We start from the raw sequence: 56,472 nt of genomic DNA on the forward strand, positions 1-56,472 counted from the left end.
AGAAATACATCGATTACTACAACAATGAACGAATTGTATCAAAACTGAAAATGAGCCCGGTACAATACCGAACTCATTCTCAAGTAATTTAATATTTAATTTTGTCTAAACTTTGGGGTTCACTTCAAAAGCCGCCCCTTTCTTAAATTTGGCTGTTAGCAGCCGCAACCACAACTGTTGTTGTTGCAGTCGTTACCGGAAAAGCTGTTGTTACCGCAGCAGCAGAAAAGGATGATAAGGATAATTATCCATGAGCAGTTATTACCAAATCCACACATTGTTGTTTTCCTCCTTTCATTCGTTACATTACCATTATATTGAAAAGCGGAAAATGTGTTACTGCTTATTCCTGATTAATATAATCAAATTCACCTTAAGCTTTATTAGCTTATTCCGTTTTTACAGGATGCAAGTTACAAACTGATATACTACAATCTTTAAGCGATCGATAAAAGCTTGTAAAAAGCAGGCCTCGGTTTATAAACCCCGAAGCCTGCTTTTATATTCTGCTGCTTAATTAATCAATTATATCCGCAATCAGAACTTAACCTTGTCTGAGATATAATCCTTAAGCTTATCTATTGCAATTCTCTCCTGCTGCATTGTGTCACGGTCACGAACTGTAACACAGCCGTCTGTTTCGCTGTCAAAGTCATATGTAATACACAGCGGTGTGCCGATTTCGTCCTGACGGCGATAACGCTTGCCGATAGAGCCTGCATCGTCAAACTCAACCATAAATTCGCTTGAAATCATATCAAACACCTCGCCTGCCTTCTCAGACAACTTCTTTGAAAGCGGCAAAACGGCAGCTTTGAACGGTGCAAGCGCAGGGTGGAGTCTTAACACAACTCTTGTGTCCTTTTCGTCAACAACCTCCTCGTCATAAGCCTCTGTTATGATTGCAAGGAAAAGACGCTCAACGCCGAGCGACGGCTCAATAACATACGGAACATATCTTGAGTTGTCAGTCGGGTCGAAGTACTCAAGGCTCTTGCCTGAGTGATTCTGATGCTGAGTGAGATCATAGTCTGTTCTGTCTGCAACACCCCAAAGCTCACCCCAACCAAACGGGAAGAGATACTCAAAGTCGGTTGTAGCCTTCGAGTAGAAGCAAAGCTCCTCCGGAGAGTGGTCACGGAGTCTGAGGTTTTCCTCCTTGATGTTGAGTGAATAGAGCCAATCACGGCAGAAGCTTCTCCAATAGTCAAACCATTCAAGGTCTGTTCCGGGCTTACAGAAAAATTCAAGCTCCATCTGCTCAAATTCTCTTACACGGAAGATAAAGTTACCCGGTGTGATTTCGTTTCTGAATGATTTACCAATCTGAGCAACACCAAACGGAACCTTTCTTCTGCTTGTTCTCTGAATATTTGCAAAGTTTACGAAAATACCCTGTGCAGTTTCAGGACGAAGATAGATTTCGTTCTTGCTGTCCTCAGTAACACCCTGAAATGTCTTGAACATAAGGTTAAACTGGCGGATATCCGTAAAATTGTGCTTACCGCAGTTTGGGCAGGGAATTTCGTGCTCCTTAATGTAATTCATCATATCCTCATTTGACCAGCCTGCAACATTTGTGCCGTCAAAGTCCTCAATTAGGTTATCTGCTCTGTGGCGTGTTTTACAGTCACGGCAGTCCATAAGAGGGTCAGAGAAGCCGCCAAGGTGGCCTGACGCAACCCATGTCTGCGGATTCATAAGTATCGCAGAGTCAAGGCCAACGTTATACTTGTTCTCCTGAATAAACTTCTTGCGCCATGCGTTTTTAATGTTGTTCTTAAGCTCTGTTCCAAGCGGGCCGTAATCCCATGTGTTTGCAAGTCCGCCGTAAATCTCCGAACCCGGGTAAACAAAGCCTCTGCCCTTACATAGAGCAACAATTTTGTCCATAACTTTTTCGCTGTTATTCATATCCTTGATTCCTTTCAGAATTATTTATTGCTTAAAAATACGGGATAATCTTACACAGATAATATCTTAGTCCAAACAGCCGCTTTTGTCAAGTAAGCCAAGGTGTTTGCAGAAAAATTCAAGAAATCCGTCCTCAACCGCCACACGATCAAGCTCTTCGGGGTTTAAATCGTAATAGTATTTGCCTGTTTTTATGTCAATCGACAGACTGTCGAGCGGAAAGCCCTTTTTGACAACTTTATGAGGTACTGCGGTGATTATAAACGGCTCACTTGCCATACTCTCATCCATTGCCTTGTATATATGCTCGCTGTCTGTAATCAGGCAAATTGCATTCTTGTATTTTGCTGTCAAATCGCCGTATTTTTCTGCAAGAGCTGAATAATGCTCTGTCATTTCAGTATCGGAAAGGTACTTGCCGTTCACCGTTCTAACGTGAACTCCCGGCTGTTCATCATCCGATATACCCTCGATATACAAGCCTGAATCACAGGAAAACACCGGCATACCGAAGGCTTTATAGTAAGCTCTTGCCTTTTTCTCAGCGTTTTCAAGTGGGGTTGTGCCGTCTTCAACTACATCGGGAATCGGTGTATTCAGCTCACCAAGTCCGATTAGCTCAATATCAAGCGGCTCTAAACGCCGTTTTATAGCCGCTAATTTCGCCGCATTGCCTGTACCGTATAAAAGCTTCATTGTATCACTTCCTATATTATTTCTTTAATTCTTTAATCACAAAAATCACCCATAGCATTTCCATGCATATCAAAAAGCAAATCAACAAGACTTTTGTAACGAGGAATAAACTTGCCGCTTTTCATCATCATATATATTTCTTCTCTCGTTGCCCATTTAACAGTCTTAACCTCCTCATATTGAAGAGTAAGTCTTGAAATGTCAACATCACTATCGACAAGATAGAAATCATCAAATCCATATTCAAAATTAATTGTAAGGTGCGGTCTTTGCCCGTTCAGCTTTAATTCAACTCCTATCTCCTCAAGTGTTTCACGCTGTGCCGCCTGTGCGCTTGTTTCTCCTGCCAAAGCACTTCCGCCGACTGATACATCCCACATATTCGGAAAGCCTTCCTTAAACGGCTGGCGCTGTTGTATCAGCATTTCCCCCTTAGAATTAAAAATACAAACGTGAACAACAACATGCAAATCTCCGTATTCAAGTGTTTTTCCCCTCTGAATAGTTCTGCCTGTTTTCTGCCTTTCAGCGTCATATATATCCCAACACTCCATTTTTATTCTCCAATCTATATGTTCTCAATTATACATTAAATAGAATTATTTATCTGTCATTATTCGTTCAGAAAAATTGCGTTAATTGAACAATTAAAAACGAACAAAATAAAAAAGCTGCACTTCTTACGAAATGCAACTTTTCTGTTTGGCCCGCCCGGAGGGATTTGAACCCCCGATCTCCGGAATCGGAATCCGTTGCATTATCCGGCTATGCTACGGGCGGAAATATAATAGGCAAAAACGGCGGAGCTTATAAAGCCCCGCCATTATTTATTCTGTCATCAGATAAGCTCAATAATAGCCATCTCTGCTGCGTCTCCTCTGCGGGGTCCCAGCTTTGTAATTCTGGTGTAGCCGCCTTTTCTGTCAGCATACTTAGGGGCAATCTCACTGAAAAGCTTGTGAGCAACGTCTTCCTTTGTTACAAAAGACATTACCATACGCTTGTTGTGAAGGCTGTCATCCTTAGCTATTGTTATCATCTTCTCTGCCATAGAGCTAACCTCTTTAGCACGAGTTACAGTTGTTTCAATTTTGCCGTTCTCAAACAGGAATGTAACCAAAGCTCTGAGCATTGCTGTTCTGTGAGCAGTTGTTCTTCCCAATTTTCTTGTTCCTGGCATTGAAAGTCACTCCTTTACTTAAATTCTTAAAAGGATTATTCGTCCTCTTTCTGAAGACTGAAGCCAAGGCTCTGCAGCTTGTAGATAACCTCTTCAAGAGATTTTCTGCCGAGGTTTCTCACCTTCATCATATCGTCCTCAGATTTATTAATTAAGTCTTCTACTGTGTTAATACCGGCACGCTTTAAGCAGTTGAATGAACGAACCGAAAGGTCAAGCTCCTCAATAGTCATTTCAAGAACCTTTTCCTTACCCTTGTCGTCCTTTTCCACCATTATTTCTGTGCTGTGACCCTTATCAGAAAGGTCAACAAACAGGTTAAGGTGCTCTGTGAGTACCTTTGCTGCAAGAGATACTGCCTCTTGTGCGTTTATTACGCCGTTTGTCCATACATCAAGTGTAAGCTTGTCATAGTCTGTAATCTGACCTACACGTGTGTTTTCAACAGTATAATTAACCTTGATAACAGGCGTGTAGATAGAATCGACAGGCAAAACACCGATTACATTATTGCCCGAAATTGCCTTATTGCGCTCCGCCGGAACATAGCCTCTGCCCTTATCGAGTTTAATCTCCATATTGAGCTTAGCGTCGTCGCCGAGTGTTGCAATGTGCATATCCGGATTAAGGATTTCAACCTCGCTGTCGCACTTAATTGAAGCTGCTGTTACAACACAAGGACCTTCTGCGTTAATTTCAACGGTTTTCTCGCCTTCGCAGTAAAGCTTAGCTGTTAAGCCCTTCATATTAAGCACAATCTCGGTTACATCCTCTTTAACGCCGGGAATCGTTGAAAATTCGTGGAGAACACCATCAATTTTAATTGATGTTACTGCCACACCCTCAAGGGAAGAAAGAAGAACTCTTCTTAAGCTGTTACCGAGGGTGTTACCAAAGCCACGCTCCAATGGCTCTACTACAAACTTGCCGTATTTGCCGTCGGCGGATAATTCTTCTATGTCAATTCTTGGCTTTTCAAATTCTATCATCAGCGAATCTCCTCCCTATGTTAGGCGGCGTAAAGCCGCCCTGCGTTTATATGCGTACTAAAAAATAAGGGATTACTTGGAGTACAACTCGACGATAAGGTGCTCCTCTACCGGGAAGTCAATGTCCTCTCTCTCAGGCATTGCAACAACCTTGCCGCTGAGCTCATTTTCTGATTTCTCAAGCCACTTCGGAAGAAGTGTAGACTCTGCGCCGATCTCCTTGTAGCGTGTTGTTGACTTGCTCTTATCGCTTACAGCGATAACGTCGCCAACCTTTACGAGGTAAGACGGAATGTTAACCTTCTTGCCGTTTACTGTGAAGTGAGCATGGTTTACAAGCTGTCTTGCTTCTCTTCTTGTTCTTGCGAAGCCAAGTCTGAATACTACGTTGTCGAGTCTGCGCTCAATTGTTGTAAGAAGAACCTCACCGGTTTTGCCCTGAGCCTTCTCAGCCTTCTCGTAGTACATTCTGAACTGCTTCTCCATAATGCCGTATATGAACTTTACCTTCTGCTTTTCTGTGAGCTGAAGGCTATACTCGCTCTTTTTTCTTCTTGAATTTCCGTTAGGATTTCTGTTAGAAGTTTTCTTGGAATATCCCATTACAGCGGGAGAAATTCCGAGAGCTCTGCAACGCTTTGCAATAGGCTGCATATTTTTTGCCATGGGTTATTTCCTCCTTTATTTTTTGACTATACGCGTCTTCTCTTAGGAGGACGGCATCCGTTGTGCGGGATTGGTGTTACGTCTTTGATCATAGAAACCTCAAGACCTGCTGACTGCAACGCTCTGATTGCAGCCTCACGGCCTGCGCCAGGACCCTTAACGTAAACTTCAACGGACTTCATTCCGTGCTCCATAGCTGCCTTTGCAGCTGTCTCGGCTGCTGACTGAGCTGCGAACGGAGTTGACTTTCTTGAACCTCTGAAGCCAAGCTCGCCTGCGCTTGCCCACGATACAGCGTTGCCCTGTACGTCTGAAATAGTAACTATAGTGTTGTTAAAAGTAGACTGAATGTGTGCTGCGCCACGCTCAATATTCTTTCTTTCACGGCGGCGGCGAACAGTAGTCTTTTTACCCTTAGGTGCTGCCATAGCTTAAACCCTCCTTGCTTATTTCTTCTTATTAGCCATTGTTTTTCTCGGACCCTTGCGAGTACGTGCGTTTGTCTTTGAACGCTGGCCTCTTACCGGAAGACCCTTTCTGTGGCGAACGCCTCTATAACAACCAATTTCAATAAGTCTTTTGATATCAAATGCAATGTCACGGCGAAGGTCACCTTCAACACGGCAGTTGTGGTCGATATATTCTCTAAGCTTTGAAACATCATCTTCTGTCAAATCTCTGACACGAGTGTCAGGATTGATTCCTGTTGCAGCAACTATGTCGCTTGCAGTCTTTCTGCCGATACCGTAAATATAGGTTAAACCGATTTCAACTCTCTTGTCTCTCGGCAAGTCAACACCTGCTATACGAGCCATTTTGTTGCACCTCCATATAATTTTAAGATTTAAATTGTAGCATTAGCCCTGACGCTGCTTGTGCTTCGGATTCTCGCAAATAACCATTACCTTACCCTTGCGCTTAATTACCTTGCACTTTTCGCAAATTTTCTTTACTGAAGGTCTGACTTTCATTGTGTAATCATTCCTTTCTTAAGTGTTAATATATTACTTGCTTCTCCACGTAATACGGCCTCTTGTAAGGTCGTAAGGAGACATCTCAACTGTAACCTTGTCACCGGGCAGGATTCTGATGAAGTTCATTCTCAGCTTGCCTGAAATGTGAGCAAGGATTATGTGTCCGTTAGGAAGCTCAACTTTGAACTGTGCGTTCGGAAGAGCCTCAGTTACTGTACCCTCAATTTCGATAACGTCCTGTTTTGACATAAAATTACCTCCTCATAAACGCTTATACGTTAAAATCTCTTAACTGCGATTTAATCAGCTTATCGGTATTTATTGAATCAACCGGAATAACTGTGTTTGTAACGAACAGATGCTTAACATTTTTTCGCTTCGGCTTTTCAAGTCGTCTTGTTTTGCCGTCTGCAATATAAGCATATTCACCGTCACAGCAGATAACAACAAAAAATCTGTTTTTATCTCTGCCGCTTTTTGCTCGTACCACAAGTCCCCTTTGAATATCCATGCCGCACCTCTCAGTCGGCAAGTGTAAGGATAACGGGCCCGTCGGCTGTAATTGCAACCGAATGCTCAAAATGAGCCGACATCTTGCCGTCTGCTGTAACAGCAGTCCAGTCATCGTCCAAAACCCTGACCTTGTGGGTGCCTAAATTTATCATAGGCTCAATGGCAATAGTCATTCCCGGTAACAGGCGCACACCTCTGCCGGGCGTACCGAAATTAGGTACACTTGGATCTTCGTGTAATTTCGCACCTACGCCGTGGCCGACATAATCACGTACCACCGAGTAGTTGCGAGCTTCGACATACCTTTGAACTGCGCTGGCGATATCGCCTATGCGATTGCCGGCAACAGCCTGCTTAATTCCCTCAAACAGACTCTCCTTAGTTGCGTCCAGCAAGCCCTGAGCCTCTGCGCTTATATCGCCGCAGGCAAAGGTCCATGCGTTGTCGCCGTGAAAGCCGTCGATAAATGCGCCAACATCAATTGACACAATATCGCCGCTTTTAAGGATGCGTTTTTTTGACGGTATGCCATGGACGACCTCTTCGTTTACCGAAATACAGGCGCTTGCCGGAAATCCGCCATAGCCGAGGAACGAGGGCTTAGCGCCCTGCCCCTCGATATATTTGCGAACTACCCGGTCAATCTCGGCAGTTGAAACGCCCGGTTCAACTGCCTGACCTGCAATCTTTAATGCGTTTGCGGAAATTCTTCCTGCCTCGCGCATTTTAGAAAGCTCTCGGGAAGTTTTTAGTACTACCATATAAACTTACGCCTCTACTTCTGCGAGGATAAGGGCAGTTGTGTCCTTAATTTCCTCCTGACCCTCTACGATGGCAAGCTTACCCTGCTTCTCGTAGTAGCCCTTGAGCGGCTCGGTTTCGTTGTGGTAAACCTGAAGTCTTGCCAGAACTGTATCCGGATGATCGTCCTTGCGCTGAACAAGGGTGCCGCCGCAGCTGTCGCAAACACCGTCTTTACTTGGCTTTTTATAGTCAAGGTGATAGCTTGCGCCGCAGTCTGCACAAACACGGCGTCCGGACATACGCTTAACGATGTTCTCATCAGGTACCTCAATATCAATTACCTTGTCAATAACAACGCCCATTGTGTCCAGAGCCTCGGCCTGCGGAATGGTTCTCGGAAATCCGTCAAGGATAAAGCCGTTTTTGCAGTCATCGTTTGCAAGTCTGTCCTTTATTATGCCGATTACAACCTCATCAGGAACAAGCTGACCTGCGTCCATAAATGACTTAGCCTTAAGACCCATCTGTGTGCCGCTTCTCAGCGCTTCACGGATAATGTTACCCGTTGAAATTGTGGGAATTGACAGATGGTTTGAAATAACCTCTGCCTGGGTGCCCTTGCCGGCACCCGGAGCTCCTAAAAGAATAATATTCATAATCTTCTCCTCATAGCTTAGTCAAGGAAGCCCTTATAATGACGCATCATCATCTGAGATTCCATCTGCTTAACTGTCTCAAGTGCAACGCCAACCAAAATGATTACCGAAGTACCACCCATTGAAAGACCCTGCATATTTGCTACTCCGCAGAATACGATTGGTAGGATTGCGATAACCGCAAGGAACAAAGCGCCGATAAGAGTAATTCTTGAAAGGATTTTTGCAATAAAGTCAGTTGTCGGCTTACCGGGACGAATACCCGGAATGGTGCCGTTGTTCTGACGAAGATTATTGGACATTTCTACAGGATTATACTGAATTGTTGTGTAGAAGTACGCAAACATTATAATCAGTATGAAGAATAAAACTGAATACAGCCATCCGCCGTAATCGAACAAGCTCCATACACCGTTCCAAAAGTCACCCATGTTCGGGAAGAACTGTCTGATTGTTGCCGGAATTGAAAGAATAGAGCTTGCAAAGATGATAGGAAGAACGCCGCCTAGACCAACCTTAATCGGAAGGTGGCTTGACTGGCCGCCATACATCTTTCTGCCTACAACTCTCTTAGCATACTGAACAGGAATTCTTCTCTCTGCGTCGTTCATAAATACGATAACCCAGATAACTCCGAGGAAAATAAGTACGAACAGCGGAACAAGGAAGAAGTACTGTGTCTGACCCTGCTCAACAGCAAATTTCCAGTATTCGCCGAGCTGTGTGATTGTAAGCGGGAAACGAGCAACGATACCTGCGAAAAGCAGTATTGAAATACCGTTTCCGATACCGTACTGGTTAATCTGCTCACCAAGCCACATCATAAGAGCTGTACCGGCTGTAAATGTGAGAATAATTACAAAAGCTGCAAATACAGCTTCAAAGCCGCTTTTGTAGGAAACAACATTTGATGCGAGCAAGTACCAGTAGTATGCGGCACCCTGCAAAAGACCAAGGCCAACCGTTACATAACGGGTGATTGTCGCAATTTTCTTTCTGCCGTCCTCGCCTTCCTTTGCCATTCTCTCAAGAGGAGGAATAGCAACTGTCAAAAGCTGCATTATAATTGAAGAGTTGATGTACGGGGTAACGCCCATTGCAAATATTGTTGCATTTGAAAAGGCGCCGCCGCTGAGCGTATTTAGATACGCAAGAATTGAGCCGCTTGAATCTAGACCATTCATAAGTTGTGCAAGCGCAGGCATATCCAAAAATGGAACAGGGATAACTGAACCGATTCTGAATACAACAATTATTAAAAGAGTAAACAGAATTTTCTTTCTCAGGTCAGGAATTCTCCAGGCGTTCTGTATTGTTTTAAACAATTAAACCACCTCGGCCTTTCCGCCTGCCGCCTCAATCTTCTCCTTTGCAGAAGCAGAAAATGCTGCAGCCTTAACCTCAAGCTTCTTTGTGAGGCTTCCGTTACCGAGAATCTTAATGCTGTCAAATTTGTTCTTTACAATGCCTGCATTGAGAAGAGCCTGAGTATCAACAACTGCACCGTCCTCAAAACGGTTGAGTGCTGAAAGGTTTACTGCAACAATTTCCTTAGCGAAAATGTTGTTGAATCCTCTCTTAGGAATTCTTCTCTGAAGCGGCATCTGACCGCCTTCAAAGCCCGGACGAACGCCACCGCCACTGCGGGCCTTCTGACCCTTGTGACCCTTACCGGCTGTTTTGCCCCAGCCAGAACCGTGACCTCTGCCAATGCGCTTTGAATTCTTTTTTGAACCCTCTACGGGGGAAAGTTCGTGCAACTTCATCATTCGCACCTCCTTGTTTAAGCTTCGCTAACCTCGATGAGGTGGATTATTTTTGCTACCTTGCCCTGTGTCATCGGATTGTCCGGCTGAACTGTTACATCGCCGATTTTCTTAAGACCAAGAGCGTGGGCGGTCGCAATTTGGTCTTTTTTACTGCCGATAAGGCTCTTCTTGAGCTTAATGCTTAACTGTGCCATCTTGCTTCCTCCCTATTATAAAATATCGCTTACAGACTTGCCGCGGATAGCCGCAACTTCGTCTGCGCTTCTGAGTGCGCCAAGACCCTGAAGTGTTGCTCTAACAACGTTGCAGGGATTGTTTGAACGCAATGCCTTTGTTCTGATGTCTCTAATGCCGACTGCTTCAACAACGGCACGAACAGGACCGCCGGCGATAACACCGGTACCTGGAGCAGCAGGCTTCATCAAAACTCTGCCTGCGCCGAACTCGCCGATAACCTCATGGGGAATTGTTGTGCCCTTAAGGGAAACCTTCATAAGGTTCTTCTTAGCGTCCTCAATGCCCTTGCGGATAGCGTCCGGAACCTCGCCTGCCTTGCCTATACCAAAGCCAACAGTACCCTGACCGTCGCCAACAACAACAAGTGCTGCGAACTTAAAGATACGACCGCCCTTTACTGTTTTGGAAACACGGTTGATAGCAACAACCTTTTCCTGTAAATCTAATGTTGATCCGTCAATAATATTAGCCAAAGTTATTTCCTCCCCTTCTTAGAATTTGAGGCCGCCCTCACGGGCGCCTTCGGCCAATTCCTTGACACGGCCGTGGTAAAGATAACCGCCTCTGTCGAATACAACGTCGGTTATGCCTTTGTCTGCTGCTTTCTTTGCAATCATCTCGCCAACTTTTCTGGCTGCCTCTTTGTTGCCGCCTTGACCTTCAAAGCTTTTGTCAAGTGAAGAAGCTGCTGCAAGAGTTACGCCGTTTACATCATCAATAATCTGAGCATAGATATTTTTTGATGAACGGAATACGTTAAGGCGAGGACGCTGCGCTGTACCGCTGATTTTGCCACGAACTCTTGTGTGGCGCTTTAAACGAGCTACATTTTTATCAGCCTTGTTTACCATAGTCATTCACTCTCCTTAATTATTTCTTGCCGCCCTTACCGGCCTTGCCTTCCTTACGACGAACAACTTCATCAACATACTTGATGCCCTTGCCCTTGTACGGCTCCGGTGGACGTTTTTCTCTTACTTCGGCTGCAAACTGACCAACCTTTTGCTTGTCGATGCCTGTGATGATGATTTTGTTTGGACCCGGAACCTCAATCTTGATGTCCTCTGTGTCCTCTACGATAACCTGATGTGAGAAACCAAGGTTCATAACGCACTTATTACCCTGCTTCTGAACTCTGTAACCAACACCGTTAACGTCAAGCTCCTTCTTATAGCCGTTTACAACACCCTCAACCATATTTGCGATTAAGGATCTTGTAAGACCATGGAGCGATCTGTTTTCTTTATCGTCGTTAGGGCGAGTAACCTCTATGATGCCGCCCTCAACCTTAACCGTGATGTTCGGGTGAACCTTCTGAGTAAGCGTACCCTTAGGACCCTTAACGGTTACAACGCTATTGTCAACCTTAACGTCAACGCCAGCGGGAATATTTATGGGTTTTCTTCCAATTCGTGACATAATCGCACCCCCTTACCAAACGAATGCGAGGATTTCGCCGCCAACATTCTCTTTACGAGCCTGACGGTCTGTCATAACGCCCTTAGATGTGGAAACGATAGCAATACCAAGGCCCTTTAACACCTTCGGCATATCCTCAACACTGCTGTATATACGCAGGCCCGGCTTTGAAACTCTTCTGAGGCCTGTGATAACAGGCTTCTTGCCCTCGCCGTATTTTAATGTTACCTTGATGATGCCCTGCTTGCCATCATCTGTAACAGTGAAACTCTTGATGTAACCTTCGTCAAGAAGAATTTGGCAGATAGCCTTTTTCATATTTGATGAAGGAATTTCAACTGTTTCGTGCTTTGCAGAACTCGCATTACGAATTCTTGTAAGCAAATCTGCTATTGCATCAGTAATCTGCATAGTTTTGTCCTCCTTGCTTACCAGCTTGACTTCTTTACTCCGGGAATCTCGCCCTTGTAAGCGAGCTCTCTGAAGCAGATACGGCAAATACCGAACTTACGAAGATAGGCATGTGGTCTGCCGCAGATTTTGCATCTGCTGTATTCCCTTGAGGAAAACTTTTGCTTTCTTTTTTGTTTAACCTTCATTGAAGTTTTAGCCACAATTACCCCTCCTTATTTAGCAAACGGTGCGCCCATGAGAGTTAAAAGCTCACGAGCCTCTTCGTCGGTTTTTGCTGTGGTTACGAAGCAAATGTCCATACCACGAACCTTGTCAATCTTATCATAATCAATTTCAGGGAAAATGAGCTGCTCCTTAAGACCCATGTTGTAGTTACCTCTGCCGTCAAAGGAGTTAGCGTTGATGCCTCTGAAGTCACGAACACGTGGGAGAGCTACGTTGAAGAGTCTGTCAAGGAACTCATACATTCTCTCGCCTCTGAGTGTAACCTTTGCACCAATCGGCATTCCCTCACGAAGCTTAAAGTTAGCAACTGACTTTCTTGCACGGCACACAAGCGGCTTCTGGCCTGTGATTGCGCTGAGGTCTGTCAGGATTGCGTCAATAACCTTTGAGTTATCTCTTGCTTCACCGGCACCTACGTTAATAACAATCTTGTCGAGCTTAGGAATCTGCATAACGCTCTTATAAGAGAACTTATTCATAAGTGCAGGAGCAACTTCGCTTACATAAAAATCCTTTAATCTTGCCATGTTGTCTCCTCCTTACAGTGATTCTCCGCATTTTTTACAAATGCGGCCCTTTGTGCCGTCTTCATAAAGCTTGTGACCAACACGTGTCGGCTTGTTGCAGCGTGGGCAAACAATTTGAACCTTTGAGGAGTACATAGCGCCCTCAGCCTTTACAATGCCGCCCTGCTCGCCCATTTTACGGGGCTTAACGTGCTTCTTAACCATGTTGACCTTTTCAACGATAACTTTATCTTCCTTCGGGCTAACGGCCATAACCTTACCCTTTTTGCCCTTATCCTTACCGCTTAAAACGATTACGGTGTCACCTGTTTTAACATGAACCTTGTTATTCATAATGTAACACCTCCATTAAAGTACTTCGGGAGCAAGAGAAAGAATCTTCAGATAATCCTTATCACGAAGCTCTCTGGCTACCGGTCCGAAGATACGAGTGCCCTTCGGGTTTTTGTCTTCCTTAATAATAACGGCTGCATTTTCGTCGAAACGAATGTATGTGCCGTCATCACGACGCACACCCTTTGCAGAGCGTACGATAACTGCCTTTACTACATCGCCCTTCTTAACAACGCCGCCTGGTGCTGCTTTCTTAACCGAAGCTACCACTACGTCGCCAATGTTGGCGTACCTCCTTCTGGTGCCGCCGAGAACACGAATGCACATTAACTCCTTTGCGCCGGTGTTGTCAGCAACTTTGAGGTAGGTCTGCTGTTGTATCACAGTGCGTTCCTCCTTTACCGAATGCGCTAAATTATTTAGCCTTTTCTATAATCTCGACGAGACGCCATCTCTTATCTTTTGAAAGAGGACGAGTCTCCATAATGCGTACTCTGTCGCCAATACTGCACTCATTGTTCTCATCATGAACCTTGAGCTTAATTGTGCGTTTTACAATCTTGTTGTAAAGCGGGTGCTTTACGCTGTTTTCGATAGCAACCACTGCCGTTTTATCCATCTTATCGCTGATAACCATGCCGACATCGGTTTTTCTCATATTTCTATCGCTCACGACTTTATCCTCCTTCTTTAAGCGTTAACGTTCTCAAGCTCACGCTGACGAAGAACGGTTTTGATTCTTGCAATGTCCTTCTTAACGGCCTTTAAACGCATCGGGTTGTCAAGCTGGTTGATGGCATGCTGGAAACGAAGCTGAAAAAGCTCTTCCTTAAGCTCTTTAATTTTAAGCTCAAGCTCTTCAACAGACAGCTCTCTGATTTCTGCTGCTTTCATTATTGCTCAACCCCCTCATCTTTTTTAACGAATTTACACTTAATCGGAAGCTTGTTGGCTGCAAGGCGAAGAGCCTCTCTTGCTGTTGCTTCCGGAACACCTGCAAGCTCGAACATAACTCTGCCCGGCTTAACAACTGCTACCCAGTACTCCGGTGAACCTTTACCGGAACCCATTCGAGTTTCAGCAGGCTTCTCTGTAACCGGCTTATCCGGGAAAATCTTTATCCAAACCTTACCAAATCTCTTGCAGTAACGTGTCATAGCGATACGAGCTGCTTCAATCTGGTTTGATGTGATCCATGATGGCTCAAGAGCCTGAAGGCCGTACTCACCGTAAGTAACCTTGTTGCCACGGTATGCTTTGCCCTTCATGCGGCCTCTGTGAACTCTTCTGTATTTTACACGCTTAGGTAAAAGCATTACTTACTGCCTCCTTCTTTGCGGGGTTTGCGCTGCTCGTGCAGAACCTCGCCCTTATAAAGCCAAACCTTAACGCCGATGATGCCGTAGGTTGTGGCTGCCTCTGCAAAACCGTAATCAATGTCAGCTCTGAGTGTCTGAAGCGGAATTGTACCCTCGTGGTAGCTTTCGCTGCGGGCAATTTCTGCACCGCCAAGACGACCGCTGCACTGTGTCTTGATACCCTTTGCGCCGAATCTCATAGCACGACCGATAGCCTGCTTCATAGCACGGCGGAAAGAAATTCTCTTCTCAAGCTGCTGAGCAATGCTCTCTGCAACAAGCTGTGCATTCATATCAGGAGATTTAACCTCTACGATATTGATTGCAACGTGCTTGCCAAGCATTTTCTCACACTGAAGACGAAGCTTCTCTATTTCGCTGCCACCTTTGCCGATAACCATACCCGGCTTAGCGCAGTGAATGTGAATTCTAACCTTTGATGCGTCACGCTCGATTTCAATCTTTGGAACGCCTGCTGCTGCAAGCTGCTTCTTCAAAGTTTTACGGAGGTTATAGTCCTCAACAAGTGTGTCGCCAAAGTCTTTTTTATTTGCGAACCAACGTGATTCCCAATCTTTAATTACGCCAACACGGAGACCGTGCGGATTAACCTTTTGGCCCATTTACTTTACCTCCTTTGATTATTCCATTTCCTTGAGAACAAGTGTGATGTGTGAAGTTTTCTTGTTAATTCTGTATGCACGTCCCTGTGCTCTCGGACGGATACGCTTGAGGGTTGGACCCTGACTTACGCTGCATGAAGCAACGTAAAGCTTTGAAACATCCATATTGTGGTTGTTCTCAGCATTTGCCATAGCGGACTTGAGCAGCTTTGAAAGCGGCTCACAAGCAGCCTTAGGAGTATGCTGAAGAATTGCCATTGCAAGGTCTGCCGGCTTGTTTCTTATAAGATCAAGCACAACTGAAACCTTTCTCGGCGCAATACGGACATAGTTTAAATATGCCTTTGATTCCATTGCAAAACTCTCCTTCCGTTTATCTGCTTGTCTTAGAACCGGCGTGACCTCTGAAGGTTCTGGTCGGTGCAAACTCGCCGAGCTTGTGACCTACCATATCCTCTGTAACATACACCGGAACGTGCTTGCGTCCGTCATGGACTGCAAATGTATGACCTACGAAGTCAGGGAAAATTGTTGAAGATCTGCTCCAGGTTTTGAGAATTCTCTTCTCTCCTGCTTCGTTCATTGCCTGAATCCTCTTAAGCAGCACAGGCTGCACGTAAGGACCCTTTTTAATGCTTCTGCCCATAATTTAAGCTCCTTTCGCTGCCTATTACTTACCGTTTCTGCGTCTGACAATGTACTTGTCTGAACGGTTATGATGCTTTCTTGTCTTGTAACCAAGAGCAGGCTTGCCCCATGGTGTGCAAGGACCCGGACGTCCAACCGGGCTCTTACCTTCACCACCACCGTGTGGGTGGTCATTCGGGTTCATTACAGAACCTCTTACTGTCGGTCTCCAGCCCATATTTCTCTTACGACCTGCTTTACCGATTTTAACATTTTCGTGGTCGGTGTTTGAAACCTGACCGATTGTTGCCATACAGGTTGCAGGAACGTTTCTAAGCTCGCCCGAAGGAAGTCTTAAAAGAGCCATTCCGTTTTCCTTAGCCATAAGCTGAGCCATGTTACCTGCTGCACGAGCAAGCTGAGCACCTCTGCCCGGATAAAGCTCTACGTTATGGATAAATGTACCGGTCGGAATGTTTGTAAGCGGAAGTGCGTTACCCGGCTTGATATCTGCTGTTGCGCCTGCAACAACTGTGTCGCCAACCTTTACGCCGTTAGGAGCAATGATGTAGCTCTTGTCGCCGTCTTCGTACTCAACAAGTGCGATGAAAGCGCTACGGTTTGGGTCGTACTCAAGTGTTGCAATCTTTCCGGGAACATCAAACTTCTGACGTTTAAAATCAATGATACGGTACTTTCTGCGGTTACCGCCGCCTCTGTGACGAACGGTGATTCTTCCGTAGCTGTTGCGGCCTGACTTTTTCTTAAGCGGAGCAAGCAAGCTTTTTTCGGGAGCAACCTTTGAAAGAACCGAATAATCTGTAACCGACATATTTCTTCTTGCGTTTGTAGTCGGCTTAAATACTTTAATGGCCATTCGATTTCACTCTCCTCATGATGGCTTTGCGGGGATATGGCTTTCCCCATACTTTCTGCCTGTTTATATTTTTTTACAGGCTTACATCATGCCTTCAAAAAATTCAATAGTTTTGCTGTCCTCTGTAAGAGTTACATAAGCCTTTTTCCAGCTTGATGTGTAACCTTCGTTTCTGCCCTGACGGCGGAACTGACCTCTTACGTTAACAGTGTTTACCTTTTTAACCTTAACCTTGAAAAGCTCTTCAACTGCTTTTGCAATTTCAATCTTTCCGGCATTTTTAGCAACCTCGAAAGTGTACTTTTTCTCGGCAATGCCGGCCATGCTCTTTTCGGTTACAACCGGACGGATGATAATATCCTGTGCTGCCATTATGCGTACACCTCCTCAATCTTTGCTACTGCATCCTTAACGATGATGAGCTTATCTGCGTTTAACATATCGTAAACGTTAAGTGTGTTTACCTGAGCTGTCTTAACGCCCGGAATATTTCTTGCCGAAGCAATAACCTTGCTGTCAACCTCAGGAAGAACGATAAGTGCCTTCTTTTCAGAACCTACTGCCTTAAGCATATCTGCGATAGTCTTTGTCTTGTAGGTGTCCATTGTCAAAGAATCAAGAACAATAATTTCGTCTGCTGCTGCCTTTGACGAGAAAGCTGATTTCATAGCCAGTCTTCTAACCTTCTTGTTTACAGAGAATCTGTAGCTTCTCGGCTTTGGTGCGAAAACAACGCCGCCGTGAGTCCACTGCGGAGCTCTTGTTGAGCCCTGTCTTGCGTGGCCTGTGCCCTTCTGTCTCCAAGGCTTTTTACCGCCGCCGGAAACCTCTGCACGTGTAAGAGCTGACTGTGTGCCCTGACGCTGGTTTGCAAGATAGTTTACAACCATCTGATGCATAACTGCTGCGTTAGGCTCAATTGCGAAAATAGCGTCGCTCAAGGTGATTTCAGAAACCTTGTTGCCTGCCATATCTAATACTGCTACATTAGGCATTTAAATTCCTCCTCTCATTAAGCCTTAACGGAGTCACGGATTACTACCGTACCGCCGTTAGGACCGGGAACAGCACCCTTGATAGCGATAAGATTGCTTTCGGCGTCAACCTTAACAACCCTTAAGTTCTGTACTGTAACCTTTTCTGCTCCAAGATGACCTGCCATCTTTTTGCCCTTCCAAACTCTTGAAGGGGAAGAACATGAACCGATTGAACCGCCTGTGCGTACGCAGGGGCCGGTACCGTGTGTTTCCTTGAGTCTCTGGAAGTTCCAGCGCTTAATAACGCCTGCAAAGCCCTTACCTTTGCTTGTGCCGGTAACGTCAACCTTGTCACCTGCTGCAAATGTGTCAGCCTTTACAATGTCGCCTACATTGTAAGCGTCTGTGTTTTCAAAGCGGAACTCTCTTAAAGTTCTCTTTGGTGCTACGCCTGCCTTGTCGAAGTGACCCTTCATTGGCTTGTTTACCTGGCTTGCTCTTAAATCGCCAAAGCCAAGCTGCACTGCAGCGTAACCGTCGTTTTCAACAGTCTTTTTCTGAGAAACAACGCATGGACCTGCTTCCACAACTGTTACGGGAACGACGTTTCCCTTTTCGTCGAAAATCTGTGTCATACCGATTTTCTTACCGATGATTGCCTTTTGCATATCTATTATGCCTCCTGTAAGGTTATTGGTTGGGATTTCCCAACATGACCCTGTCTGCGGTTGGTTGAGAATTATAATTTAATTTCAATTTCAACACCGGCAGGGAGCTCTAAGCTCATAAGAGCCTCGACTGTCTTGTTTGACGGTCTTAAAATATCGATAAGTCTTTTGTGAGTTCTCATTTCGAACTGCTCACGGCTGTCCTTATACTTATGAACAGCACGGAGGATTGTGATAACCTGCTTCTCTGTCGGGAGCGGCACCGGACCGGAAACCCTTGCGCCTGTGCGCTTTGCTGTCTGAACAATTCTTTCAGCAGACTGATCAACAAGCTGATGATCATAACCCTTTAATCTTATCCTTATTTTTTCCTTGACTGCCACGAAAATCGCCTCCTTAATATTAGTGGCGGGCGTGCTTTTCGTCACACCGCTCCGGGTGTTTCGTAAACCACCGTTTAAAAACCGGACTGACATACGTCACCCCGGGACAAAAAGCATGCAAGCACAGCTACACCGCAACCCAATGGTGCATCACGCTTACGATTATTTCTTCGCCCGGTTTAAAATCGGACATACTCCACGGAAAAACCGGCATTTTCAGCCGCAACCTCCCGCTTCAACGCATATCTGTTGCAGTCACGCAAGGTGTATTATAACATAAAAACACCATTTTAACAATCCCAACGGCGAAACTTTATATTTAGAAGTATTGTAGAAATTTTAAACAATTTTTGTGCAATATGTCAACTCAGTACTGTATGCTCAGCAATACGGCAAAAACAGACGCAACCATCAAGCCTGCAACGCTTAAAGCCACAACTCTGACGAATATTGTACGCTTATCCGCCTTTTTCTTTCTTGTGTTCTTATTTTTATCAGCCATACAAAAAACACTTCCTTTTTTCTTGATTACATATATAATAAGATATAGCAAATAATATTGCAATGCAAATTTGAAATTTTATTAGCACAATATAGGTATTGGAGATGATACTATGCTTCATATTTACTACGGCACCGGCAAGGGAAAAACAACCTGTGCGGTTGGCTCTGCTGTTCGTGCCGCAGGACAAGGCTTTAAGGTTTTGTTTGTACAGCTTTTCAAAACAGAGCAAAGCGGTGAGAGAGCCGTTTTGAGAGCAACGAGCGGAATTGACCTTACACCCTGCCCCGACAAACTCAAGTTCACCTTTCAGATGAACGGTGAGGAGCTTGCGCTTGAAAAGCAAAGATACAAAAATCTGCTTAATGAAATTGTTGAGAAGTTACCCGACTATAATATGATTGTAATAGATGAGTTTTTCACACTTGCAGACTGTGGTTTTTTTAATACCGATTTTCTTCTCTCCTATATTACATCTATATATGATAAAAAAGAAGTTATTCTGACAGGTCACAGTGTTGACTGCCGATTTATTGAGTTTGCCGACTACGCAACCTGCTTCGACTGTAAAAAGCACCCGTATGATTGCGGCGTTAAGCCTCGCAGGGGAATTGAATACTAACGCTAACATATAACATTGTTATTTTTAGGTAAACATACAAGATGAAACTGATGTGAATTGATGTTTCTCGACGCACCTATGCGTAAATTGAAACGAATCGAATCAATATTTGTGTCAGCAAGCTTATTGCACCGAGTTTGATTTTCGGAGTTGATTTTAATTTTTTCTTTGATTACTTAACACAATAGTTAACATTCTATGGTTATACTCAAAAATTCAACACAGATATTTTTATATAACAAATAATTAAAAGCGATGCGTAGTTTATCATAACTTTGCATCGCTTTTGTTATTACGGCTTAATCCGTGTTATTCATATGCCCTCACGGAATAATCATATGGTATCCATCTTCCTGTGTTGTTAAGGTAGGTTTCAAGGTTAGAAAGCACGCCTCCCCAAGGGTTGGCAACAAGGAAGTCAGAGGTTTTAAGGTTTGATGAGCTTGCGCCCGGTTTTACACCGACGATGGTAAGCCAGTGGTCGCTGCCGTAGCTCGCCGTGTTTATTATAGTCGGGTTGCCCTTTTGAAGCTGTGTGTACGCAACCTTTAGCTTGCTGGAAACGCTGTTGTTGTAATAACGAACCTTAGCAAGCCCAAAGCCTGCACCCCATGCTGTCCAGATTATCTTGGGATCGTCCGGAGCAATTTTCTTGCCGAAATACATTGATGCGCCGATAGCCTCAGCGGTTGCGCTGCACCCTACATTTGTGCTGCCCTCGTTGAACTTACTGTAATTGCGCTGATCATACAGATAAGAGCTTGAGTAATTATCACACACCTTATATGTAACGCCGCTTACCTTTATTGTACCTTTCGGCTGAGGAGCTTTAACTGTGACTTTGCACTTTGCAGTATAGCCTCCGTCAACTGAGGTCGCTTTTATTTCCGCAGTACCTGCCGCCTTAGCAGTTACCGTACCGTTTGAATTAACGGTTGCAACCTTACTGTTTGAGGTAGAATAAGCAAGATATTTATTGGTAGCATTTGAAGGATTCACACTTGCGCCGACTGCAAAGGTCTTGCCGACCTCAAGTGTTTTTGATTTTGCGGAAACAGCAACGCCCTTTACCCTTACCGGTGAGCCTTTGAGAGTAATTTCCATAACCGAAATGGCGTCATTAAGCTTTAAGCCGCTTTTCGGCATTCCTGCTGCCGTAAGATTTTCAGCCTTTACAGCATTCTCGCCGAGTGCGCATTTCATAACCAGTATTGCATCTAACGTTGAAACATAACCGTTGTGGTCAACATCGCCGTAAACCGTCTTTGCAACAGCCGATGACGAAACGTCCGTAGTTTCAACAGCTGTAACACAAAACAGACTGGTAAGGGCAACGGACGATGCCGCTATAACAGAGAGTATTTTTCTTGGTTTTCTCATAGAATAAACTCCAATCTTTATTTCTTAACAAGAATTGTAACAAAATAATTACAATTTGTCAAGAACAGTTACAGCGGCGTTACTTCCATACTTAACTCTGTGTACAGACATATTTTTAGTTAATTTCCTCAGTAATAGCAGATTTTGCGAGAGAACGGTTGCGATAACGCAAATCTTCTGTCACCTCTTTGATAACTTCTAAAAACGGCGGCAGTTCAACCTGCTGAGCTTCATCTCTCATTTCAACTTCCACCGTTGCCCTGTCCTGCCAAAAGTCATATATATCAAGCTCCACCGTTTGACCCTTATACTCAAAGCTGTGCCTGTGCTTATGAATTGGTGAATACTTTAAATCCCGATATGCCGTCAAGCTGTTAAACTCCTCTAAGGTTATATCCTCCTCAATTTCAACACGCTTAAGCGGTGTTATATCTCTTTTGTAGGTTCTCTTGCAGGAAACAACCCCATCCATTACGCTTTTCCTTATTCTCATACCTGCATAATCACTGTTCTGTGAGAGATACATTTGAAGCATTTCAGTGTCCTTGTAGCCGTTCTGCTTTTGGAGCAAATCAAGGCTCGGCATTCTTATAAGATATTTTCTCTCAATCTCAAGCGGTACGTTATTCATTTATTATCACCTGACTCCTAAACATAAGAGGGTGCTTTCGCACCCTCCCGATTCTATATATTATTTTACTCAATTTCCGGCAACATATTCCTTTGTCTTTCCTACCGGATAATTTACGCTAAGCTGAAGCGAATACTTCTGAACTATAACAGCGTCACCAAGATTAACCTTTCCGTTGGAATCAACGTCGCCTTCGGCAATCTGTTTATCTGTCAAGCTATAAAGGCCTACCCCGGCTTTCTGAATCAAAACAGCGTCAGAAAGGGTAACCTTTCCGTTTTCGTTTACATCACCGATAATAATTGTAACCGACGGGATTGTCGGGTCTGTTGGTTTAACAACCACATATTCTTTCCAGCTATTGCCGGCCGACAACAGCATTGATTTTCCGTTAAGCGGCAAGCCGTCTGCTCCGTCAGCAGGATATCTGTTTGTTGTTGCGTCGCTGCTCTCGGTAAACATTACAACAGCATTTTCATAACCGGCAGGAACGTCCATTACATAATATCCCGTTTCGCTGTCAAGAGTCATTAACGTACCAGGCCACTTCTCGTATCCTACGTCTACACTGTCTGCGGACGACGCTATGTCACGAATTACAGCACCGCTTGCCAAGGAAGGCGCTTTAGCGCTTGATGACATTGCTGACGCATCCCACGCAGTGCCGTTGTATTTGCCATTGGTCTGAGTACCGTCAAGCCAATAGCCTGTAACGCCGGCAAGCGGAAGGTCAACTGTCTGTACACCATTGCCGTTATTGAATACAACACCAGTTGCGCCTGACGGAATATCAATAGTATAGTTACCCTTGCCCTCAAAGTTTGTTTCATACTTTGTCATGGCTGTGCCCGGCCAGCCGGCACCGCAGGTGCCGTTATCGTTAAAGAAATACGCCTTAACCGTACCCCATCCGAGGCTGTCTGTAAATTTAATTGTTCCGTCGGAAATTGGGTCTGTCGAACCTGTCGGGTCTGTCGAGCCTGTCGGGTCTGTCGAACTGTCTCCGACATTATACATATAGCAGTAAACCGCTTTCCAATTATATGAAGAATTGTCAAAGTATACTCTCTGAGTTTGGCTTGGATCCCTCTTCTGATATGTATATGTTTGCGCCGCTGAGGTTGTTTTGCCGTCTGTTGCGGTTACTGTAAGTTTAATATCCACGCCGTAGCCAACACCCTCGCCAACTGAAATTGTCTTGTCGCCAGTGAAGGTCTGAGCAGTGCCGCCGTTTATGCTGTATGTACCTGATGTAGCGTTTACAAGTGAAAGGTCAACGCTGATGCCTTCGCTTTGAGAAGCGCTGTATGTTCCGCTGGGTTTTGAAACCTTTACAGACGGCGTTGTAACTGCGTTATAAACAACAGCAACGCCTGACGAGCCAATTTGACCCTTAATTTGACCACCTGATACTGTAAATGTATTGCCTGTTACCTGATCTGTATATGTTCCATCCTTCATTTTGTTAGCCTTAACGCTTACAGATGTTGACGTACCTGAGCAGTTAACAAGAACAACGCCGCTTGTACCTCTCTCGTTATAAGCAATAGAGCCGCTTGCTGACAAATATTCTGACTGGCCTGCAAAGTAGTTTTTAAACCGGTTTACAGCCTGAACCTCTTTATTTGCCCAAGCTGTTACGCTTGCTGTGCCGATGCTCTGAGAGTAGTTTGCCGGACGTGCCAAATACATTCCGCAAGACTCAGCTCTTGAGCCTACAAGACCCCATGTCTTGTTCATTGTCGAATCGCTCTGTCCTCTTGAAGAACCATCAGCGTATGTATCGTGCGACTCGTTCCAAAGCACAGCCTTTGCCGCTGCCGGAGACGAACCGTCATCAAATGTATAATCAGATCTCTTTGCACCGTTTGCATTGCCGCTGTTAACCTTGCTGCGGATATCGTTACTGGTAGAGTTGACCGTAATGCTCATATACTTAGTGTACTCGTTTACGATTGTCTGTCCGCCGCCGGTTTTGTCAAGGATTTCACCGTAGTAATACGGAGTAAAGCCTCTTGAGCTTTTTGCATATGATGTTGTATATCCGAGAATCTCGCTCCAGAAGTTGCTCGATGAGTTTTCAAGGTCATTCGGAACCTCAAGGTGTTTAGCTCCGTCAAAACGGAATCCGTCCGCACCTGCGTCGATACACTCCTTCATAAACTCCTTTTCATATTTCTGAACCTTTGAATTACCTGTGTTCAAGTCAGGCAAGCCGCCCATGCAGTTGTGTGTAATATCCCAGCGGCTGTCCCAGTTTGAAGTATTAGTTTTAATGCTGTGCCAGCAGCTTGAATCGTTCCTGATATCATCAGGAATTGTCGGCGAAAGAGAATTGTCGCCGTTGTTTGCCATGTGGTTTAAAACTGCGTCAACAATAACCTTTACTCCGTACTTGTGGGCCTCAGCGCACATAGCCTGAAAATCTGCCTTAGTTCCAAGCGCATTCTGTGAAGATGAGTCAATCTTGAAATTTGACGGCTGATAGTAAACCCACCAGCTACCTGAATACTGTCTGTTCTGTGTTGTTTCTTTTATGGTCTGAATAGGCGAGGTCTGAATTGCAGAGAAGCCCTGCTCCGCAATTTTTTTCATATTGCTCTTAATGCCGTTATAGGACCAGTTCCAGCACTGAAGAATCTGCCCCTGCTGAACATTGTCAACAAGGCCGTAGCTTGTGGCTTGTGAGCTCACCTCGTCGGTTGTCACTGCACTTCCGACAACCGGTATAGAAAATACTGAAGCCGCAAGGCAAATTGCCACTACAAGGCTAAGAATTTTCTTTCCAAATTTTTGTTTTCCCATTTTGTTTCCTCCTTGTTTATAAATGCTAATTCAATACTTAACGCCGATTGAAAACAAGATTAAATTTAATTTTTGTTAAGTATCATTAATCGGGAATTTCGTAAAAATCCTCTTATATACCATAACACCAATCAGTGATTTTTACAATTCGGAATAATCGCCAAAGTTTTGTAAAAAATTTGTAATTTTTTCACATTACCTGTTAATAAATCTTTTCATTATAATATTATCACCGTCAAATGCAATAATTTGTTGAAAAATGCATTTTTTCGTGATAAAATATTTTTATTAAGTTTGAGGAGAATTTATATGAGAAAAAGATTATTTGCAATTCTTACCTGCGTACTCTTAGTTTTTTCACTTCTTAGCATAGGAATTTTCAGTGCTTCTGCGGTGTTTCCGGATAGTCAATGGGATGTCGGAAATTATAATGACTACGGCGGCGGCGGAGGAGGCTACTCCGGCGGTGGCTACTCAGGCGGCGGCAGCAGTAGCAGTAGCGGAGATATAGCATGGTTTCTGATGTTTTTGGTGAGAAATCCTATAGCCATTATTATAATCCTTGTCATATTTTTAGTTTGCTATTTATTAGCAACAAAGATAAAGAAATCAGCACCCACCACCGGCGGCACAACGCAAGCCTACAATCCGCCTGTTATGCCTATGGACTTTACCGACAGAATCTCGGAGGCAATACGTCAAATTGACCCGAATTTCTCATCCGATGCATTCATCACCTGGTCTAAGGATGTATTCATAACCTTACAGCAGGCATGGACTGCAAGGGATTGGAGCACAATACGTCCTCTTGAAAAGGAAGAGCTTTTTGAGCAGCATAAACGCCAGCTTGACGAATACATAGCGAACAAGAAAATTAATATTATTGAGAGAATAAATGTAGGTCAGACTCACCTGCACAAATACGAGCGTGACGCTCAGTACGAATACCTCACCGTTTATATGGCAACAAGAATGGTTGACTATATTATCGACGAGCAAACACGCAAGGTTCTAAAGGGCGACCCGAATACCGACTGCTATATGAACTACCTGCTTACATTTATGCGTAAAACAGGCGTTAAGAGCCATGAGGGAACAGACAGAACCGTATCCAAGAGCTGCCCGAACTGCGGCGCACCTCTGAGCATTACAAGCAGCGGCAAGTGCGAATACTGCGGAAGCATAATCACAACAGGCGACTTCGACTGGGTACTTGCTAAGATGGACGCTGTTAAGGCAAACACTGTTATTGACAACCGTGGCGTTATCCTAAATGACGGAACAAATGAAGATAACAACAATAACAACAGCGACAATAGCGGCAATGGTGACGGCGACGTAAGCTTTGACGATATGATGAACGGTGACAAAAACTAATCCGTCAAAAATAAAAAATTAACCGAAAAACAACAGACGGACAGCGTTAACACTCTGCCCGTCTTTGTTTTTCATACCGGGAGAAATATATGAAAAAGAAAGCATTAATCCTCAAGTTTCTTGCTCTGATTATTCTTAGTTCTTCAAGCTGCATTACAGCGTCAGCTGCCGAAACCCTTACTGCAAGCTCAGACATATTTTCGTCGAGTTTTCTGACAATTGTTTTTCGCGCACTTCCTGCATTGCTCGGTTGTATTGCACTTATTGTGGTTATATGTATTTTAAGAAAAGTAGTCAGAAACGCTTCGATACACGCTTCCTCCTCTCTATTCTCGCTTATCAATTCACTGATAAACAATAAATCATCATCACAAAACCAAACGCACAACGAAAAGGATTTTTCCACCGACACACATCCGAATGACAACACGATAAAGATTATTTCGGCGATTCGCCTTATCGACAGCGACTTTATGGGCGAGGCATTTTTGACCTTTGCAAACAATGTTTTTATTGGTCTTCAAAGAGCATGGACAGCAAGAAATCTGAGTAGTATAAGACCGTTTGAAAAGGAGGAACTTTTTGAGCAGCACAGCAAGCAGCTTCAAAATTACATAAACCGCCGACAGATAAACGTAATTGACAACATCAAAATTACCACATCGTACCTGCATAAGTATGAGCGTGACCGACAATATGAATATCTGACGGTATATATGGACGTCCGAATGTCTAACTATATCGTCGACGCTGATACAAGAAATGTGTTAACGGGCAACCCTTCCACCATAGGCAATACCCCATACCTGCTTACCTTTATGAGAAGAAGAGGTGTTCTGAGCAATGGCGAATGCAACAAAACAATGTCAAAAAGCTGTCCAAACTGCGGAGCGGTGCTCAGTATGTCAAACAGCAGTAAATGCGAATACTGCGGCGGAATTATAACGCAAAGCGACTTTGACTGGGTTCTGTCAAATATAAACACGGTAAATTCCAACACAGTTATTGACAACAGAGGTATTGTTATAAACGATTAACCAATATAATACTATAATACGAAAGATTTAATAACAGTCGGGCAGCATTCTTGACACGCTGTCCGAATTTGTTATATTATATGAGAAATATAAGTTTATATCTTATGAAACAGGAGAAGAATATGAAAGTATCAGATACATTTGTTGAGGGCAAAACCGTTTTATCCTTTGAGGTTTTCCCTCCAAAGGCAACAAGCCCCATAGAATCAGTCTATAAACCGCTTGAACAGCTGTGCGCTCTTAATCCTGCATATATCAGCGTTACCTACGGCGCTGCCGGCGGAGCAAAATCGCACTGCTGCGAAATAGCGTCAAGAATAAAAAATGTTCACGGAATTGAGCCGGTAGCTCACCTTACCTGTGTCGGCAACACTAAGCAGGAGATTAAAGCGGTGCTTGACGACTTTCAGGCAAACGGCATTGAGAATATTCTCGCTCTCAGGGGCGACATTGTTCCCGGGCAGCCCGTATGCCACGATTTCACATATGCAAGCGACCTAACAGCCTTTATAAAGGAGCAGAACCCTGAATTTGACGTTTGCGGAGCCTGCTACCCGGAGGTTCATATGGAAAGCAGCAGCGAGATTGAGGACATATTAAATCTCAAGAAAAAAGTCGACGCAGGCGCTTCGCACCTTATATCGCAGCTTTTCTTCGACAATCAGATTTACTACGGCTTCCTGCAAAAGGTAAGAATTGCCGGAATAAGCGTGCCAATCTCCGCAGGTATTATGCCTGTTGTTAACAAAAAGCAGATTGAACGAATGGTTTCGCTGTGCGGAGCAAGTTTGCCTCCTAAATTCGTAAAGGTTATGCAGAAATACGGCGACAACCCAGAGGCTATGCGTGACGCAGGAATTGCCTACGCAATAAACCAGATTGTCGATTTGATTTCCAACGGCGTTGATGGCATACATATTTACACAATGAACAACCCGTATGTTGCAACGGCAATCTGTGACGCAATAAAAAATCTTCTTTAAGGTGAATTAATTGTTTATATTAGAAAAAATCAACCGCAGTGAGGCTCTGCGATACTTAGGCTACAAGGGCAGCACACCGGACGAAAGAACACTTGATATTTTAGCCGACTGCGAACGCTCTCTGCTTGAAGCCGCCGTTGCGAAATACCTATACCGCCGCTTTGAATTAAGCTTTAATGAAAACGGCATTGAGGTCTGTGGCACAGGGATAAATCTTACAGGCAAAAGCATATCCGCACACCTTGACGGATGCCGGTCAGTTGTTTTGATGTGCGCTACAATTTCATCGGGTGTTGACAGACTCATACGCCGCTATCAGGCTACCGATATGACAAGGGCAGTTATCACCGACGCATTGGCAAGCGCCGCTATTGAGCAGGTATGTGATGTTGCGGACGAAGAAATTAACCGCCGCTTTCCCGACGAATACAAAACGTGGAGATTCAGCCCCGGTTACGGTGATTTGCCGCTTGATTTACAGCGCGACTTTCTGCGTGTGCTAAACGCTCAGAAAATGATAGGTCTTACTCTCGGCAAAAGCACAATACTTATCCCGACAAAATCGGTAACGGCTCTTATAGGTATTTCAAAGGACGAGCTTCCGAAACGAAAAAGAGGCTGCGCAGGCTGCACAATGAGAGCAACCTGCAAATTCAGAAAAGCAGGTGAACGCTGTGTTTAGTAAATTATTAAATGAAAAGGAATTTATTCTGTTTGACGGCGGAATGGGCACAATGCTTCAAGCAAGCGGTCTTGAAGCAGGCGAAATTCCGGAGCTTCTGACAATCTCCAACCCGAAACTGATAACAGATATTCACAAACAATATATTAACGCAGGCTCAAATGTAATTTACTCCTGTACCTTCGGCGCAAACAGCTACAAGCTTAACGGCAGCGGCTATACGCCTCAGCAGGTTATCACCGCCGCAATAATCTGCGCAAGAGCCGCCGCAAAAGGAACAAACACGCTTGTTGCCCTCGACTTGGGGCCGATAGGCAGGCTTATGGAGCCAAACGGCGATATGAGTTTTGATGATGCCTATAATTACTACAAGGAGCAGATAACAGCCGGCAATGACGCCGACCTGATTGTATTTGAAACAATGACAGACTTGTCTGAGCTTAAGGCGGCTGTGCTTGCCGCTAAGGAAAACAGCAATTTGCCAATAGTCTGCACTATGACCTTTGAGCAAAATCACCGTACCTTTACGGGCGTTTCAATCGGCGCAATGGCTGTAACTCTTGAGGGTCTTGGAATTGATGCAATAGGCGTGAACTGCTCGCTCGGTCCAGACGACCTTCCGCCGATTATTGATGAGCTTGTAAGGTGGACAAACCTGCCGATTGTCGTTAAACCAAACGCAGGTCTGCCGGACCCAAACAGCAACACATACAGCGTAGGACCCGACGACTTCGCAAAGAGTATTGAAAAGCTAATACCCTACGGCGTAAAAATTATCGGCGGCTGCTGCGGAACAACTCCGCAATTTATTGCAAGCACCAAAGCTATGCTTAGTGATAAAAAATTCGTACCACGCACACCCGTCAGCTTCAGCGCAGTTACAAGCGGCGAGAGCGTTGTGCTTATTGACCGTCCGAGAATCATAGGCGAGCGAATAAACCCAACAGGCAAAAAGCTTTTTAAGGAAGCATTAAAAAGCCACAATATAGATTACATTCTCACGCAGGGAATAGAGCAGGTAAGCGCAGGAGCAGATATTCTTGACGTAAACGTGGGACTTCCCGAAATTGATGAAAAGGAAATGATGATAACCGTTGTGAAGTCACTTCAAGGTGTTACCGGCGTTCCTTTGCAAATAGACACAACCGAGCCCGATGTTTTAGAGGCAGGACTCAGGGTGTATAACGGCAAGCCGATAGTAAACTCCGTAAACGGCGAGGAAAAATCACTTTCAACCGTTTTGCCGCTTGTTAAAAAGTACGGTGCGGCGGTTGTCGGACTTACTCTTGACGAAAACGGAATTCCAAAAACAGCTCAGGGCAGATTCGACATTGCAAAGAAGATTGTTGAGTGTGCATTAAAGCTCGGCATAGAACGTAAGGATATTTATATTGACTGTCTGACGCTTACTGCCTCGGCTGAGCAGGAGGGTGTTCTTGAAACACTGAACGCCTTAGAGCGTGTTAAAGCAGAGCTTGGCGTTAAAACGGTACTCGGTGTTTCAAACATATCCTTCGGACTGCCAAACCGAGAGCTTGTCAACCGCACCTTCCTGACAATGGCGCTCCAGAAGGGTCTTGACTTACCGATTATCAACCCGAATGTTGAGGCTATGACAGGCACAGTTAAGGCTTATAACCTGCTTGCAAATATAGATAAAAACTCGGTCGAGTTTATCTCGGCATATAACAATCATACCGCCGCTTCTGCAAGCGCACCGCAAAGCTCTGCACTGAACATAGAATACGCCATTGAGCACGGTCTAAAAAAAGAGGCTGCAAAGGCAACAACGGAGCTTTTAGCCACCACCGAACCTATGAACATTGTGAATCAAAAGCTTATTCCTGCTCTTGACAAGGTAGGTGCGGGCTTTGAAAAGGGTACAATCTTCCTGCCGCAGCTTATTCAAGCCGCCACAGCCGCACAGGGCTGCTTTGATGTAATTAAACAAAAGCTCACCTCAACAAGCGGCACACCGGTAAGCCGAGGAAAGATAATTCTTGCTACCGTCAAGGGCGACATTCACGATATAGGCAAGAACATTGTCAAGGTTCTTCTTGAAAACTACGGCTACACCGTATTTGATCTTGGGCGTGATGTTCCCCCTGAAAAGGTGGTTGAAACAGCAAGGGAGAACGATATACACTTCATTGGTCTTTCTGCACTTATGACAACAACGCTCAAGTCAATGGAGGAAACCATAAAGCTTCTGCACGAACAGAAAATCGACTGCAAAACCTTTGTCGGCGGCGCAGTGCTTACTTACGATTACGCCATGAAAATCGGCGCAGACTACTACTGCAAGGACGCAAAGGAAAGCGTTGATGCGGCAAGGGACTTTTTCGGAGAATAAACCGTATAAAAACAGCTATCGGGCGCACACCGCAAGATGTACGCCCGATTAATTTTGTCTGTTAATTTAATAATATCTTATAACTTCAATAACCTTGCCAAGTACAGAACACTCAGGAACAATTATCGGCTCGTAATTCGGGTTTTCCGGCTGTAAGCGAAAATGACCGTTTTCTTTGTAAAACCGCTTTACGGTTGCCTCGTCATCAATAAGAGCCACCACAATCTCGCCGTTTTCCGCCGTCTGTTCCCTATTAACAACAACAATATCTCCGTCAAGTATTCCAGCATTTATCATACTGTCGCCTACAATCCTCAGCGCAAAAAGCTCTCTGCCTCGGCGAACACCCTCGCTTACAGGCACATAACCCTCAATGTCCTCAATCGCTTCAATCGGCAACCCTGCCGTAACCTTGCCCATAATCGGCACTGACGACGACGGGTCACTGTTTGTCAGCCGTATGGTGCGGTTAAGCTTTTCCTCCTTGTCTATAAAGCCGAGGTTCTTAAGCGTTTTCAAATGTGAATGAACGGTTGAGGTTGACCGCAGTCCTGTTGCGGCGCAAATATCCCTAACGGACGGGGAATGTCCGTTTTGCGTACACTCTGTAATATATTTAAGTATCTTCTGTTGGCTTTGTGATAAAGGCTTCATAGCAACCACCCCATATTAAAGCAATGTCGTCAAATTAACGGCATCGCAATGAAATTTTGCCTACGGCACTATCTACTATAATTTTACAATCCTATTATATCAAGCAATGCAGAAATAGTCAAACATTTGTTTTGTTTTTATGCTAAACTCTTCTGCAATAAAATTACAAATCGTTGCATTATCACCATCCTCTTGTTATAATAATACTGTACATTCACATAATTACACACAGTGCAAGCATTTCCTCAAGGCGGTTGTATATTTCATCAAGCTTTGATGCAGGCAGCGGGTTTCTGCCGCAGCCAATCTCAACGGTAAACGCAGGCTTTGAAAGTTCCTCAATAAACCAATCCTTAAAGCCGCCGCCCACCGCAAGTCCGCTTGGACTTGACAGAGCATATCCGCTTGTGCGTGCCATAACCTCCGCCATAAGCCGAGATTTTTTCGGTGTGTTGCTGCCGTAGCTCCAGTATATCTCCTCGCCCTGACTGTGAAAGGCTGTGGCGTGGCGTATGTTCCTGCTGCGGCAAAGCTTAGTAAGCGCCTTTGTTTCAGGCTCGCTTTCGGGCATTTCGCCGCCGTACTGGGTTATGGACGGAGCTGTAATTCCGCTGCTTTTCTCACGTTGCTTAAGCTCACGCCAGCCTGCGGAAAAGTTGTGGTTTATGTCAACGCCAAATGCGTTTGCCTGCCACCTGTGAGCCTTGCCGTTTGCAATTTCGCTGACACGTCGCTCATATCTACCTGCGGCACATTCGCCGTTTAGAGATATTTCAACGCCGTCAGGATTTACACAAGGCACAACAATCAGTCCTCGGCGGTTCAAAAAGCGGTCAATGTTAATACCTCTTATACTGCCGCCCGACTTAACACAGCGGCACACCTCCTTTAAAAAGCGAAACAGCAAAAGGCTTGTCAGCCATTCCATACCGTGAAATGCACCGCACATTAAAACCTGCTCGTCCTCGTTACCCAGTGAGAATGCGTCAATGCTTCTTCCACAGCGGCTGACGCCTATCTGCTCACGCTTTAAAAACGGGAACTGCTCTGTAAGCATTTTTGTTATTCTTGCACGGTTCTGTTCATCCGCAGGTGTGTCATAGTATTTTGTTTTTACCAATACCCTCAAATCCTTTCGTGGTTTGTTTTCAAAATAAAGTTATGTTATTTTTTCAAAATTTATGAATGGGGGAAATAAAATGGAGTTATTTGAAAAAACCTTGAGCAGCCGTGAAATCTTTGACGGCAGAGTTATCCACGTTACTGTTGACGAAATTGAGCTTGAAAACGGCCATAAGTCAAGCCGAGAGGTTGTCGGTCATCCGGGTGGAGTCTGCATTGCCGCACTTACCGACAGTGACGAGCTTTTGTTTGTAAGACAGTTTCGCTACCCGTATAAGGAGGTTGTGCTGGAGCTTCCGGCAGGCAAGCTTGAAAAAGGCCAAAATCCACTTGAAAACGGCAAGAGAGAACTTATGGAGGAAACAGGCGCAATCGGCACATCATATTGCTCGCTTGGCAAGCTTTATCCCTCGCCCGGCTACTGCGCCGAGATTATACACCTTTATTTCTGCCGTGTTAAGGAATTCGGCAGCACGAACCCCGATGAGGACGAATTTTTAAAGATAGAGAAAATTCCGCTTGACAAGGCTGTTGAAATGGTGCTTAACAACCAAATTCCCGACGCTAAAACGCAAACTGCGGTGCTTAAAACCGCAATGCTTAAGAGCCTCGGCAAAATTTAAGGAGAGATTAATATGGCGGTAAATTTAGTTTTTCTTTTTGCAGCAGGTGCAGTGCTTGCGCTTGCGCTTGTTTTCTGCCTTGTGAACAAGCCGAAAAAACCGCTGTTCACAGGGACAACACTGATTATTCTTATATTTTTTCTTATTGCGACTGAGCTTATCAATATGGGATTGTCAACGCCAACGATAATTACACTTCCGCAGGGCTTTGTAAACGCAATGGTCGGCTTTTTAACGGCTCAGGACTCACCTAACACCGCAACACTTGAACAGGCGTTTAATCTGTATATGTATATTGATATCGGGCTTATAGTGCTGTGCATTGTGTCGCTTATTGTCGAGGTTCGCAGCATATTTACCATATCGCCTAAAAAGAGTGACGAGCAGGCAAAGAAAAAGGAAGAAGCAAAGGAGTAATATGAAAATATACCAAAACATCGAACGCTCCGACGGCGAGCTGTCGCTTGCGCTCGGCTTTTTTGACGGTCTGCACAGAGGTCATCAAAGTGTAATAAACGCCGCAGTCGAGCAGAAAAATTGTGGTCTTATCCCTGCAATGCTTACCTTTAAGGAAAGTCCCCAGAGATTAATTTCTAAAAGAGCAGTACCTCGGCTTATGACAAGGCAGAGCAGATATGAGCTTTTAGAAAGTCTTGGCATTGAGGTTTTATATGAGCTTGACTTTGAAAGCATCAGGAACATTTCGCCGCAGGATTTTGTCCAAAACATTCTTTGCAAGGCTCTCGGCGCCAAAAAAGTTTTCTGCGGCTTTAATTATCATTTCGGCAAGGCAGGCGCAGGAGATGAAAAAATGCTTCACACCTTATGCGCCAATAACAGCATTGAGGCTGTAACACTTCCACCCGTTATTTTTGGAAGCGAGGCTATAAGCTCAACAAGGATAAGGAATGCTCTTGCAAGCGGAGAAGTCGAAAAGGCAAACAAAATGCTCGGCAGGCGTTTTTCTTTTGACTTTACCGTAAGTCACGGCAACGAGCTTGGGCGCAAAATGGAAACCCCAACAATCAACCAGCCGATTCCGTGTGATTTTATCCTGCCAAGGTTCGGCGTGTACGCCACCTATGCAACAATTGACGGAATAACACAAAAAGCGGTAACAAATATTGGCGTAAAGCCAACTGTCGGAAGTCCCTGTCCCCTTTCCGAAACATGGATTTTAGACAGAGAAATCGGTTCACTCTACGGCTGCCGTCCCAAAATAGAGCTTGTACAGTTCATAAGACCCGAACAGAAATTTTCGGGAATTACACAGCTTCAGGCGGCGATACTCAAGGACGGTCAAACGGCTAAAAATATTTTTGAAAGAGCCGATACATCGTTGTAAAATACGCCACTGTATGTTAAAATATAGACAAACTAAAACACATTCCGACAGCGAAAGCTTAAAACAGGAGGTAATCAGATGTCAGAGGTAACCAGAGTTTTTGTTGAAAAAAAGCCGGGATTTGACGTTGAAGCAAAGCAAATGCTTTGGGATTTGCGCCATAATCTCGGACTTAAGCAGATTAACGGACTAAGGCTGCTGAACAGATACGATGTTTCGGGTCTTACAAAGGAACAGTTTGAAATGGCTAAGAAAACTGTTTTTTCCGAGCCTAACCAGGACAATATTTATGATGAGGAATTTTCCTATGAGGACAGCTCCAAGGTATTTGCAATGGAATACCTGCCGGGTCAGTATGACCAGCGTGCCGACAGTGCCGCACAGTGTACTCAGCTTTTAACACAGCAGGAAAGACCTAAGGTTTTAAGTGCAAAGGTTGTTGTTCTATCGGGCGATATTTCAGACGAGGAATTTGAAAAGGTTAAGAGCTATCTTGTAAACCCGGTTGAATCAAGAGTTGCTTCAATGGATAAGCCCGAAAGCCTTGACATTCCCGTTACAATGCCTGAGAACGTAGCTGTAATCGAAGGCTTTATCGGTTTTGATGATGAGCAGATGGAGGAGTATTATAACTCAATGGGCTTTGCCATGACTCTCTCTGACCTTAAATTCTGCCGTGATTACTTTAAAAACGACGAACAGCGTGACCCGACCGTAACAGAGCTTAGAGTTATCGACACATATTGGTCAGACCACTGCCGCCACACTACCTTCCTCACAAGACTTGAAAATATAGAGATCGAAAAGGGCGCTTTAACAGGCGTTATTGAGGATGCTTTAAAGGCATATTATGACGCAAGAGAGGAGCTTTACGGTAAGGACAGCACAAGGGACGTATCCCTTATGGATATGGCTCTTTGCGGAATGAAGCTGCTCAAAAAGAGAGGTTTAATTCCCGACCTTGACGAGAGTGAGGAAATCAACGCCTGCTCAATTGAGGTTCCTGTAACAATAGACGGCAAAACAGAAAAATGGCTTGTTCAGTTTAAGAACGAAACCCACAACCACCCGACAGAGATTGAGCCTTTCGGCGGTGCAGCAACCTGCCTCGGCGGTGCAATACGTGACCCGCTTTCAGGCAGAGCATATGTATATCAGGCTATGCGTGTAACAGGCTCAGGCGACCCTACAATTCCGTTTAAGGACACAATGCACGGAAAGCTGCCTACAAGAAAGATTACAACCGGTGCAGCATCAGGATACAGCTCCTACGGCAACCAGATTGGTCTGGCAACAGGTCAGGTAACAGAGCTTTACGACCCCGGCTATGCTGCAAAGAGATTGGAAATCGGCGCAGTTATAGGCGCTTCCCCAAAGGAAAATGTAATAAGAGAGGTTCCATCTCCCGGCGACATCATTGTTCTGCTTGGCGGCGCAACAGGTCGTGACGGCTGCGGCGGTGCAACAGGCTCATCTAAGGCTCACACAGAACAGTCAATTGAAACCTGCGGTGCTGAGGTTCAAAAGGGCAATCCGCCGACAGAGAGAAAAATTCAGCGCCTTTTCAGAGATAAAAAGGTTGCCAATATGATTAAGCGCTGCAATGACTTCGGTGCAGGCGGCGTTTGCGTTGCAATAGGCGAGCTTGCAGACGGTCTTGACATTGACCTTGACAAGGTAACAAAGAAATATGAGGGTCTTGACGGCACAGAGCTTGCAATCTCCGAATCACAGGAAAGAATGGCAGTTGTGCTTGACCCAAATGACGTTGAAAAATTCATCGCTCTTGCAGGAGATGAAAATCTTGAAGCAACAGCGGTTGCGGTTGTTTCCGAGAACCCTCGTCTTACAATGAACTGGAGAGGCGACACCATAGTAAGCCTCAGCCGTGAATTCTTAAATACTAACGGCGTAACACAAACGGCAAGCGCATATATTACAGCACCCGACCCGAAAAAGTCATACAGAACACAGGTTCCGAAGGTACTTGAGAACAGACCCTTGGAGGAAGCATTTAAGCTAAACCTTTCAAGACTTGAAGTTTGCTCACAAATAGGACTTTCTGAGCGCTTTGACGCAAGTATCGGCGCAGCAACAGTAAATATGCCTTTCGGCGGTAAGTATCAGCTCACGCCAACTGAGGCAATGGCTGCAAAGATTCCGCTTGAGCAGGGCGAAACAGACGACGCCACAGCAATGAGCTTCGGCTATATTCCGGGCACATCACGCTGGAGTCCGTTCCACGGCTCTGCTTACGCTGTGCTTGAGTCAATGTCAAAGCTGCTTGCAATCGGCGCAAATCCGCTTAAGGCAAGACTCACATTCCAGGAATACTTTGAGCGTCTGCACGATAAGCCTGAGCGTTGGGGCAAGCCTGCGGCAGCTCTGCTGGGCGCAATGACAGCACAGCTTGAAATGGGTGTACCGTCAATCGGTGGCAAAGACAGTATGAGCGGCTCGTTTGAACAGCTTGACGTTCCGCCGACACTTGTAAGCTTTGCCGTAGCAATGACAAAAGCGTCGAAGACAATCTCCTCCGAGTTCAAGAATGTAGGCTCAAGAGTAATCTATGTACCGCTGCCGGAGGATAATAAAACAGCAATGCCTATTTGGTGTCAGGTAAAAGAGATGTACCAAAAGGTTTACGAACTTATGGAGCAGGGCAGAGTATTGAGTGCAGGCGTTGTCAAGGAAGGCGGCGCAGCGGCACAAATATGCAAGATGTGCTTCGGAAACAAGCTTGGCTTCAAGTTTGACCACGAGCTTACAGCTAAGGAGCTTTTCGCACCGCTCAGCGGCTCACTCATTCTTGAAATGGCAGATAATGACGAGGCTGACGGCTTCCTGTACTATAACCTCGGTACAACAACAGAGGAGCCGATAATCGACACAGTATCGGCAAAGTTTGACATTGACGGTCTTATCGGCGTTTGGACAAGCAAGCTTGAAAAGGTATTCCCAACAGAGGCAGAATGCCCGAAAATTTCAGTTAAAACTGAGCTTTACACCGAAAGAAGCGCAAAAGCTCCTGCAATAAAGACAGCAAAGCCAACAGTATTTATTCCGGTATTCCCCGGAACAAACTGTGAGGTTGACACAGCAAGAGCCTTTGCAAAGGCAGGCGCAAACCCTGAGCTTCTTATAGTTAAGAACTTAAAGCCGTCTGACATTGAACAGACCATTGAAGAAATGGAAAAGATTATAAGACGAGCTCAGATTATTATGTTCCCGGGCGGCTTCAGCGGAGGTGACGAGCCTGACGGTTCAGGCAAGTTCATAGCCACAACCTTCCGCAACCCAAGAATTGCACAGGCTGTAACAGACTTGCTCGACACCCGTGACGGACTTATGCTCGGTATCTGCAACGGTTTTCAGGCTCTTATCAAGCTCGGACTTGTGCCAAACGGCAAGATTACCGACATCAAGGACGGCAACCCGACCCTTACCTTCAACACAATCGGCAGACATATTTCACACATGGCTTACACAAGAGTTACCTCGGTTAAATCTCCGTGGTTCTCAGGCGTAGACGCAGGCGAAGTATTTGCTGTTCCTATCTCGCACGGCGAGGGAAGATTTGTTGCAAGCGACGAAACAATAAAAGCGCTTGCTCAAAACGGACAGATTGCAACGCAGTATGTTGATTTAAGCGGCAATCCGAGCGACAGCATTAAGTGGAACGTAAACGGTTCCGTATGCGCTATTGAGGGCATCACAAGCCCCGACGGCAGAATTCTTGGCAAGATGGGACATTCAGAAAGAAAAGGCGAAAACCTGTATTCAAACGTTCCGTTTGAGAAGGATCAAAAGCTGTTTGAAAGCGGCGTAAATTACTTTAAATAATCGCTGAAGCCTAAAACAAAGCGACCGCACCTTAATTGGGTTGCGGTCGCTTTTAAAGATTAAAAAAGCAAAGACTTGTGTAGCTTACATACACCTGTGCATAATAAATAAGAAAACGAATTGAGGATAGCTTAAAATGGAATTTATCAAAAAGAACTCCGTTGGCATATTGCTGTGCCTTATAATCGCTGTGCCGTCATTTTTCCTTGGCAAGCTCTTCCCCATTGTCGGCGGCCCTGTGTTTGCGATACTGCTTGGTATGATAATCACACTGTTTATCAAGGGCAAATTCAGAGATTATATAAGCGGCGGCGTTACCTTTACATCTAAAAAAATACTCCAGTACGCCGTCATTTTGCTCGGCTTTGGGCTTAATCTTACAAGCATTGTTCAGGTTGGCGCACAATCACTGCCAATAATTTTAGCAACAATTACAACCTCGCTTGTTATTTCCTTTATGCTTTACAAGCTTATGAAAGCCCCTGCGAAAATCTCAACGCTTATCGGCGTTGGTTCGTCAATCTGCGGCGGCTCGGCAATAGCGGCAACTGCACCTGTTATTGATGCTGATGACGAGGAAATTGCACAGTCAATATCCGTAATATTCCTGTTCAACATACTTGCCGCTTTAATTTTTCCTACCTTGGGCGGCGTACTCGGACTGTCAAACGAGGGCTTTGCGCTATTTGCAGGAACAGCAATAAACGACACCTCATCGGTTACAGCCGCTGCATCGTCTTGGGACGGTATACATCCCGGTGCAAATACGCTTGACAGCGCAACTATTGTAAAGCTGACACGAACACTCGCCATTATCCCCATAACGCTTTGCCTTGCTCTTTACAGAACAAGAAAGGCTAAAAAGCAGTCATCAGGCGCCGGCGCTAAGGTCAGCCTAAAAAAGATTTTCCCGTTTTTTATTATCTTTTTTGTTCTAGCGTCTGTCATAACAACATTTGCCGTTTCGTTCGGCGTTCCAAACAGCTTTTTCTCCCCACTTAAGGAGCTTAGCAAGTTCTTTATTATAATGGCTATGTCGGCAATTGGCTTGAACACAAATATAGTCAAGCTTATAAAATCAGGTGCAAAGCCAATATTTATGGGATTGTGCTGCTGGATAGGCATATCGGTAGTAAGCCTGTTAATGCAGCACGTTCTCGGTATATGGTAAAAATTTTTATACTAACTCGACAACGCCCGACGGTTTGTGCCGTCGGGCGCTTTGTTATTCAAACTCTGCAATGCGGAAAAGCTCGTTTAAATCCTCTATAATAATCCTGCGGTACTCTGTTTTGATAATGCCGCTGTTTCTCATTGAATTGAGCAGCTTGCTCACAGTCACACGGGAAACACCAATAATGTTGCCAATCTCCTCGTGCGTCAGATGAACACTGTATCTCTCGCCGCCCAAAGGCTCACGCACCTGAATAAGCAGTCTTGCAATGCGGCAGTTCGCCTGTAAAAATGTAATACTGCTCACCTGTGATGACAGCATCCTTATTGACCTCGCCTGCAAATTCAGCAGAGTTATTGCAAAGCTTGGGTCTTTGCGGAAATGCTCTATAAGTATTTTTTCCGTAACCGGAATTATCCTGCTTTCGCTTAAGGCAACGGCAGACGAAACCCTCGGCATTCCGTCAAAGAACGCTGCCTCGCCGAGTATTGACCCGTCCTCAACATTCGCAAGCGTTTTTTCATCTCCCTCCGGCGAGGAAAAGTAAATTCTTGCCTTGCCCGACTTTAAATAATAAAAGCAGTCGGCTCTCTCACCCTGCATATAAATCATTTGATTTTTTGTGAAACGCTTCGGAATACTCAGACTCTCAAAAATACCCCTTACGTCATCCGGCAAATTTGCGTAATTATTGCCGTAATATATGGTGTTTTGTTCCATAAAATCGCCGCCTTATCAGTTAAGCTGAACTAATTGTAGCATAGTTTACATTCTTTTATCAAGCCTTATGCGATAATCATTTCAAGATAATTTGACAGGAGGAATTCACTATGGGTATGACTATGTCCCAAAAGATTCTTGCCGCACACGCAGGGCTTGATGAAGTCAAGGCAGGACAGCTTATCGAGGCAAAGCTCGATATGGTTCTCGGCAACGATGTTACCTCTCCGGTTGCAATCAATGTTTTTGAGGGCTGCAATGCTGACAGCGTTTTCGACAAAACAAAAATCGCAATGGTTATGGACCACTTCACACCGAACAAGGATATTAAATCCGCACAGCACTGCCTGCAAGTAAGAAATTTTGCAGACAAATATGAGATTAAAAATTACTTTGACGTTGGCGAAATGGGCATTGAACACGCACTACTGCCTGAAAAGGGTCTTGTAGGACCGGGCAGCCTTGTTATCGGCGCAGACTCACACACCTGTACATACGGCGCACTTGGCGCATTTTCGACAGGCGTTGGCTCAACCGATATGGCAGCAGGTATGATTTCCGGCAAGGCATGGTTCAAGGTTCCGAGCGCAATTAAGTTTATTTTAACAGGCAAGCCCGCTCCGTGGGTAAGCGGCAAGGACATTATTCTTCACATCATTGGCAAAATCGGCGTTGACGGCGCACTTTACAAATCAATGGAGTTTGTAGGCGACGGTCTTGACTACTTAAGCATCGACGACAGACTTTGCATTGCAAACATGGCAATTGAGGCAGGCGCTAAAAACGGCATTTTCCCTGTTGACAATGTAACACGTGAATACTGCAACGGCAGGTTCCAGGGCACTCCGGTTGAATACACAGCCGATGAAGACGCAGTATATGACGAAACCTATACAATTGATCTTTCAACACTCCGTCCGACAGTAGCATTTCCGCATCTTCCGGAAAACACAAAGACTATCGACAACGTAGGTGAGATTAAAATTGACCAGGTTGTTATAGGTTCCTGCACAAACGGCAGACTCACCGACTTGAGAATTGCCGCAAGTGTATTAAAGGGCAAGAAGCTAGCAAAGGGCGTAAGATGCATAATCCTGCCCGGCACACAGCAGATTTGGCTTGACGCTATGCACGAGGGTCTGTTCGACATATTCGTAAACGCAGGCGCAGTTGTTTCCACACCAACCTGCGGTCCGTGCCTTGGCGGTCATATGGGTATTTTGGCTCAGGGTGAGCGTGCAGTATCCACAACAAACCGCAACTTTGTCGGCAGAATGGGCCACGTTGACTCCGAGATTTACCTTGCAAGCCCGGCTGTTGCCGCTGCTTCGGCAATAACCGGCTACATAACTGACCCGGCTAAGGTTTGATTTTTGAAAGGAGTGAATATAAATGGAAAGTGTTAAGGGCAGAGTACACAAGTACGGCGATAATGTTGACACAGACGTTATTATCCCTGCAAGATATTTGAACACCGCCTCTCACAAGGAGCTTGCAGCTCACTGTATGGAGGATATTGACAAGGAATTTGTCAACAACGTAAAAAGCGGCGACATTATGGTTGCCGAGAAAAACTTCGGTTGCGGCTCGTCAAGAGAGCACGCACCGATTGCGATTAAGGCTTCAGGCATTTCATGCGTTATTGCTTCAACCTTTGCAAGAATTTTCTACAGAAACGCCATCAATATCGGCCTTCCGATTATGGAGTGCGACGAGGCGGCTCGTGACATCAAAAATGGCGACGAGGTTAGCGTTGATTTCAACACAGGCATTATAACAAACGAAACAACAGGAAAAACATACAAAGCTGAGCCATTCCCGGAATTTATACAGCACATAATCGCAAAAGGCGGTCTTATCAACTATATCAAGTAATTGATTATCGCAAAACTTAACCGGCATTATAAAGAGCCACAGCGAAAGCGCTGTGGCTCTTTAGCTGTTGTAATTTTACTCTCAGGCTCAACTTATGCTCGCCTTGTTGATATGTACTCCTCTAATTTTTCATAAATTTATATTAATTAGCCTTAGTTGTTTCTTCACTCTTGGAGTTTACGGCAATCATCTTGCCCTGAACGTCAGTTTTGTATTCACCCTTGAGCAGAATCTCTGAAATCGGTACAATCTTATACCCCTCGCTCTGTATCATTTCAATTATCATAGGCAGCGCTTCGGGCGTATTCTTTGCACCGTTGTGCATAAGGATTATACTGCCGGAACAAAGATTGTTTTTTATGCGTGATACCATATCCTGCGGTGACGGGTCCTTCCAGTCAAGACTGTCAATATTCCACTGCACGCAGTACATATCTATACTGTTTGTTACTTCAACAACGGCATTGTTATAATCGCCGTATGGCGGTCTGAACAGAGTAGGGCACTTGCCTGTTATCGCTTCTATTTTTTCGTTACAGCCTTGAAGCTCCTTAAGAATACCGTCATTGCCAAGCTGCGGCAAATGTGCGTGTGTGTCGGAATGATTACCCACATCATGCCCCTTATCGCTTATTTTTTTTACATCATCGGGATATTTGTCAACCCATTCTCCTACAAGAAAAAAGGTTGATTTCACCTTATATTTATCAAGTATATCAAGCAGGCTTTGGGTCTGTTCATTGCCCCATGCCGCGTCAAATGAAATACTGCACACCTTTTCTGTTTTATCAACATTGTAAATAGGTATTTTTCGCTCTGTGGTAGACGCTTCAATCGCCCTGCCGTAACTGCCAAGCGAAACAAAAAGCGTTATCACCGCCATAATCACACAGCACGCCATTACAATTAGCTTCTTCCTTGTCAGTATCAAAAGCTTCATTCTTACCCCTCCCTGTATTTTATATGCACAAAAATACAGTAATATTCCGCTTAACATTGGTTCAACGCAAAATGGTAAAAGTCGTTTCCTGACACAAACAAAAAACAGCTGTAAAGCAAAGCCTTAACGCTCTGTTTTACAGCTGTTTTATTATCAACTAAATTTTACAAATAGCAGAAGTAAAGTCCGCCTTCATAAGCATATGTGCCTGAACCCTGTGGGAAATTCGCCTGGAACACTACGTTTGAAGGAAGCTCTCTGTGACCCTCAAGAAGCTTCTTTGCGTTTTTAAAGCATCTTTCAATTGCTTTCTTCTCTATTGAATTAGAACCGCTCGGAATGCTGATGTTCCATGCCATCGGTCCGTACTGACCCGGACTTTGCAGACATCCTCTTATAGTATTCGGGAAGCGTGAGCTTGCAACACGGTTCAAAACAACGTTACCAACCATAAGCTGGCATCTGTCGCTCAGCCAGTATGAACCCGACTCCTGCCAAATAACGGCTGCAAGGCAGTATAAATCGTCATCTGTATAGCTGCGAGCACTTACTGTTACTTTACAAGTAACCTTTACTCCGTTGTACGCTGTTGCTGTTATTGTCGCTGTGCCTTCCTTATTAGCAGTTACAAGACCGCCTGCTGCCTTTACCGACGCAACAGCGGAGTTATTGCTTGTGTATACAATGCTGCGAGCCGCCTCGCCGCTTTTGAGTGAACTGTTCAAGTCAAACTGCTCGCCCAAAGTCAAGTTAAGACTTGTTTTGTTCAGTGAAACCTTTGTTGGTGCTTTCTTTACTGTAACTTTGCAAGTAACCTTTTTACCGTTGTAGGCTGTTGCTGTTATTGTCGCTGTACCTACCTTATTGGCAGTTACCAAGCCGCCTGCCGCCTTTACAGAGGCAACAGAGGAGTTATCGCTTGAATAAACAATGCTGTAAGCACCCTCACCGCTTTTGAGTGAGCTGTTTAAGTCGTACTGCTCACCGATACCGAGTGTAAGGCTCGTTTTGTTAAGAGAAACCTTTGTTGGTGCTTTCTTTACTGTAACTTTGCAAGTAACTTTTTTGCCGTTGTACGTTGTAGCTGTAATTGTAGCAGTACCTACCTTTTTAGCAGTAACAAAACCGCCTGCCGCCTTTACAGAGGCAACAGAGGAGTTGTTGCTTGAATAAACAATGCTGTACGCACCCTCATCGCTTTTGAGCGAGCTGTTTAAGTCGTACTGCTCACCAATACCAAGCGTAAGGCTTGTTTTGTTAAGTGAAAGCTTTGTCGGAGCTTTCTTTACTGTTACTGTACACTCAGATTTGCTGCCGTTTGCAAGTGAAGCAGTAATAACTGTTGTTCCCGGTTTTACAGCATAAACTTTGCCATTTGTATCTACCGTAGCAACACTTTTTGAACTGCTGCTCCATGTTACTGTCTGATTTGCATTGTTTGTTTGAGTTATTCCAGCGCTGAGGGTGAAGTCCTCGCCTACACCTAATGTAAGGGTAGCACGGCTGATTTTTACTACACCTGTGTAATTCACACCGCTTACTTCATATGTCGGGGTTGTTGCTGCAATTCCGTCATAATTTTCAAGTTCGTCGGTCACAACGGTTAATTTATTGTCAGAAGCGGCTGACGCATATATTGTTGAAACTGCGATTATCGCACACAGCACTGCACAACATACCGCAAATGTGATTTTCTTGGTTTTTTTAATCATAAAAAGTCAGAGAGCAAGCTCTCTTTGCCTCCTTTAAAATCGTGTTTTCGTTGTTAACAACAGTCAACGGTATATATTGTAACCGATTGTAACAAGTTTGTAAAGTTTTAAAAAAAGTTGTCCAAAGAGAAAAAACCGCCTAAAACAGCGGTTTTTTCAAACATTTTCCTTTAATTTTAATGAATTTTCCCTATAATTAGGTTACAGACACGTAATCATTTGTGAAAATAGCCAAAATCCGAAAAGCACAGTTATTTGTGCAATACTAACATAATTATATGTGGTTTTTTGTTATTTTGTTCATATAACAGGCGGTTTGTTAATCTTTTCACAATACGCTTTACCACACTGAATTACAACTTTGTTACGATTTAGCAAACTGGCTGTTATAAAGCTGAGCGTAAAATCCGTTTTGCCTCAAAAGCTGCGAATGTTTGCCCTGCTCTATCACATTTCCGTCCTTCATCACAAGTATTATGTCAGCCTCTTTTATCGTTGACAGCCTGTGAGCAACAACAAAGCTTGTCTTGCCCTGCATCATCTTATTAAACGCAAGCTGAACCCTCTGCTCTGTAAGCGTATCAATACTGCTTGTCGCCTCGTCAAGTATCAGCATAGGAGGATTTGACAACATTACCCTTGCAATGCACAAAAGTTGGTTTTGCCCCTGTGACAAATTACCGCCGTCCTCGGTAATTACCGTGTCATAGCCGTTTGGCAGGTGCATAATAAATGAATGTGCATACGCCGCCTTGGCAGCCGCAATAATCTCCTCGTCAGTTGCGTCCTCCCGTCCGTAGGCAATGTTCTCCCTCACCGTACCGTTGAACAACCAACTGTCCTGAAGCACCATACCAAAGCTTTGGCGTATACTCTCGGTTGTGAGCCTTTCAACAGGCTCTCCGTCAATTTTAATTTCTCCGCTGCAAACATCATAAAAACGCATCAAAAGATTAATAAGCGTTGTTTTTCCGCAGCCTGTGGGACCGACAATGGCAACACGCTGGCCCTGCTTTACCTTTAGGTTAAAGCTTTTTATAAGCGGTCTGTCCGGCGTATATGAAAAGCTGACATTATCAAACTCAATATCTCCCTTGACGTTTTCAAGCTCTTTTGCGTTTTCGCTGTCGGGCGTTTTGTTTGGACTGTCCATAAGCTCAAACAACCTTGCGCCGCCTGCAATGGCGGTCTGGATTTGTGAAATAACGCCTGTAACCTCGTTGAACGGCTTGGTGTATTGATTTGCGTAGGTTAAAAAGCAGGAAATCTGACCGACAGTAAGTCCTCCTGCTATTGCGCTGAGAGCACCTATAACGCCTACTGCGGCATACACTATGCCGTTTACAAAGCGTGTTGACGGGTTTGCAAGAGATGAAGCGAACTGCGCATTTTTGCCGCAGATATAAAGCTCGTCATTGAGCCTTTTGAATTCCTGCTCGTTTTTCTCCTCCATTGAAAATGACGAAACAACCTTCTGATTTCCTATCATCTCTTCAACAAAGCCGCTTATCTCGCCCTGAGTGCGCTGCTGCTTTGAAAACATTTTCGCCGATAATCGAGCTATGCCTGCTGCAACAAAAAGCGACAGAGGCGTTACAAGCACAACTACAACGGCAATTTTAAAGTTTATTGCAACCATAAAGCCTAATGTGCCTACAATGGTAATAATTCCCGAAAAAAGCTGAGTTACACCCTGCAAAAGTCCGTCGCCGACAGCGTCAATATCATTAATAATGCGGCTTATAATATCGCCGTGAGCGTTTGTGTCAATATATGCAAGCGGCACGTTGTTGAGCTTTTTATATGCGTCAATTCGCATATCACGCACCGTATAGTAGCTCACCCTGTTGATACACAAACTCATAAGCCACTGAAAAAGCGAAACACCTGCGGTTGTGCAGATAAGCCCTATAAGAATTTTTGCGACAGAAACAAAATCGACATTTCCCTTTCCAATAATATAGTCTATTGCCTGACCTGTAAGCACAGGCCCTAAAAGCGTAAGACAAACGCTGATAACAGCAAACAAAAACGCACCAATAAGATAGCTCTTGTACTTTGATGTATAGCCTAAAATTCTCTTTACTACACCCCTGTTCATTACGCCTGCACCTCCTCTGCGCTAAGCTGAGAAAGACAAATCTCTCTGTATTCGCTGCACCGCTCAAAAAGCTCCTTATGCACGCCATATCCAACAAGCTCGCCGTCATCAAGCACAAGTATCCTATCAGCGTCCTTTACGGTAGCAACACGCTGAGAAACTATAAACACCGTTGTTCCCTCAGTGTTTTTCTTTATAGCGCTTCTAAGGGCATAATCGGTCGCAAAGTCTAATGCGCTTGCACTGTCGTCAAGAATCAGTATCGGTGCACCTGCAATAATCGCCCGTGCAATAGTCAACCTTTGCTTTTGACCGCCGGAAAAATTCTTGCCGCCCTGAGCAACCTGAGTTTCTATTTTATTAGGTAGCTTGTCCACAAACTCCTTAGCCTGCGCTATTTCAAGCGCACGGTTCATCTGCTCGTCAGTTGCGTCCTGTTTTCCCCATTTAAGGTTTGATTCAATTGTGCCGGAAAACAGCACAGCCTTCTGCATTACAACCGAGCATAGCTTTCTAAGCTGCAACAGCGGATAATTCTTAACATTATTTCCGCCTATGCTTACGCTTCCGCTTGTAGTGTCATAGTACCTTGGAATGAGATTTACAAGGCTTGACTTGCCGCTGCCCGTTGTACCAATAACGCCTACGGTTTCACCCTTTTGCACAGCGAAGCTTATATTTTTCAGTACATCACCGCCACCGTAGCCAAAGCTGACGTTGTCGAACCTGATGAAGTCCTTATCACTGTCGAGTGTAAGCTCACTCTCCGAGCCACTCTTGATTGACGGTTCAAGCTCAAACACCTCATTGACCCTTGCAGCGCTGGCAGACGCCTTTGTGAACACAACCACAAGATTCGCAACAACAACCATAGCAAGAAGAATCTGCGTCATATAGCTTACAAGAGCAATAATATCGCCGGTTTGCAACTGACCTGTATCAACAAGGCCGCCTCCGAACCATACTATTGCAACAATAGCAAGGTTTGTTATCGCATAGGTAAGAGGGCTTAAAAGAGCTGACAGCACACCAACATTCTGCGCTGTTTTTGCAAGCTCTTCATTTGCATCATTAAATCTTTGCTGCTCCTTGTCCTCCTTGTGAAATGCCCTTATAACCCTTGCACCGGAAAGACCCTCTCTTGAGATAAGCGAAAGCCTGTCAAGACGCTTTTGAATAAGCTTAAAAAGCGGAACACTTTTACTCATTATAAAGTACAGAACAAGTGCGATAAGCGGAGATGCAACTAAGAAGATAAGCGAAAGCTTAAGATTAATTGTAGTAGCCATAATCATAGCACCTACAACAAGGAACGGCGCACGGATAACAAGGCGAATAAGCATAGCCACAGCATATTGAAGCTGGTTTATGTCATTCGTCATTCTTGTAATAAGTGAAGGAGTACCTATCCTGTCTATCTCTGTAAAGGACAAAGTGTTGATATGGTGGAAAAGCTCATTTCTCAGCTTAGTTCCACTGCCCTGCGATGCTATTGACGCACTTTTTTGGCAAACAAGCGCACTGCACAAACCGACAGCACCGAGCAGAATCATTACGCCACCCTGTCTAAGCACATACCCTGCGTCGCCGCTGCTTACACCTATGTCGATTATATCAGCCATAACAAGCGGCACAATAAGCTCAAAAATTGCCTCCAAAAGCTTGCAGGCAGGGCCTATTGTAAGCTGCAACTTGTAATCCTTTAGATATTTAAGCAATTTAAACATTAACTCAACCCTAACTAAATATAAATTGTAATTCGGCTATCCCTTGGGACAGTAAATTAGAGTTTAGCGGTGCAATCAAAAAACTCTAATTTTCCACACAAAACTCAAAATCTCATTCATCAAAATAATAATTCCCGAAAGGAGCAAAATTCTGACAACACTATACTAATACAATTTATTAAGGCTTTCAAGATTATTTTTTCTTAATTTTTTCCTCTCTCGTAAAATAACCGTAAAACATCTCATATGTCCTTCATATAAATATAAAAAGACACAAAGGAGAACGGAATGTGAGAAAGAGAAGATTTTTTATCAACGCCGCAATAATGACAGGCTCGGCACTGTTGTCAAGAACACTGGGAATGGGCTTTCGTGTGTATATGTCGAATACGATAGGCGCAAATGGAATAGGCCTGTTTCAACTTATCTGTTCAATTTATTTTTTCTGCGTAACCTTTTCCACCTCCGGAATTACGCTTATAGCGACACGCACCGTTACAGAATGCTTTGCAAGAGGTGAAAATGCAAAGGGCAGGCGATTTACATCGTTGTGCCTGTACTCAGCATTAGCATTAAGCCTGACTGCCTCAATTATTCTGTATGTTTTTTCTGTTCCGATTTGTGACAGCATCCTTGGTGACACAAGGGCTGCACTTTCACTGCGTGTTATGGCGCTTGGACTTCCGTTTTTGGCGCTTTCAGCCTGCTTTAGAGGTTATTTCTATGCAAGACGAAAGGCATATATAACGGCGAGCGAGCAGCTTTTAGAGCAGATAGCCGAGATAGTAATATTTGCCGCACTTGCAGGAACGCTTGCACCACTCGGTATAGAGTACGCCTGCTGTGCCGTTGCACTCGGAGCAACAGGAGCAGAGGTGCTGTCATTTGTATACACATATATTCTCTACCGCCGTGACGTAAGAAAAATCAAGCCGCAAAAAAACAGTGGAGCAGGTTTTTTCAGCAAGGCTTTATCAATCGGAGTTCCCGTTACGCTCTCATCAACTGTGCGGACAGGACTTGCAGCCGCAGAAAATGTGCTTATTCCAAGGGGACTTGTCGGCTATGGTCACTCAGTCAACGATTCACTGTCTAAGTACGGCATAATAGCAGGTATGGCTATGCCTCTTCTGACATTTCCATCAGCCTTTTTGCTCTCTTTTTCAACGCTGATGATACCGGAGCTTGCTGACGCCGCCGCTACTGTGCGAAAAAGCTCCATACGCCATATGACGGAAAAGGTGCTGCGATTTGCCTTTCTCTTTTCGGCGCCTGCCTCTGTGATATTCTTCTTATTTGCCGACAATATCGGCACAATGCTTTTTAATGAAAGCGAGGTCACCGCTTATATCCGAATACTTGCGCCTATTGTGCCGCTGTTCTATCTCGACTCAGTAATAGACGGTATGCTTAAAGGTCTTAACGAGCAGCTTCACTATCTTACATACAATATTATCGACTCCGCCGTTCGTGTTGGGCTGATTACTCTGCTTTTGCCGATTTTCGGAATTAAGGGTCTAATTGCGGTTTATTTCATCAGCGGCATATTAAACACAGGGCTTAGCCTTATGCGGCTTATCAGGGTTGCATACGTAGATTTTAAAATAGTTGATTGGGTAGTAAAGCCGATTGCCTGTGCCGCATTGCCCTGCATAATTCTATCTATGCTTCAGCGCATTATGCCGCTTTTTCAAAACAGCCTTTTTACCGTTATTTTCCTGATAATCAGCCTTTTGCTATATCTTGTGCTTATATGCGCCGTTGGAGCAGTAAGCAAAGGCGAGCTTGATTTTCGCTCATATATTTCCCCAAGGAAGATAAATTTAAGCTCAATGCAAAATAAAAGCCGAACGAAGTAACCCTCGTTCGGCATATTTTTTATTTTGCAAAATGAACTGCTCTGCTCTCACGTATAATATTCACCTTAATCTGACCCGGATATTCAAGATCAGACTCAATCTTCTGGCAAATCTCCCTTGACAGAGGTACCATTCTCTCGTCATTGATAACCTCAGGCTTAACAAGAACTCTGATTTCTCGTCCCGCCTGAATAGCGTAGCAGCTTTCAACGCCCTCAAATGAGGAGGCAACCTCCTCAAGCTTTTGCAAACGCTTTATGTAATTTTCAAGGTTTTCACGCCTTGCCCCCGGTCTTGCAGCCGATATTGCGTCGGCAGCCTGAACCAAGCAGGCAACAACTGTTTTAGCCTCAACGTCACCGTGGTGAGCGTGAATAGCGTGAATAACAGCTTCACTTTCCTTGTATTTGCGGCAAACCTCAACACCAAGCTCAATATGCGAGCCTTCCATTTCGTGGTCGAGAGCCTTGCCTATATCGTGCAAAAGACCTGCACGTTTAGCTATGGTCGGGTCAAGCCCCAATTCGCTTGCCATCATACCGGCAATGTATGAAACCTCAAGTGAGTGATTCAAAACATTCTGACCGTAGCTTGTGCGATAACGCAGTCTGCCCAAAAGCTTAATAAGCTCCGGGTGAACACCATTAACGCCTGCCTCAATAACTGTTCTTTCGCCTTCCTGTTTGATTGTATGCTCAACATCACGTCTTGCCTTTTCAACCATTTCCTCAATGCGAGCCGGGTGAATTCGACCGTCTGTAATGAGCTTTTCAAGCGCAACTCTTGCAATTTCTCTTCTTACAGGCTCAAAGCACGACAGCGTAATAGCCTCCGGCGTATCATCAATAATAAGGTCAACGCCTGTAAGCGTTTCTATAGTACGTATATTACGACCCTCACGACCGATAATACGTCCCTTCATTTCGTCATTCGGCAGTGGAACAACGGATACGGTTGCCTCGGCAACCTGATCGGCGGCACAGCGCTGAATGGCAAGAGAAATAACCTTTCTCGCCATTTTATCAGATTCCTCTTTGAGCTGCTGCTCATATTCAAGAATCTTTGTCGCCTTTTCATGTGTCAGCTCATCATCAAGCTGGCTTAACAAATGAGCCTTTGCCTGCTCGGCAGTAAAACCGGAAATTTTTTCAAGAACCTCAAACTGGCTCTTTTTAACCTTTTCCGCTTCTGCAAAGCGTTCATCGGCTGCTTTTTGCCTTTTTGCAACATTTTCTTCCTTTGCCTCAAGATTTTCCAGTTTTCTGTCAAGAGTTTCTTCCTTGTTCTGCATTCTTCTCTCCTGACGCTGAACCTCTCTTCTTCTTTCGGCAAGCTCTTTTTCAGATTCGTTTCTAAGACGATGAAGCTCGTCTTTACCTTCTAATATGGTTTCCTTTTTCTTTGCCTCGGCGGTTTTCATAGCTTCGCTGATAATGCGCTTTGCTTCCTGCTCTGCAGAACCGATTTCAGCCTCGGCAATCTTTTTTCTGTGGTTGATGCCCATAAAAAAGCCTACTGCTCCGCATACAACAGCGGCAACCACTAAAAGCAGTATTGCTAACCATATTTCCATCTGAGTGACACCTCCTTAAGTTTTGTTGATTTTTAAAAGTTAATTCAAAGTTCAACAGCCCTGAAGATGCCGTTATTACTCATATTCAATTGTAAATATACTAAATAAACTCAAAACGGTTTAAAAAAATAAGACCCATCCTATATTACAGACTACTTGCTATATTATGGATTTTTCAAAACTATAATTAGTTTATCTATATAATAACGGCGCCTAAAAGAGCCGAGCAAAAATGATATACCGCAGTGCGGTTTGGATTATCCTTTTGTATCTGTTTTTGATACCTGATACGTATAATATATCCTTTTATATTTTAACCTCTATTGGGCAAAAAGTCAAGCAAGCTAAAGTATTATTTGGTAAAAATTATACTAAATCAAACAAAAGCTTTGGCATTTTTTAACTTATACATTATATATGATAACACAGAAAAATCATAAAAATTGAACTGCTTTGAATGTCTTTTAAAATATCGGGAAAAATATTGCAGAAGCAGGGAAACAAAAGTCCTCTATGTCAAATGCTATTATTCCACAGCAGAATAATAGCGTGGCACAGACGGATAATTTGAAAATAATGGAAAAATTTTTTGTTAAATTTTTGTCAAACCCTTGTATTCTTCCTTAAAATGCTTTATCATAGTATTGCTATGATTTATAGATAGCAATACTATTAAAAAGTTTTGCAAAACACAGGAGGTAAATCATTATGTCAGTTAAAGTTGCTATTAACGGTTTCGGCCGCATCGGTCGTCTTGCATTCAGACAGATGTTTGGTGCAGAAGGTTATGAGGTAGTTGCAATCAACGATCTTACAGATCCTAAGATGCTTGCAGACCTTCTTAAGTACGACACAGCACAGGGCGGTTATTGCGGAAGAATCGGCGAGAACCTTCACACTGTTGAGGCCGGCGAGAACTCAATCATTGTTGACGGCAAAGAGATTACAATTTATGCAAAGCCAAACGCTGCTGAGCTTCCTTGGGGTGAAATCGGCGTAGACGTTGTACTTGAGTGCACAGGCTTCTACTGCTCAAAGGCTAAGAGCCAGGCTCACATTGACGCAGGCGCTAAGAAGGTTGTTATTTCTGCTCCGGCAGGCAACGACCTCAAGACAATTGTATTCAGCGTAAACGAGAAGACTCTTACAGCTGACGATACAATCATTTCTGCTGCATCATGCACAACAAACTGCCTTGCTCCGATGGCTGATACTCTTAACAAGTATGCTGAAATTCAAAGCGGTATTATGAGCACAATTCACGCTTACACAGGCGACCAGATGATTCTTGACGGTCCGCACAGAAAGGGCGACCTCAGAAGAGCAAGAGCCGGCGCTGCTAACATTGTTCCGAATTCAACAGGCGCTGCTAAGGCTATCGGCCTTGTTATTCCTGAGCTTAACGGCAAGCTTATCGGTTCTGCACAGAGAGTTCCTGTACCAACAGGTTCAACAACAATTCTTACAGCTGTTGTTAAGGGTTCTGACGTTACAGTTGAGGGCATCAACGCTGCTATGAAGGCTGCTGCTTCTGAGTCCTTCGGCTACAACGAGGATCCTATCGTTTCTTCTGACGTTATCGGCATGAGATACGGCTCACTCTTTGACGCTACACAGACAATGGTTTCAAAGATTGCTGACGATCTTTATGAGGTACAGGTTGTTTCTTGGTATGACAACGAGAACAGCTACACAAGCCAGATGGTTAGAACAATTAAATATTTCGCAGAGCTTTAATTAATTGCTATTAATTCAGAGTTAACTGAAATATTTTGGGCGGCACATTGTGCCGCCCATTTTGTTTTATTAAAAGCAAGAATTCCGTTATAGCTTACCGGTCATAGAAAGCTCTTTTTCTATTGCTATAATCTCGTGTCAAATTTAATTTTACCAAAATTTTTAGCCACTATATAAAAAGAAGAGCGCTCCTTTTGGAGCACTCTTCTTTATTTTATGCTGTTAATTTTTCTTTTCGTCGCCACGAATTTCAACACGTCTGATTTTGCCGCTTATTGTCTTTGGAAGCTCGTCCACAAACTCAACAACTCTTGGGTATTTATACGGCGCTGTCTGCTTTTTAACATAGGTCTGAATTTCCTTTTTCAGCTCCTCGCTCGGCTCAAAGCCGTTTGCAAGCACGATTGTAGCCTTAACAACCTGTCCTCTTATCGGATCAGGCACACCTGTTATTGCGCACTCGGCACAGCATGGCATCTCCATAATTACGCTCTCAATCTCAAACGGTCCGATACGGTAGCCTGAGGACTTAATAATATCATCTGTTCTGCCAACGTACCAGTAATATCCATCCTCATCTTTCCACGCTGTATCGCCTGTGTGGTAGAGGTTATTGTACCATACGCTCTTTGTAAGCTCAGGATTCTGATAATAGCCGTTGAACATACCGCACGGCTTGCCATGCTCTGTCTTAAGCACAACCTCTCCTACAACGCCTGTTTCAACAGGATTACCCTCGGCATCAACAAGCTCAACCTCATATCCGGGTGACGGCTTGCCCATTGAACCCGGCTTGGGAGTTGAACCGACAAGATTTCCAAGTGTTAGAGTAGTTTCGGTCTGGCCGAACGCTTCCATCAGCTTTAAGCCGGTAGCCTCGTAAATTCTGTTGTAAACCTCAGGGTTCAACGCCTCTCCGGCGGTTGTAACATACTTAAGACTTGTAAGATCATACTTAGAGAGATCTTCCTGAATAAAGAAACGATAAATTGTCGGTGGTGCACAGAATGTAGTAATATTATACTTTGCAAAAAGCGGTAATAAGTCGGACGGAGTGAATTTATCAAAGTCGCAGACAAAGATAGCCGCCTCCATAAGCCACTGACCGTACAGTTTACCCCACATAGCCTTCATCCAGCCTGTGTCTGAAATTGTAAGGTGAAGTCCGTCAGGGTCGACATTGTGCCAATACTTAGCGGTGATGATGTGACCAAGCGGATAGGTGTTATCATGGTAAACCATTTTAGGCATACCCGTTGTGCCGGATGTAAAATAAAGCAGCATTGGGTCTGTTGCAAGAATATTCTCGCGAGGGAAAACATCGCTCTGCTTCTCAATTTCCCCGTCAAAATCTATCCAACTGTCGTCAAGACCCTTTCCCTTAACGGAAAACTTAAATTTGAGTGACGGCGATTCAGGCTCAGCGGCAGCTATATGCTCCTGAACCTCACCGTCTGAGGTTGCAACAACAGCGGTAACGTGCGCTGCATTAAAACGGTAAACATAGTCCTTCTTTGTCAAAAGATTTGTTGCAGGAATACCAACTGCGCCAATCTTGTGCAGAGCAAGGCAGGAAAACCAGAACTGGTAGTGACGCTTCATAACAAGCACAACCGTATCGCCTTTTTTGATGCCAACGGACTTGAAAAGGTTAGCAGCCTTGCTGCTGTATCGTGAAATATCTCCGAAAGTAAAGGTTCTCTCGTTGCCGTGGGAGTCACACCAAACCATCGCACGTCGGTCAGGCTCAGCCTTTGCAATCTCGTCTATAACGTCATATGAAAAATTGAAGTTATCCTCATAAACCGGCTTAAAATCGACCAACTTGCCGTCATGGAAGGTTTCTTTGCAAAATTTCTGATGAATGTTTAACATATAATTTTACCCCTTAACATTAATTATTTCTTCTGAGAGTGGATTGTAACTGCTAAAAATTCGCAGTCCTCTCCTCCGGTTGCTATCATACCGTGACCTCTGCTTGAGTCATAGTAAATTGAGTCGCCCTCAGACAAAATCTCAATATGATCCTCAAGCGCAACTTTAAGCTTGCCCTTGATTATATAGTCAAACTCCTGTCCCTCGTGAACAGAGAGGGTAATGGGGTTATCCTGCTCATCTTCTATATACGGCGCAGTTACGTAGAACACCTCAGCAAGCTTATTCCTGAAGCGATAGCCGAGATGCTGATATTTAAAGCCTGCACGACGCTTAATGTCAAGACCCTTGCCACAGCGAACAATGGAATAATGTGAAAGATGAGGATTTTCGCCTGTAAGCAGTTCAACAATATCAACGCCAAGCTTGCCTGCGCAGTTGTTGAGGAATG

General features: G+C 44.5%; 66 protein-coding genes and 1 tRNA gene (1 of these 67 only partly in view). 16 read left to right on the forward strand and 51 right to left on the reverse strand.

Annotation, left to right across the window (positions count from 1 at the left end; genetic code table 11):
• Positions 1-92 (forward strand): IS3 family transposase (locus GMA13_RS08575; RefSeq protein ID WP_255883785.1); only part of this gene is annotated, 92 nt, incomplete at its 5' end.
• Between the two features lie 63 nt (positions 93-155).
• Here the strand turns inward: GMA13_RS08575 and GMA13_RS08580 are convergent.
• The 38 genes from GMA13_RS08580 to GMA13_RS08765 all read right to left on the reverse strand — a co-directional run bounded on the left by GMA13_RS08580 (position 156) and on the right by GMA13_RS08765 (position 19,271).
• Positions 156-278, reverse strand: a complete 123-nt coding sequence (locus tag GMA13_RS08580; RefSeq protein ID WP_255884081.1) for a hypothetical protein — start codon at positions 276-278, stop codon at positions 156-158.
• Positions 279-537: 259 nt separating this feature from the next.
• Positions 538-1,914, reverse strand: coding sequence for a glycine--tRNA ligase (locus GMA13_RS08585; RefSeq protein ID WP_255884083.1), 1,377 nt, complete (start codon positions 1,912-1,914; stop codon positions 538-540).
• A 66-nt stretch (positions 1,915-1,980) separates the two neighbouring features.
• Positions 1,981-2,610 carry a non-canonical purine NTP pyrophosphatase gene (locus GMA13_RS08590; RefSeq protein ID WP_255884084.1) on the reverse strand — a complete coding sequence of 210 codons (630 nt, stop codon included), beginning with the start codon at positions 2,608-2,610 and terminating at the stop codon, positions 1,981-1,983.
• 32 nt (positions 2,611-2,642) lie between these two features.
• Positions 2,643-3,164: an NUDIX domain-containing protein gene (locus tag GMA13_RS08595; protein ID WP_255884086.1), complete on the reverse strand. Its 522-nt coding sequence runs from the start codon at positions 3,162-3,164 to the stop codon at positions 2,643-2,645.
• 149 nt (positions 3,165-3,313) lie between these two features.
• A tRNA-Arg gene (locus GMA13_RS08600) sits at positions 3,314-3,390 on the reverse strand.
• A gap of 58 nt (positions 3,391-3,448) precedes the next feature.
• Positions 3,449-3,790 carry a 50S ribosomal protein L17 gene (rplQ, locus tag GMA13_RS08605; protein ID WP_255884088.1) on the reverse strand — a complete coding sequence of 114 codons (342 nt, stop codon included), beginning with the start codon at positions 3,788-3,790 and terminating at the stop codon, positions 3,449-3,451.
• Between the two features lie 35 nt (positions 3,791-3,825).
• Positions 3,826-4,779: a DNA-directed RNA polymerase subunit alpha gene (locus GMA13_RS08610; RefSeq protein ID WP_255884090.1), complete on the reverse strand. Its 954-nt coding sequence runs from the start codon at positions 4,777-4,779 to the stop codon at positions 3,826-3,828.
• 72 nt (positions 4,780-4,851) lie between these two features.
• On the reverse strand, positions 4,852-5,445 hold the full coding sequence (gene rpsD / locus GMA13_RS08615) for a 30S ribosomal protein S4 (RefSeq protein ID WP_255884092.1): 594 nt from the start codon (positions 5,443-5,445) through the stop codon (positions 4,852-4,854).
• 26 nt (positions 5,446-5,471) lie between these two features.
• Entirely contained in the window at positions 5,472-5,873 is a 402-nt protein-coding gene (gene rpsK / locus GMA13_RS08620; protein ID WP_255884093.1) for a 30S ribosomal protein S11, read from the reverse strand.
• An 18-nt stretch (positions 5,874-5,891) separates the two neighbouring features.
• Complete coding sequence (rpsM, locus tag GMA13_RS08625; RefSeq protein WP_255884095.1) at positions 5,892-6,260, reverse strand: 30S ribosomal protein S13; 369 nt, start codon at positions 6,258-6,260, stop codon at positions 5,892-5,894.
• A gap of 42 nt (positions 6,261-6,302) precedes the next feature.
• Positions 6,303-6,416: a 50S ribosomal protein L36 gene (rpmJ, locus tag GMA13_RS08630; RefSeq protein ID WP_176830891.1), complete on the reverse strand. Its 114-nt coding sequence runs from the start codon at positions 6,414-6,416 to the stop codon at positions 6,303-6,305.
• Between the two features lie 33 nt (positions 6,417-6,449).
• Positions 6,450-6,668, reverse strand: a complete 219-nt coding sequence (gene infA / locus GMA13_RS08635) for a translation initiation factor IF-1 (protein ID WP_022299090.1) — start codon at positions 6,666-6,668, stop codon at positions 6,450-6,452.
• 22 nt (positions 6,669-6,690) lie between these two features.
• Complete coding sequence (locus tag GMA13_RS08640; RefSeq protein WP_255884100.1) at positions 6,691-6,930, reverse strand: KOW domain-containing RNA-binding protein; 240 nt, start codon at positions 6,928-6,930, stop codon at positions 6,691-6,693.
• A gap of 10 nt (positions 6,931-6,940) precedes the next feature.
• Complete coding sequence (gene map / locus GMA13_RS08645) at positions 6,941-7,693, reverse strand: type I methionyl aminopeptidase (protein ID WP_255884102.1); 753 nt, start codon at positions 7,691-7,693, stop codon at positions 6,941-6,943.
• Between the two features lie 6 nt (positions 7,694-7,699).
• Positions 7,700-8,332, reverse strand: coding sequence for an adenylate kinase (locus GMA13_RS08650; RefSeq protein WP_255884104.1), 633 nt, complete (start codon positions 8,330-8,332; stop codon positions 7,700-7,702).
• Positions 8,333-8,349: 17 nt separating this feature from the next.
• Positions 8,350-9,657, reverse strand: coding sequence for a preprotein translocase subunit SecY (secY, locus tag GMA13_RS08655; protein WP_255884122.1), 1,308 nt, complete (start codon positions 9,655-9,657; stop codon positions 8,350-8,352).
• Positions 9,658-10,098: a 50S ribosomal protein L15 gene (gene rplO, locus GMA13_RS08660; protein ID WP_255884124.1), complete on the reverse strand. Its 441-nt coding sequence runs from the start codon at positions 10,096-10,098 to the stop codon at positions 9,658-9,660.
• A gap of 17 nt (positions 10,099-10,115) precedes the next feature.
• Positions 10,116-10,295 (reverse strand): 50S ribosomal protein L30, encoded by a 180-nt coding sequence (rpmD, locus tag GMA13_RS08665; protein WP_255884126.1) that lies wholly within the window; start codon positions 10,293-10,295, stop codon positions 10,116-10,118.
• Positions 10,296-10,310: 15 nt separating this feature from the next.
• Positions 10,311-10,811 carry a 30S ribosomal protein S5 gene (gene rpsE / locus GMA13_RS08670; RefSeq protein ID WP_255884128.1) on the reverse strand — a complete coding sequence of 167 codons (501 nt, stop codon included), beginning with the start codon at positions 10,809-10,811 and terminating at the stop codon, positions 10,311-10,313.
• Positions 10,812-10,829: 18 nt separating this feature from the next.
• A complete protein-coding gene (gene rplR, locus GMA13_RS08675) occupies positions 10,830-11,189 on the reverse strand; it encodes a 50S ribosomal protein L18 (protein WP_255884130.1) in 360 nt (119 codons plus the stop codon).
• A gap of 19 nt (positions 11,190-11,208) precedes the next feature.
• Positions 11,209-11,757: a 50S ribosomal protein L6 gene (gene rplF / locus GMA13_RS08680; RefSeq protein ID WP_255884132.1), complete on the reverse strand. Its 549-nt coding sequence runs from the start codon at positions 11,755-11,757 to the stop codon at positions 11,209-11,211.
• 12 nt (positions 11,758-11,769) lie between these two features.
• The gene (gene rpsH / locus GMA13_RS08685; protein WP_255884134.1) at positions 11,770-12,168 is read right to left on the reverse strand and encodes a 30S ribosomal protein S8; all 399 of its coding nucleotides are present in this window, start codon (positions 12,166-12,168) and stop codon (positions 11,770-11,772) included.
• Positions 12,169-12,185: 17 nt separating this feature from the next.
• On the reverse strand, positions 12,186-12,371 hold the full coding sequence (locus GMA13_RS08690) for a type Z 30S ribosomal protein S14 (RefSeq protein WP_255884136.1): 186 nt from the start codon (positions 12,369-12,371) through the stop codon (positions 12,186-12,188).
• A 12-nt stretch (positions 12,372-12,383) separates the two neighbouring features.
• Positions 12,384-12,923: a 50S ribosomal protein L5 gene (gene rplE / locus GMA13_RS08695; protein ID WP_255884137.1), complete on the reverse strand. Its 540-nt coding sequence runs from the start codon at positions 12,921-12,923 to the stop codon at positions 12,384-12,386.
• Positions 12,924-12,935: 12 nt separating this feature from the next.
• Positions 12,936-13,256: a 50S ribosomal protein L24 gene (gene rplX, locus GMA13_RS08700; RefSeq protein ID WP_255884138.1), complete on the reverse strand. Its 321-nt coding sequence runs from the start codon at positions 13,254-13,256 to the stop codon at positions 12,936-12,938.
• A gap of 15 nt (positions 13,257-13,271) precedes the next feature.
• A complete protein-coding gene (gene rplN / locus GMA13_RS08705; protein ID WP_255884139.1) occupies positions 13,272-13,640 on the reverse strand; it encodes a 50S ribosomal protein L14 in 369 nt (122 codons plus the stop codon).
• Positions 13,641-13,671: 31 nt separating this feature from the next.
• Positions 13,672-13,929, reverse strand: coding sequence for a 30S ribosomal protein S17 (gene rpsQ, locus GMA13_RS08710; protein ID WP_255884140.1), 258 nt, complete (start codon positions 13,927-13,929; stop codon positions 13,672-13,674).
• A gap of 17 nt (positions 13,930-13,946) precedes the next feature.
• A complete protein-coding gene (rpmC, locus tag GMA13_RS08715) occupies positions 13,947-14,150 on the reverse strand; it encodes a 50S ribosomal protein L29 (protein ID WP_255884141.1) in 204 nt (67 codons plus the stop codon).
• Positions 14,150-14,572 (reverse strand): 50S ribosomal protein L16, encoded by a 423-nt coding sequence (rplP, locus tag GMA13_RS08720; RefSeq protein ID WP_255884143.1) that lies wholly within the window; start codon positions 14,570-14,572, stop codon positions 14,150-14,152. The genes rpmC and rplP overlap by 1 nt, the downstream gene beginning before the upstream one ends.
• Positions 14,572-15,237, reverse strand: a complete 666-nt coding sequence (rpsC, locus tag GMA13_RS08725) for a 30S ribosomal protein S3 (protein WP_255884145.1) — start codon at positions 15,235-15,237, stop codon at positions 14,572-14,574. The genes rplP and rpsC overlap by 1 nt, the downstream gene beginning before the upstream one ends.
• Positions 15,238-15,255: 18 nt before the next feature.
• The gene (rplV, locus tag GMA13_RS08730) at positions 15,256-15,591 is read right to left on the reverse strand and encodes a 50S ribosomal protein L22 (RefSeq protein ID WP_255884146.1); all 336 of its coding nucleotides are present in this window, start codon (positions 15,589-15,591) and stop codon (positions 15,256-15,258) included.
• 19 nt (positions 15,592-15,610) lie between these two features.
• Positions 15,611-15,883, reverse strand: a complete 273-nt coding sequence (gene rpsS, locus GMA13_RS08735; protein WP_255884148.1) for a 30S ribosomal protein S19 — start codon at positions 15,881-15,883, stop codon at positions 15,611-15,613.
• Between the two features lie 24 nt (positions 15,884-15,907).
• The gene (gene rplB / locus GMA13_RS08740; RefSeq protein WP_255884150.1) at positions 15,908-16,741 is read right to left on the reverse strand and encodes a 50S ribosomal protein L2; all 834 of its coding nucleotides are present in this window, start codon (positions 16,739-16,741) and stop codon (positions 15,908-15,910) included.
• Positions 16,742-16,822: 81 nt separating this feature from the next.
• Positions 16,823-17,113 (reverse strand): 50S ribosomal protein L23, encoded by a 291-nt coding sequence (gene rplW, locus GMA13_RS08745; protein ID WP_305119724.1) that lies wholly within the window; start codon positions 17,111-17,113, stop codon positions 16,823-16,825.
• A complete protein-coding gene (gene rplD, locus GMA13_RS08750; RefSeq protein ID WP_255884152.1) occupies positions 17,113-17,736 on the reverse strand; it encodes a 50S ribosomal protein L4 in 624 nt (207 codons plus the stop codon). Before rplD ends, rplW begins: the two co-directional genes overlap by 1 nt.
• Positions 17,737-17,753: 17 nt before the next feature.
• Positions 17,754-18,386 (reverse strand): 50S ribosomal protein L3, encoded by a 633-nt coding sequence (rplC, locus tag GMA13_RS08755; RefSeq protein ID WP_255884154.1) that lies wholly within the window; start codon positions 18,384-18,386, stop codon positions 17,754-17,756.
• Positions 18,387-18,457: 71 nt separating this feature from the next.
• Positions 18,458-18,769 (reverse strand): 30S ribosomal protein S10, encoded by a 312-nt coding sequence (gene rpsJ / locus GMA13_RS08760; protein ID WP_255884156.1) that lies wholly within the window; start codon positions 18,767-18,769, stop codon positions 18,458-18,460.
• 367 nt (positions 18,770-19,136) lie between these two features.
• Entirely contained in the window at positions 19,137-19,271 is a 135-nt protein-coding gene (locus tag GMA13_RS08765; protein WP_255884158.1) for a hypothetical protein, read from the reverse strand.
• A 112-nt stretch (positions 19,272-19,383) separates the two neighbouring features.
• Here GMA13_RS08765 and GMA13_RS08770 point away from each other — a divergent pair, with 112 nt between their 5' ends.
• On the forward strand, positions 19,384-19,893 hold the full coding sequence (locus GMA13_RS08770; RefSeq protein WP_255884159.1) for a cob(I)yrinic acid a,c-diamide adenosyltransferase: 510 nt from the start codon (positions 19,384-19,386) through the stop codon (positions 19,891-19,893).
• A 309-nt stretch (positions 19,894-20,202) separates the two neighbouring features.
• Here GMA13_RS08770 and GMA13_RS08775 read toward each other — a convergent pair whose 3' ends face one another.
• The 3 genes from GMA13_RS08775 to GMA13_RS08785 form a co-directional block, all read right to left on the reverse strand.
• Complete coding sequence (locus GMA13_RS08775; protein WP_255884161.1) at positions 20,203-21,273, reverse strand: Ig-like domain-containing protein; 1,071 nt, start codon at positions 21,271-21,273, stop codon at positions 20,203-20,205.
• Positions 21,274-21,388: 115 nt separating this feature from the next.
• Positions 21,389-21,904: a CYTH domain-containing protein gene (locus tag GMA13_RS08780; RefSeq protein WP_255884162.1), complete on the reverse strand. Its 516-nt coding sequence runs from the start codon at positions 21,902-21,904 to the stop codon at positions 21,389-21,391.
• Positions 21,905-21,973: 69 nt separating this feature from the next.
• Entirely contained in the window at positions 21,974-24,709 is a 2,736-nt protein-coding gene (locus GMA13_RS08785; RefSeq protein WP_255884164.1) for an alpha-amylase family glycosyl hydrolase, read from the reverse strand.
• 309 nt (positions 24,710-25,018) lie between these two features.
• On the opposite strand from GMA13_RS08785, the gene GMA13_RS08790 reads away from it, so the two are divergent.
• The 5 genes from GMA13_RS08790 (at position 25,019) to GMA13_RS08810 (ending at position 31,141) form a co-directional block, all read left to right on the forward strand.
• On the forward strand, positions 25,019-26,086 hold the full coding sequence (locus GMA13_RS08790; protein ID WP_255884165.1) for a Tim44 domain-containing protein: 1,068 nt from the start codon (positions 25,019-25,021) through the stop codon (positions 26,084-26,086).
• Between the two features lie 89 nt (positions 26,087-26,175).
• A complete protein-coding gene (locus GMA13_RS08795; RefSeq protein ID WP_255884167.1) occupies positions 26,176-27,123 on the forward strand; it encodes a Tim44-like domain-containing protein in 948 nt (315 codons plus the stop codon).
• A 122-nt stretch (positions 27,124-27,245) separates the two neighbouring features.
• The gene (gene metF / locus GMA13_RS08800; RefSeq protein ID WP_255884169.1) at positions 27,246-28,106 is read left to right on the forward strand and encodes a methylenetetrahydrofolate reductase [NAD(P)H]; all 861 of its coding nucleotides are present in this window, start codon (positions 27,246-27,248) and stop codon (positions 28,104-28,106) included.
• 10 nt (positions 28,107-28,116) lie between these two features.
• A complete protein-coding gene (locus GMA13_RS08805; protein ID WP_255884171.1) occupies positions 28,117-28,788 on the forward strand; it encodes a vitamin B12 dependent-methionine synthase activation domain-containing protein in 672 nt (223 codons plus the stop codon).
• Positions 28,772-31,141 (forward strand): homocysteine S-methyltransferase family protein, encoded by a 2,370-nt coding sequence (locus GMA13_RS08810; RefSeq protein ID WP_255884172.1) that lies wholly within the window; start codon positions 28,772-28,774, stop codon positions 31,139-31,141. The genes GMA13_RS08805 and GMA13_RS08810 overlap by 17 nt, the downstream gene beginning before the upstream one ends.
• Before the next feature lie 66 nt (positions 31,142-31,207).
• On the opposite strand, the gene lexA is transcribed toward GMA13_RS08810, so the two are convergent.
• Together lexA and GMA13_RS08820 are read right to left on the reverse strand one after the other, a co-directional pair.
• Complete coding sequence (lexA, locus tag GMA13_RS08815; protein WP_255884173.1) at positions 31,208-31,795, reverse strand: transcriptional repressor LexA; 588 nt, start codon at positions 31,793-31,795, stop codon at positions 31,208-31,210.
• Between the two features lie 214 nt (positions 31,796-32,009).
• Entirely contained in the window at positions 32,010-32,915 is a 906-nt protein-coding gene (locus tag GMA13_RS08820) for a M14 family metallocarboxypeptidase (RefSeq protein WP_255884174.1), read from the reverse strand.
• Positions 32,916-32,994: 79 nt separating this feature from the next.
• Here GMA13_RS08820 and GMA13_RS08825 point away from each other — a divergent pair, with 79 nt between their 5' ends.
• From GMA13_RS08825 to GMA13_RS08845, 5 genes are all read left to right on the forward strand, one after another.
• Entirely contained in the window at positions 32,995-33,540 is a 546-nt protein-coding gene (locus tag GMA13_RS08825; RefSeq protein WP_255884176.1) for an NUDIX hydrolase, read from the forward strand.
• Positions 33,541-33,552: 12 nt separating this feature from the next.
• A complete protein-coding gene (locus GMA13_RS08830; RefSeq protein ID WP_255884178.1) occupies positions 33,553-33,957 on the forward strand; it encodes a hypothetical protein in 405 nt (134 codons plus the stop codon).
• A gap of 1 nt (position 33,958) precedes the next feature.
• Positions 33,959-34,885: a riboflavin biosynthesis protein RibF gene (ribF, locus tag GMA13_RS08835; protein WP_255884179.1), complete on the forward strand. Its 927-nt coding sequence runs from the start codon at positions 33,959-33,961 to the stop codon at positions 34,883-34,885.
• A gap of 78 nt (positions 34,886-34,963) precedes the next feature.
• Complete coding sequence (locus GMA13_RS08840) at positions 34,964-38,728, forward strand: phosphoribosylformylglycinamidine synthase (protein ID WP_255884181.1); 3,765 nt, start codon at positions 34,964-34,966, stop codon at positions 38,726-38,728.
• A gap of 136 nt (positions 38,729-38,864) precedes the next feature.
• Positions 38,865-39,899: a YeiH family protein gene (locus GMA13_RS08845; RefSeq protein ID WP_255884182.1), complete on the forward strand. Its 1,035-nt coding sequence runs from the start codon at positions 38,865-38,867 to the stop codon at positions 39,897-39,899.
• Positions 39,900-39,953: 54 nt separating this feature from the next.
• Here the strand turns inward: GMA13_RS08845 and GMA13_RS08850 are convergent, their stop codons facing one another.
• Positions 39,954-40,622, reverse strand: coding sequence for a Crp/Fnr family transcriptional regulator (locus GMA13_RS08850; protein ID WP_255884183.1), 669 nt, complete (start codon positions 40,620-40,622; stop codon positions 39,954-39,956).
• 110 nt (positions 40,623-40,732) lie between these two features.
• Here GMA13_RS08850 and leuC point away from each other — a divergent pair, with 110 nt between their 5' ends.
• Both leuC and leuD read left to right on the forward strand, forming a co-directional pair.
• Positions 40,733-41,992, forward strand: a complete 1,260-nt coding sequence (gene leuC, locus GMA13_RS08855; protein ID WP_255884185.1) for a 3-isopropylmalate dehydratase large subunit — start codon at positions 40,733-40,735, stop codon at positions 41,990-41,992.
• Between the two features lie 22 nt (positions 41,993-42,014).
• Entirely contained in the window at positions 42,015-42,497 is a 483-nt protein-coding gene (leuD, locus tag GMA13_RS08860; protein WP_255884187.1) for a 3-isopropylmalate dehydratase small subunit, read from the forward strand.
• Between the two features lie 142 nt (positions 42,498-42,639).
• On the opposite strand, the gene GMA13_RS08865 is transcribed toward leuD, so the two are convergent.
• From GMA13_RS08865 to GMA13_RS08880, 4 genes are all read right to left on the reverse strand, one after another.
• Positions 42,640-43,437, reverse strand: a complete 798-nt coding sequence (locus GMA13_RS08865; protein ID WP_255884189.1) for a polysaccharide deacetylase family protein — start codon at positions 43,435-43,437, stop codon at positions 42,640-42,642.
• Between the two features lie 164 nt (positions 43,438-43,601).
• Positions 43,602-45,149, reverse strand: coding sequence for an Ig-like domain-containing protein (locus tag GMA13_RS08870; RefSeq protein ID WP_255884190.1), 1,548 nt, complete (start codon positions 45,147-45,149; stop codon positions 43,602-43,604).
• Between the two features lie 364 nt (positions 45,150-45,513).
• Entirely contained in the window at positions 45,514-47,250 is a 1,737-nt protein-coding gene (locus GMA13_RS08875) for an ABC transporter ATP-binding protein (protein ID WP_255884191.1), read from the reverse strand.
• Positions 47,250-48,977: an ABC transporter ATP-binding protein gene (locus GMA13_RS08880; RefSeq protein WP_255884193.1), complete on the reverse strand. Its 1,728-nt coding sequence runs from the start codon at positions 48,975-48,977 to the stop codon at positions 47,250-47,252. Before GMA13_RS08880 ends, GMA13_RS08875 begins: the two co-directional genes overlap by 1 nt.
• 290 nt (positions 48,978-49,267) lie before the next feature.
• On the opposite strand from GMA13_RS08880, the gene GMA13_RS08885 reads away from it, so the two are divergent.
• Positions 49,268-50,836, forward strand: coding sequence for an oligosaccharide flippase family protein (locus GMA13_RS08885; RefSeq protein ID WP_255884195.1), 1,569 nt, complete (start codon positions 49,268-49,270; stop codon positions 50,834-50,836).
• 19 nt (positions 50,837-50,855) lie between these two features.
• Here the strand turns inward: GMA13_RS08885 and rny are convergent, their stop codons facing one another.
• Positions 50,856-52,409, reverse strand: a complete 1,554-nt coding sequence (rny, locus tag GMA13_RS08890; RefSeq protein ID WP_255884197.1) for a ribonuclease Y — start codon at positions 52,407-52,409, stop codon at positions 50,856-50,858.
• A gap of 708 nt (positions 52,410-53,117) precedes the next feature.
• On the opposite strand from rny, the gene gap reads away from it, so the two are divergent.
• A complete protein-coding gene (gene gap / locus GMA13_RS08895) occupies positions 53,118-54,146 on the forward strand; it encodes a type I glyceraldehyde-3-phosphate dehydrogenase (RefSeq protein ID WP_255884198.1) in 1,029 nt (342 codons plus the stop codon).
• A gap of 222 nt (positions 54,147-54,368) precedes the next feature.
• On the opposite strand, the gene GMA13_RS08900 is transcribed toward gap, so the two are convergent.
• A complete protein-coding gene (locus GMA13_RS08900; RefSeq protein ID WP_255884200.1) occupies positions 54,369-56,021 on the reverse strand; it encodes an AMP-binding protein in 1,653 nt (550 codons plus the stop codon).
• A 23-nt stretch (positions 56,022-56,044) separates the two neighbouring features.
• On the reverse strand, positions 56,045-56,472 hold the 3' portion of the coding sequence (locus GMA13_RS08905) for a helix-turn-helix domain-containing protein (protein WP_255884202.1). The gene runs 148 nt beyond the window's last position; only the last 428 of its 576 coding nucleotides appear in the window; the start codon falls outside the window, past its right edge — the gene reads right to left on this strand; it ends in the stop codon at positions 56,045-56,047.

The organism is Ruminococcus sp. zg-924, from assembly GCF_024433635.1.
In the GTDB taxonomy this organism is placed as follows: Bacteria; Bacillota; Clostridia; order Oscillospirales; family Acutalibacteraceae; genus UBA7067.

Bases quoted from the DNA above. Each gene is read 5' to 3' on its own strand.
- rpsD (WP_255884092.1), bottom strand. From the start codon at position 5,445: ATGGCAAAAAATATGCAGCCTATTGCAAAGCGTTGCAGAGCTCTCGGA.
- gap (WP_255884198.1), top strand. From the start codon at position 53,118: ATGTCAGTTAAAGTTGCTATTAACGGTTTCGGCCGCATCGGTCGTCTT.
- GMA13_RS08785 (WP_255884164.1), bottom strand. From the start codon at position 24,709: ATGGGAAAACAAAAATTTGGAAAGAAAATTCTTAGCCTTGTAGTGGCA.
- GMA13_RS08590 (WP_255884084.1), bottom strand. From the start codon at position 2,610: ATGAAGCTTTTATACGGTACAGGCAATGCGGCGAAATTAGCGGCTATA.
- GMA13_RS08770 (WP_255884159.1), top strand. From the start codon at position 19,384: ATGCTTCATATTTACTACGGCACCGGCAAGGGAAAAACAACCTGTGCG.
- rpsH (WP_255884134.1), bottom strand. From the start codon at position 12,168: ATGCAGATTACTGATGCAATAGCAGATTTGCTTACAAGAATTCGTAAT.
- rpmJ (WP_176830891.1), bottom strand. From the start codon at position 6,416: ATGAAAGTCAGACCTTCAGTAAAGAAAATTTGCGAAAAGTGCAAGGTA.
- GMA13_RS08870 (WP_255884190.1), bottom strand. From the start codon at position 45,149: ATGATTAAAAAAACCAAGAAAATCACATTTGCGGTATGTTGTGCAGTG.
- GMA13_RS08850 (WP_255884183.1), bottom strand. From the start codon at position 40,622: ATGGAACAAAACACCATATATTACGGCAATAATTACGCAAATTTGCCG.
- rny (WP_255884197.1), bottom strand. From the start codon at position 52,409: ATGGAAATATGGTTAGCAATACTGCTTTTAGTGGTTGCCGCTGTTGTA.
- rplO (WP_255884124.1), bottom strand. From the start codon at position 10,098: ATGAAGTTGCACGAACTTTCCCCCGTAGAGGGTTCAAAAAAGAATTCA.
- GMA13_RS08650 (WP_255884104.1), bottom strand. From the start codon at position 8,332: ATGAATATTATTCTTTTAGGAGCTCCGGGTGCCGGCAAGGGCACCCAG.
- GMA13_RS08845 (WP_255884182.1), top strand. From the start codon at position 38,865: ATGGAATTTATCAAAAAGAACTCCGTTGGCATATTGCTGTGCCTTATA.
- rpsM (WP_255884095.1), bottom strand. From the start codon at position 6,260: ATGGCTCGTATAGCAGGTGTTGACTTGCCGAGAGACAAGAGAGTTGAA.
- GMA13_RS08880 (WP_255884193.1), bottom strand. From the start codon at position 48,977: ATGTTTAAATTGCTTAAATATCTAAAGGATTACAAGTTGCAGCTTACA.
- ribF (WP_255884179.1), top strand. From the start codon at position 33,959: ATGAAAATATACCAAAACATCGAACGCTCCGACGGCGAGCTGTCGCTT.
- rplW (WP_305119724.1), bottom strand. From the start codon at position 17,113: ATGGCAGCACAGGATATTATCATCCGTCCGGTTGTAACCGAAAAGAGC.
- rpsS (WP_255884148.1), bottom strand. From the start codon at position 15,883: ATGGGCAGAAGCATTAAAAAGGGTCCTTACGTGCAGCCTGTGCTGCTT.
- GMA13_RS08585 (WP_255884083.1), bottom strand. From the start codon at position 1,914: ATGAATAACAGCGAAAAAGTTATGGACAAAATTGTTGCTCTATGTAAG.
- GMA13_RS08595 (WP_255884086.1), bottom strand. From the start codon at position 3,164: ATGGAGTGTTGGGATATATATGACGCTGAAAGGCAGAAAACAGGCAGA.
- GMA13_RS08765 (WP_255884158.1), bottom strand. From the start codon at position 19,271: ATGGCTGATAAAAATAAGAACACAAGAAAGAAAAAGGCGGATAAGCGT.
- GMA13_RS08865 (WP_255884189.1), bottom strand. From the start codon at position 43,437: ATGAAGCTTTTGATACTGACAAGGAAGAAGCTAATTGTAATGGCGTGC.
- GMA13_RS08580 (WP_255884081.1), bottom strand. From the start codon at position 278: ATGTGTGGATTTGGTAATAACTGCTCATGGATAATTATCCTTATCATC.
- rplE (WP_255884137.1), bottom strand. From the start codon at position 12,923: ATGGCAAGATTAAAGGATTTTTATGTAAGCGAAGTTGCTCCTGCACTT.
- GMA13_RS08775 (WP_255884161.1), bottom strand. From the start codon at position 21,273: ATGAGAAAACCAAGAAAAATACTCTCTGTTATAGCGGCATCGTCCGTT.
- rpmD (WP_255884126.1), bottom strand. From the start codon at position 10,295: ATGGCACAGTTAAGCATTAAGCTCAAGAAGAGCCTTATCGGCAGTAAA.
- leuC (WP_255884185.1), top strand. From the start codon at position 40,733: ATGGGTATGACTATGTCCCAAAAGATTCTTGCCGCACACGCAGGGCTT.
- GMA13_RS08790 (WP_255884165.1), top strand. From the start codon at position 25,019: ATGAGAAAAAGATTATTTGCAATTCTTACCTGCGTACTCTTAGTTTTT.
- rplV (WP_255884146.1), bottom strand. From the start codon at position 15,591: ATGGAATCAAAGGCATATTTAAACTATGTCCGTATTGCGCCGAGAAAG.
- rplQ (WP_255884088.1), bottom strand. From the start codon at position 3,790: ATGCCAGGAACAAGAAAATTGGGAAGAACAACTGCTCACAGAACAGCA.
- map (WP_255884102.1), bottom strand. From the start codon at position 7,693: ATGGTAGTACTAAAAACTTCCCGAGAGCTTTCTAAAATGCGCGAGGCA.
- rplF (WP_255884132.1), bottom strand. From the start codon at position 11,757: ATGTCACGAATTGGAAGAAAACCCATAAATATTCCCGCTGGCGTTGAC.
- rpmC (WP_255884141.1), bottom strand. From the start codon at position 14,150: ATGAAAGCAGCAGAAATCAGAGAGCTGTCTGTTGAAGAGCTTGAGCTT.
- GMA13_RS08795 (WP_255884167.1), top strand. From the start codon at position 26,176: ATGAAAAAGAAAGCATTAATCCTCAAGTTTCTTGCTCTGATTATTCTT.
- rplP (WP_255884143.1), bottom strand. From the start codon at position 14,572: ATGCTTTTACCTAAGCGTGTAAAATACAGAAGAGTTCACAGAGGCCGC.
- infA (WP_022299090.1), bottom strand. From the start codon at position 6,668: ATGTCAAAACAGGACGTTATCGAAATTGAGGGTACAGTAACTGAGGCT.
- rpsK (WP_255884093.1), bottom strand. From the start codon at position 5,873: ATGGCAGCACCTAAGGGTAAAAAGACTACTGTTCGCCGCCGCCGTGAA.
- leuD (WP_255884187.1), top strand. From the start codon at position 42,015: ATGGAAAGTGTTAAGGGCAGAGTACACAAGTACGGCGATAATGTTGAC.
- GMA13_RS08825 (WP_255884176.1), top strand. From the start codon at position 32,995: ATGGAGTTATTTGAAAAAACCTTGAGCAGCCGTGAAATCTTTGACGGC.
- rpsC (WP_255884145.1), bottom strand. From the start codon at position 15,237: ATGGGCCAAAAGGTTAATCCGCACGGTCTCCGTGTTGGCGTAATTAAA.
- GMA13_RS08830 (WP_255884178.1), top strand. From the start codon at position 33,553: ATGGCGGTAAATTTAGTTTTTCTTTTTGCAGCAGGTGCAGTGCTTGCG.
- GMA13_RS08900 (WP_255884200.1), bottom strand. From the start codon at position 56,021: ATGTTAAACATTCATCAGAAATTTTGCAAAGAAACCTTCCATGACGGC.
- rplD (WP_255884152.1), bottom strand. From the start codon at position 17,736: ATGCCTAATGTAGCAGTATTAGATATGGCAGGCAACAAGGTTTCTGAA.
- GMA13_RS08640 (WP_255884100.1), bottom strand. From the start codon at position 6,930: ATGGATATTCAAAGGGGACTTGTGGTACGAGCAAAAAGCGGCAGAGAT.
- GMA13_RS08875 (WP_255884191.1), bottom strand. From the start codon at position 47,250: ATGAACAGGGGTGTAGTAAAGAGAATTTTAGGCTATACATCAAAGTAC.
- lexA (WP_255884173.1), bottom strand. From the start codon at position 31,795: ATGAAGCCTTTATCACAAAGCCAACAGAAGATACTTAAATATATTACA.
- rplC (WP_255884154.1), bottom strand. From the start codon at position 18,386: ATGCAAAAGGCAATCATCGGTAAGAAAATCGGTATGACACAGATTTTC.
- GMA13_RS08610 (WP_255884090.1), bottom strand. From the start codon at position 4,779: ATGATAGAATTTGAAAAGCCAAGAATTGACATAGAAGAATTATCCGCC.
- GMA13_RS08840 (WP_255884181.1), top strand. From the start codon at position 34,964: ATGTCAGAGGTAACCAGAGTTTTTGTTGAAAAAAAGCCGGGATTTGAC.
- metF (WP_255884169.1), top strand. From the start codon at position 27,246: ATGAAAGTATCAGATACATTTGTTGAGGGCAAAACCGTTTTATCCTTT.
- GMA13_RS08780 (WP_255884162.1), bottom strand. From the start codon at position 21,904: ATGAATAACGTACCGCTTGAGATTGAGAGAAAATATCTTATAAGAATG.
- rplB (WP_255884150.1), bottom strand. From the start codon at position 16,741: ATGGCCATTAAAGTATTTAAGCCGACTACAAACGCAAGAAGAAATATG.
- rplR (WP_255884130.1), bottom strand. From the start codon at position 11,189: ATGGTAAACAAGGCTGATAAAAATGTAGCTCGTTTAAAGCGCCACACA.
- rplX (WP_255884138.1), bottom strand. From the start codon at position 13,256: ATGAATAACAAGGTTCATGTTAAAACAGGTGACACCGTAATCGTTTTA.